Source organism: Sphingopyxis sp. HIX (assembly GCF_001468285.1).
In the GTDB taxonomy this organism is placed as follows: Bacteria; Pseudomonadota; Alphaproteobacteria; order Sphingomonadales; family Sphingomonadaceae; genus Sphingopyxis.
In genome coordinates this window covers 1-44,465 of the sequence record NZ_LNSB01000046.1, presented here as the reverse complement: position 1 = coordinate 44,465, position 44,465 = coordinate 1, and the positions used below count along the sequence as shown (strand labels likewise).

The 44,465-nt window shown below is 67.7% G+C and carries 44 protein-coding genes; 23 read left to right on the top strand and 21 right to left on the bottom strand.

Annotated features, from left to right (window positions below):
• Positions 1–155 precede the first annotated feature (155 nt).
• Entirely contained in the window at positions 156–1,376 is a 1,221-nt protein-coding gene (locus ATE62_RS18825) for an OprO/OprP family phosphate-selective porin (RefSeq protein ID WP_197411740.1), read from the bottom strand.
• Positions 1,377–1,578: 202 nt separating this feature from the next.
• Between ATE62_RS18825 and ATE62_RS18820 the strand changes: the two genes are divergently transcribed.
• From ATE62_RS18820 to ATE62_RS18810, 3 genes are all read left to right on the top strand, one after another.
• The gene (locus ATE62_RS18820) at positions 1,579–2,481 is read left to right on the top strand and encodes an SDR family NAD(P)-dependent oxidoreductase (RefSeq protein ID WP_058809750.1); all 903 of its coding nucleotides are present in this window, start codon (positions 1,579–1,581) and stop codon (positions 2,479–2,481) included.
• 64 nt (positions 2,482–2,545) lie between these two features.
• A complete protein-coding gene (locus ATE62_RS18815) occupies positions 2,546–3,202 on the top strand; it encodes a DUF4328 domain-containing protein (protein ID WP_058809751.1) in 657 nt (218 codons plus the stop codon).
• 78 nt (positions 3,203–3,280) lie between these two features.
• Positions 3,281–4,351, top strand: a complete 1,071-nt coding sequence (locus tag ATE62_RS18810) for a hypothetical protein (RefSeq protein ID WP_058809752.1) — start codon at positions 3,281–3,283, stop codon at positions 4,349–4,351.
• Here ATE62_RS18810 and ATE62_RS18805 read toward each other — a convergent pair.
• The 3 genes from ATE62_RS18805 to ATE62_RS18795 form a co-directional block, all read right to left on the bottom strand.
• Positions 4,329–4,676, bottom strand: coding sequence for a DUF2794 domain-containing protein (locus tag ATE62_RS18805; protein WP_058809753.1), 348 nt, complete (start codon positions 4,674–4,676; stop codon positions 4,329–4,331). The two genes, ATE62_RS18810 and ATE62_RS18805, sit on opposite strands and share 23 nt — an antisense overlap.
• Positions 4,676–5,389 (bottom strand): serine O-acetyltransferase, encoded by a 714-nt coding sequence (cysE, locus tag ATE62_RS18800; RefSeq protein WP_058809754.1) that lies wholly within the window; start codon positions 5,387–5,389, stop codon positions 4,676–4,678. The genes ATE62_RS18805 and cysE overlap by 1 nt, the downstream gene beginning before the upstream one ends.
• An 83-nt stretch (positions 5,390–5,472) precedes the next feature.
• Complete coding sequence (locus tag ATE62_RS18795) at positions 5,473–6,126, bottom strand: hypothetical protein (RefSeq protein WP_058809777.1); 654 nt, start codon at positions 6,124–6,126, stop codon at positions 5,473–5,475.
• 224 nt (positions 6,127–6,350) lie between these two features.
• On the opposite strand from ATE62_RS18795, the gene ATE62_RS18790 reads away from it, so the two are divergent.
• The 3 genes from ATE62_RS18790 to ATE62_RS18780 are packed head-to-tail and all read left to right on the top strand — an operon-like array spanning position 6,351 to position 9,480.
• A complete protein-coding gene (locus ATE62_RS18790; protein WP_058809755.1) occupies positions 6,351–8,255 on the top strand; it encodes a TadE/TadG family type IV pilus assembly protein in 1,905 nt (634 codons plus the stop codon).
• Positions 8,252–8,851, top strand: coding sequence for a TadE/TadG family type IV pilus assembly protein (locus ATE62_RS18785; RefSeq protein WP_058809756.1), 600 nt, complete (start codon positions 8,252–8,254; stop codon positions 8,849–8,851). Before ATE62_RS18790 ends, ATE62_RS18785 begins: the two co-directional genes overlap by 4 nt.
• Entirely contained in the window at positions 8,845–9,480 is a 636-nt protein-coding gene (locus ATE62_RS18780) for a TadE/TadG family type IV pilus assembly protein (RefSeq protein ID WP_058809757.1), read from the top strand. The genes ATE62_RS18785 and ATE62_RS18780 overlap by 7 nt, the downstream gene beginning before the upstream one ends.
• A 44-nt stretch (positions 9,481–9,524) precedes the next feature.
• Here ATE62_RS18780 and ATE62_RS18775 read toward each other — a convergent pair whose 3' ends face one another.
• From ATE62_RS18775 to ATE62_RS18765, 3 genes are all read right to left on the bottom strand, one after another.
• Positions 9,525–10,901, bottom strand: coding sequence for a pyruvate dehydrogenase complex E1 component subunit beta (locus ATE62_RS18775; RefSeq protein WP_058809758.1), 1,377 nt, complete (start codon positions 10,899–10,901; stop codon positions 9,525–9,527).
• Between the two features lies 1 nt (position 10,902).
• Positions 10,903–11,973 carry a pyruvate dehydrogenase (acetyl-transferring) E1 component subunit alpha gene (pdhA, locus tag ATE62_RS18770; protein WP_058809759.1) on the bottom strand — a complete coding sequence of 357 codons (1,071 nt, stop codon included), beginning with the start codon at positions 11,971–11,973 and terminating at the stop codon, positions 10,903–10,905.
• Positions 11,974–12,102: 129 nt separating this feature from the next.
• Entirely contained in the window at positions 12,103–12,438 is a 336-nt protein-coding gene (locus ATE62_RS18765) for an FtsB family cell division protein (RefSeq protein WP_058809760.1), read from the bottom strand.
• A 99-nt stretch (positions 12,439–12,537) separates the two neighbouring features.
• Between ATE62_RS18765 and ATE62_RS18760 the strand changes: the two genes are divergently transcribed.
• On the top strand, positions 12,538–14,469 hold the full coding sequence (locus ATE62_RS18760; RefSeq protein WP_058809761.1) for a S9 family peptidase: 1,932 nt from the start codon (positions 12,538–12,540) through the stop codon (positions 14,467–14,469).
• Positions 14,470–14,550: 81 nt separating this feature from the next.
• Positions 14,551–15,594, top strand: coding sequence for a GSU2403 family nucleotidyltransferase fold protein (locus ATE62_RS18755; protein WP_058809762.1), 1,044 nt, complete (start codon positions 14,551–14,553; stop codon positions 15,592–15,594).
• A gap of 29 nt (positions 15,595–15,623) precedes the next feature.
• Here ATE62_RS18755 and eno read toward each other — a convergent pair whose 3' ends face one another.
• Positions 15,624–16,898, bottom strand: coding sequence for a phosphopyruvate hydratase (eno, locus tag ATE62_RS18750; protein ID WP_058809763.1), 1,275 nt, complete (start codon positions 16,896–16,898; stop codon positions 15,624–15,626).
• 213 nt (positions 16,899–17,111) lie between these two features.
• On the opposite strand from eno, the gene ATE62_RS18745 reads away from it, so the two are divergent.
• The 5 genes from ATE62_RS18745 (at position 17,112) to ATE62_RS18725 (ending at position 19,156) form a co-directional block, all read left to right on the top strand.
• Entirely contained in the window at positions 17,112–17,648 is a 537-nt protein-coding gene (locus ATE62_RS18745; RefSeq protein WP_058809764.1) for a hypothetical protein, read from the top strand.
• Between the two features lie 84 nt (positions 17,649–17,732).
• Positions 17,733–18,125 carry a phage holin family protein gene (locus tag ATE62_RS18740; protein ID WP_231736315.1) on the top strand — a complete coding sequence of 131 codons (393 nt, stop codon included), beginning with the start codon at positions 17,733–17,735 and terminating at the stop codon, positions 18,123–18,125.
• Entirely contained in the window at positions 18,125–18,511 is a 387-nt protein-coding gene (locus tag ATE62_RS18735) for a hypothetical protein (RefSeq protein ID WP_058809766.1), read from the top strand. The genes ATE62_RS18740 and ATE62_RS18735 overlap by 1 nt, the downstream gene beginning before the upstream one ends.
• Entirely contained in the window at positions 18,492–18,866 is a 375-nt protein-coding gene (locus ATE62_RS18730) for a hypothetical protein (protein WP_231736314.1), read from the top strand. Before ATE62_RS18735 ends, ATE62_RS18730 begins: the two co-directional genes overlap by 20 nt.
• A 74-nt stretch (positions 18,867–18,940) precedes the next feature.
• Positions 18,941–19,156, top strand: a complete 216-nt coding sequence (locus ATE62_RS18725) for a DUF4170 domain-containing protein (RefSeq protein WP_058809768.1) — start codon at positions 18,941–18,943, stop codon at positions 19,154–19,156.
• 116 nt (positions 19,157–19,272) lie between these two features.
• Here the strand turns inward: ATE62_RS18725 and ATE62_RS18720 are convergent, their stop codons facing one another.
• The 4 genes from ATE62_RS18720 to ATE62_RS18705 all read right to left on the bottom strand — a co-directional run bounded on the left by ATE62_RS18720 (position 19,273) and on the right by ATE62_RS18705 (position 23,606).
• On the bottom strand, positions 19,273–19,551 hold the full coding sequence (locus tag ATE62_RS18720) for an ETC complex I subunit (RefSeq protein ID WP_058809769.1): 279 nt from the start codon (positions 19,549–19,551) through the stop codon (positions 19,273–19,275).
• Positions 19,552–19,619: 68 nt separating this feature from the next.
• A complete protein-coding gene (gene hrpB / locus ATE62_RS18715) occupies positions 19,620–22,097 on the bottom strand; it encodes an ATP-dependent helicase HrpB (RefSeq protein WP_058809770.1) in 2,478 nt (825 codons plus the stop codon).
• Positions 22,094–22,480: a DUF1801 domain-containing protein gene (locus ATE62_RS18710; protein ID WP_058809771.1), complete on the bottom strand. Its 387-nt coding sequence runs from the start codon at positions 22,478–22,480 to the stop codon at positions 22,094–22,096. The genes hrpB and ATE62_RS18710 overlap by 4 nt, the downstream gene beginning before the upstream one ends.
• Before the next feature lie 112 nt (positions 22,481–22,592).
• Entirely contained in the window at positions 22,593–23,606 is a 1,014-nt protein-coding gene (locus ATE62_RS18705) for a polyprenyl synthetase family protein (protein ID WP_058809772.1), read from the bottom strand.
• Positions 23,607–23,710: 104 nt separating this feature from the next.
• Here ATE62_RS18705 and ATE62_RS18700 point away from each other — a divergent pair, with 104 nt between their 5' ends.
• The 4 genes from ATE62_RS18700 (at position 23,711) to ATE62_RS18685 (ending at position 26,651) form a co-directional block, all read left to right on the top strand.
• The gene (locus ATE62_RS18700) at positions 23,711–23,998 is read left to right on the top strand and encodes a chorismate mutase (RefSeq protein ID WP_058809773.1); all 288 of its coding nucleotides are present in this window, start codon (positions 23,711–23,713) and stop codon (positions 23,996–23,998) included.
• A complete protein-coding gene (locus ATE62_RS18695) occupies positions 23,995–24,684 on the top strand; it encodes a glutathione S-transferase N-terminal domain-containing protein (RefSeq protein WP_058809774.1) in 690 nt (229 codons plus the stop codon). Before ATE62_RS18700 ends, ATE62_RS18695 begins: the two co-directional genes overlap by 4 nt.
• A gap of 283 nt (positions 24,685–24,967) precedes the next feature.
• Positions 24,968–25,699, top strand: coding sequence for a TorF family putative porin (locus ATE62_RS18690; protein ID WP_058809775.1), 732 nt, complete (start codon positions 24,968–24,970; stop codon positions 25,697–25,699).
• Between the two features lie 220 nt (positions 25,700–25,919).
• Positions 25,920–26,651, top strand: coding sequence for a TorF family putative porin (locus ATE62_RS18685; RefSeq protein ID WP_058809776.1), 732 nt, complete (start codon positions 25,920–25,922; stop codon positions 26,649–26,651).
• A gap of 310 nt (positions 26,652–26,961) precedes the next feature.
• On the opposite strand, the gene ATE62_RS18680 is transcribed toward ATE62_RS18685, so the two are convergent.
• Positions 26,962–28,524, bottom strand: a complete 1,563-nt coding sequence (locus tag ATE62_RS18680; RefSeq protein WP_197411787.1) for a toll/interleukin-1 receptor domain-containing protein — start codon at positions 28,522–28,524, stop codon at positions 26,962–26,964.
• A 136-nt stretch (positions 28,525–28,660) separates the two neighbouring features.
• Between ATE62_RS18680 and creD the strand changes: the two genes are divergently transcribed.
• Positions 28,661–30,160, top strand: a complete 1,500-nt coding sequence (gene creD / locus ATE62_RS18675; protein ID WP_082662893.1) for a cell envelope integrity protein CreD — start codon at positions 28,661–28,663, stop codon at positions 30,158–30,160.
• Here creD and ATE62_RS23005 read toward each other — a convergent pair.
• The 4 genes from ATE62_RS23005 to ATE62_RS18660 all read right to left on the bottom strand — a co-directional run bounded on the left by ATE62_RS23005 (position 30,046) and on the right by ATE62_RS18660 (position 34,961).
• On the bottom strand, positions 30,046–31,440 hold the full coding sequence (locus ATE62_RS23005) for an FAD-dependent oxidoreductase (protein WP_197412023.1): 1,395 nt from the start codon (positions 31,438–31,440) through the stop codon (positions 30,046–30,048). The genes creD and ATE62_RS23005 overlap by 115 nt on opposite strands.
• Complete coding sequence (locus tag ATE62_RS18670) at positions 31,437–32,267, bottom strand: class I mannose-6-phosphate isomerase (RefSeq protein ID WP_058810602.1); 831 nt, start codon at positions 32,265–32,267, stop codon at positions 31,437–31,439. Before ATE62_RS18670 ends, ATE62_RS23005 begins: the two co-directional genes overlap by 4 nt.
• 4 nt (positions 32,268–32,271) lie before the next feature.
• Entirely contained in the window at positions 32,272–33,978 is a 1,707-nt protein-coding gene (locus tag ATE62_RS18665) for an amidohydrolase (RefSeq protein WP_082662891.1), read from the bottom strand.
• Positions 33,979–34,082: 104 nt separating this feature from the next.
• Complete coding sequence (locus ATE62_RS18660) at positions 34,083–34,961, bottom strand: NAD(P)-dependent oxidoreductase (RefSeq protein WP_058810601.1); 879 nt, start codon at positions 34,959–34,961, stop codon at positions 34,083–34,085.
• A gap of 57 nt (positions 34,962–35,018) precedes the next feature.
• Between ATE62_RS18660 and ATE62_RS18655 the strand changes: the two genes are divergently transcribed.
• From ATE62_RS18655 to ATE62_RS18640, 4 genes are all read left to right on the top strand, one after another.
• The gene (locus ATE62_RS18655; protein ID WP_058810600.1) at positions 35,019–36,269 is read left to right on the top strand and encodes a threonine ammonia-lyase; all 1,251 of its coding nucleotides are present in this window, start codon (positions 35,019–35,021) and stop codon (positions 36,267–36,269) included.
• Between the two features lie 172 nt (positions 36,270–36,441).
• Positions 36,442–36,840 carry an acyl-CoA thioesterase gene (locus ATE62_RS18650; RefSeq protein WP_058810599.1) on the top strand — a complete coding sequence of 133 codons (399 nt, stop codon included), beginning with the start codon at positions 36,442–36,444 and terminating at the stop codon, positions 36,838–36,840.
• Complete coding sequence (locus ATE62_RS18645; RefSeq protein ID WP_058810598.1) at positions 36,837–37,319, top strand: GNAT family N-acetyltransferase; 483 nt, start codon at positions 36,837–36,839, stop codon at positions 37,317–37,319. Before ATE62_RS18650 ends, ATE62_RS18645 begins: the two co-directional genes overlap by 4 nt.
• Positions 37,316–37,804 carry a GNAT family N-acetyltransferase gene (locus ATE62_RS18640; protein WP_197411782.1) on the top strand — a complete coding sequence of 163 codons (489 nt, stop codon included), beginning with the start codon at positions 37,316–37,318 and terminating at the stop codon, positions 37,802–37,804. Before ATE62_RS18645 ends, ATE62_RS18640 begins: the two co-directional genes overlap by 4 nt.
• A gap of 9 nt (positions 37,805–37,813) precedes the next feature.
• On the opposite strand, the gene ATE62_RS18635 is transcribed toward ATE62_RS18640, so the two are convergent.
• The 3 genes from ATE62_RS18635 to ATE62_RS18625 form a co-directional block, all read right to left on the bottom strand.
• Positions 37,814–39,847, bottom strand: a complete 2,034-nt coding sequence (locus ATE62_RS18635) for a calcium-binding protein (protein WP_058818583.1) — start codon at positions 39,845–39,847, stop codon at positions 37,814–37,816.
• Positions 39,848–39,918: 71 nt separating this feature from the next.
• On the bottom strand, positions 39,919–40,392 hold the full coding sequence (locus ATE62_RS18630; RefSeq protein WP_058810633.1) for a MarR family winged helix-turn-helix transcriptional regulator: 474 nt from the start codon (positions 40,390–40,392) through the stop codon (positions 39,919–39,921).
• Positions 40,376–41,689, bottom strand: coding sequence for a S41 family peptidase (locus ATE62_RS18625; protein ID WP_058810634.1), 1,314 nt, complete (start codon positions 41,687–41,689; stop codon positions 40,376–40,378). The genes ATE62_RS18630 and ATE62_RS18625 overlap by 17 nt, the downstream gene beginning before the upstream one ends.
• A 140-nt stretch (positions 41,690–41,829) precedes the next feature.
• On the opposite strand from ATE62_RS18625, the gene ATE62_RS18620 reads away from it, so the two are divergent.
• Entirely contained in the window at positions 41,830–42,258 is a 429-nt protein-coding gene (locus tag ATE62_RS18620) for a VOC family protein (protein ID WP_058810635.1), read from the top strand.
• A gap of 154 nt (positions 42,259–42,412) precedes the next feature.
• Here the strand turns inward: ATE62_RS18620 and ATE62_RS18615 are convergent.
• Positions 42,413–44,465 (bottom strand): S9 family peptidase (locus ATE62_RS18615; protein WP_058818582.1); only part of this gene is annotated, 2,053 nt, incomplete at its 5' end.

The window sequence follows — 44,465 nt, the reverse complement described above, 5'->3', positions numbered from 1 at the left end:
CCCCTCCACCACCCTGCGGCCTCGCGGGAAGCAACGCGCCCCGCGCGTTCCTTCTTTCCGCTCGCTCCCCCTCCCCACGGCTTCGCCGCAGGGAGGATTAATATGTCCGCTCCCCACCCCAAAGCAGGCCCCGCGCCGGGGCGACGATTCTCGCCTCAGTAGGTAAACTGCACGCGTGCCCCCACGACGTCGACGCCATAATCCCGGTCGCCCGCCACCGCGATCGCGGCGTTGCGGTAGTTCAGCCGCGCATATTGGGCCATCAGCCGCATCCAGCTGGTCGGCGACCAGATGATCGACGCCATATAGCCTTTCTGCGTGCCGCCCGTGATCCCCGCGTCGTTGAGGTCGAGATAGTCGTAGCGCGCGTTGATCTGCACCGCGCCGATGCCGCCGTCGCCCAGTGGCTTCTTCGGCTTGATCGCGCCGAACTGCCCGCCCTTCAGCGGCCGGCTGTCGCCCTTGGTCAGGAACACTCCGACCTCTGCATAGGCGCCGAAGAAGGTCGGATCGCTGGCGCCGTCGCGGCTGGCATGCTGCCAATAGGCTTCGCTGGCGAAGTGGAACGGGCCGTTTACCGCCGCGGCCTCGACCCCATAGGTCTGTTCGCGCTCGGCGAGCAGGCCGGGCGTCGCGACATAGCGCGTCTCGGTCGAATGGACGAGCGGACGCTGGCGATAACGGACCGGGACGAGCTCCGAATCCTTGCGATGCCGCCAGTGATAGGCGGCGCCCAGATGCACGCTGGTCTTGCCGAACTTGGGCATCCATACCGCGCGGACATGCGCCGCCCGGCTGTTGTCGTCGACGTCGTCGAGCTGGATCAGCGGGTCGGTGCTGACCCCGCCATTGATCATGAAATCGCCCTTGGCATAGCCCGCCGACAGCCCTGTTCGCCGCGTGAAGTTGAACGCGGTGACCAGCGCCGCGCGTTCGGTGAAGCTGGTGTTGAGATCGCTCGTCATGTCGTCGAGCGGCGAGAAGAATTTCTGCTGCCCCGCGGTCACGTTGATGCCGTCGCCGTTCCACGCGACATAGGCGTCGACGAACTCGATCGGGTCCGCGGTGAACTCGCCCTCGACGCGCGCCGAAAAGCCACCGGGCATCTTGATGTCGACGCCCAGCTGGGCGCGGCGGATTTCCTCGCTGTTGCCGGTGCCGGCGAGCCCCGCGGGGCCGCTGACATTGGCGAAATCATATTGCAGGCGCCAGCGCGGCTTGAATTCCCACTCGGACTTCTTCTCCGCCGCCTTTTCAGGCTTCGCCTCGGCCGCCGCGGGCGCCTTGTCCGCGGGTCCCTGCGCCGCGTCGGCGGCGAATGCAGGCGTTGCCACCGGGATCAGGACAGCGGCGGTGGCAAGCATCATGTGGCGCATCGGGAATTGCTCCATTGCGTAAGGGTGACAATCTCGCGGCGCTGTTATGACGGCTATGTGACAGTTGCACGTAATTTAGATGACATTTTCGTTGCACCGGTCGCTTTTCCGATGACCCCTTGCCTGCGTGCGGCGAGCGGCTAAGGACAGGCCAGTTTTTTCGGGCAACCTTTCGGGGAATCGCCCCTTCCGGGAGACCATCATGACGATCAAATTTGACGGACGCGTTGCCATCGTTACTGGCGCCGGCGGCGGGCTCGGCCGCGCCTATGCGCTCGAACTCGCGCGCCGCGGCGCGAAGGTCGTGGTCAACGACCTCGGCGGCGCGCGCGACGGCACCGGCCATTCGGACTCGGCGCTGCAGGTGGTCGAGGAAATCAAGGCCTTCGGCGGCAGTGCGATGTCGAACGGCGGCAGCGTCACCGAATATGAGCAGATGGTCGAGATGGTAGCCAAGGCCAAGGAAGAATGGGGCGGTGTCCATATCGTCATCAACAACGCCGGCATCCTGCGCGACAAGAGCTTCGCCAAGATGGAGCCCGCCGATTTCGACCTGGTGCTGAAGGTGCATGTCAGCGGCAGCGCCAATGTCACCAAGGCGGTGTGGGACACGATGCGCGAGCAGGCCTATGGCCGCCTGCTGATGACCGCCTCGTCGACCGGCCTCTACGGCAATTTCGGCCAGGCCAATTATGGCGCCGCGAAGCTGGGCCTCGCGGGGCTGACCAAGACGCTCCACCTCGAGGGCGCGAAATACAATATCCGCTGCAACACGATCGCGCCGGTCGCGGGCACGCGGATGACCGAGGACATCTTCCCCGCCGAACTGTTCGAGAAGTTCACCCCCGAGAATGTCGTCCCCGCCGCGCTCTACCTCGTCAGCGAGGATGCGCCGACCAACATGATCGTCGGTGCGGGCGCGGGCGCGTTCCACGCCGCCTATGTCACCATGACCCCCGGCGTCGCGCTGCCCGAGGACGAGCGCACGCCGGAAGGCGTCGCCGCGGCGTGGGAGAAGATCATCGACCGCAATGGCGAGACCGTGCCGCAGTCGGGTAGCGAACAGTCGATGGCGGTGATGCGCGCCTTGCAGGCGCTGGGCTGAGGCTGGTAGACGCGTCGCGATCCGTGGCCGCCCGAAGCGGCGCGCGCGGATCGCGGGGGCGCTTATGACCGACATGACCCTGGGCGAAGGCATCGCCCTCCTCCAGCGGCGCGGCCGGCTCGTGAAGGGCCTGCTCGTCGTGGGGTTCGTTGCAATCCTGCTGGTCCTGATCGGCCAGGCCGCCGAGCTGTACGGCTATGTATCGCTAGCCGAAGACGCCGTGGTCGAGGGCCTCAACGCGCTCTACTTCGGCGTGGCCACCGCCGACCTGTTGCTCGAACTGACGACCAGCGTGATCTTCTGCATGTGGACCTATCGCGCCGCCGCGAACATCAAGGCCGCGGGCGTCCTCGGCCTCACCTTCACGCCGGCATGGGCGGTCGGGTGGCATTTCGTCCCGTTCGCCAATTTCTTTCGCCCCTATCAGGCGATGCGCCAGATATGGAATAGCAGCCACGGCAGCAGCGACGAAAGCTCATCCGGCGGCAACGGCCTGCTGATCGGCTGGTGGGGTCTCTGGTCCTTCTCGGTCGCGGTCAGCATCGTGGCGTCCATGGCGTCGTTCGACGCCGTCTCCCCGGACGAGGAGCGCGAGGTGCTGATCCTCTCGATGCTCTATTCGGTCACCAACCTGCTCCTCTACCCGCTGGCCATTCGCCTCGTCGATCGCGTCACGCGTGCCCAGCGCGATCGCCTGACCGCCGCCGCGACCTTCGCCTGATTTATCGTATTGCATCACTAATACAGTTGTGCCATAAGTCTCGCGGGGCAAGGGGATCGGACAGAAGGACGACCCCAAATGTATAGCGAAAGCGACCTGCAAGCCGCGGTCGACGCAAAGGTCATGACGCCGGAGGCGGTAGCCGCCTTCCGCGCGCATATCGCGTCGGTGCGCGCCGCCCCCGGGGCGGACGAGGAATCATTCCGCCTCATCACCGGTTTCAACGACATCTTCGTCAGCATCGCCGCGGTGATCCTGCTCGTCGCGGTCGCGTGGATCGGCCAGTCGATCCACACCGCGCTCGCGGGCGTCTTCGTCGCCGGCTCGGCCTGGTTCCTCGCCGAATATTTCACCCGCAAACGCCGTATGGCGCTGCCCAGCATCGTGCTCGTCCTCGCCTTCGCGGGCGGCGTCTTTGCCTCGATGGTCGGCTTCCTGGTCGAACATGGCGAGGCGATCTTCGGCAACCGTCCCGACGAGACCGTCGGCGCGATCGTCGTCGGCGCGATCGCGCTGATCACCGCGGGCGCGACCTGGTTCCACTGGCGCCGCTTCATGGTGCCGATCACCGTCGCCGCCGGCACCGCCGCGCTCGCCGCGACCGCGATCGCGCTGGTGCTGTCGATCACCGGGGTGCCGGAGCATAGCGAGACGCTGGTGATGTCGCTGGTGCTGGTCGCCGGGCTCGGCGTTTTCGTGCTCGCGATGTGGTGGGACCGCAGCGACCGCGTGCGCCAGACGCGCCGCAGCGACGTCGCCTTCTGGCTCCACCTGCTCGCCGCGCCGATGATCGCGCATCCGATCTTCCACCTGCTCGGCGTGACCGACGGCGGCAATATCGGCAGCGGCGCCGCGGTGCTGGTGGTCGGCGTCTATATCCTCTTCGGGATCATCGCGCTGGCGATCGACCGCCGTGCGCTGCTCGTCTCGGCGCTCGCCTATGTGCTGTTCGCGCTCACCGAGCTGTTCCGCACCTTCGGCGCGGTCGAGCTCAACGTCGCGCTGACCGCCTTCGTGATCGGCTCGGCGCTGCTGCTGCTCTCGGCCTTCTGGCAGAATGCGCGCAGCGTGGTGGTGGGTTTCCTGCCCGCGAACCTCGCGAACCAGCTGCCGGCGACGATCGCGCCTAGTCCGATACCAGCTTCATAAGCTTGCGTTCGACGGGGGCGAGTATGTTCGCGAGCTCGTCCCCGCGTTTCAGGACCGCCCCGGCTTCGGAGACAAGGGCCCACATGCCCTGCCGGCTCCTGAGTGCGGGGCGTTTCTCTATGCGATATTCGGGGCGCTCGGCGGCGCGGCGGAAGGCCGAGAAGATCGCCGCATCGCGATGGAAATCCATCGCATAGTCGCGCCAATGCCCCGCCGCGACCATCCGGCCGTAGAGATCGAGGATGCGCATGAGTTCGGGGCGCTCGAAACCGGTCTGCTGCGGCGCCGTGCGACCGGCGAGCGGCAGGGGCGTCACCGTTCCCATCAGGCGCGGCTACGCCCCTTGCGCGGTGCGGGTTCGCTGACGACGACGGCGGCTTCGCGCTCGGCGGCCAGCGCCGCGAGCTGCTTCTGGAGCTGCTCGAGCTGGCACTGGAGCAGCTCGACCTTCTGCGTCGCGGGGTCGAACGTCTCGTTGCACGTGCCGTAAGGGATGAACTCGCGCGCATATTCGCTGGCGTCGACCAGCGTCGAGCGCGCCGGGATGCCGACCATCACCGCACCCTCGGGCACATCCTTGGTCACCACCGCATTGGCGCCGATGCGCGCGCGCGGGCTGACCGTGACCGGGCCCAGGATCTGCGCACCCGATCCGACGATCACGTCGTTCGCCAGGGTCGGGTGGCGCTTGCCGCCGATGCCGTTGGCGGGGTCGGTGCCGCCCAATGTCACGCCCTGATAGATTGAGACATTGTCGCCGATCTCGGCGGTCTCGCCGATCACCACGCCGAAACCATGGTCGATGAACAGGTGCCGCCCGATCTTCGCACCCGGGTGGATGTCGATCGCGGTCAGGAAACGCGCGAAATGATTGACGAAGCGCGCGAGGAAAAACAGGTCGGCCTCGAACAGCCAGTGCGCGACGCGGTGCATGCCGACCGCGAGCAGGCCCGGATAGAGCAGGATTTCCCAGCGCGAGCGCGGCGCGGGGTCGCGCGCCTTGATCGAATCGAGATAGGCGACCAGCCCGTTGAACATCAAACGTCCCCTGCGACCCTATTCTATACCGCAACAGATAGATGTTCGGCGGCGCCATTTCCAGCCCCGGCGTCGTTTATTCGTCAGCGCCCCATCAGCCCGACGCGAAAGAGCAACGCTCCCTCGCTTCGCCAGCGCCTCTCGCCGCCGCGTTTGGCGATCGCCGCGGCCCAGCGGTCGAGCATCAGCAGGGCGCGATCGCCGGCGAACGCCCCGCGCGGCGCGAGCGTCGCGCCGGCCGCCGCGAACAGCGCGCGCGCCGCCGCGGCCTCCTCCTGCTGCACCGCTCCCCAGAGCAGCCCCCAGCGCCGCCCGCGCGGATCGTCGCCGCCCTGCGCCGACGACAAGGCGAACAGCCGCGCGCCGAAGCTTTCGGCCGCCTCGCGCCGTGCGTCGTCGTCCTCGGCGAGCAGCATCGCCTCGGCGGCGTCGACCAGCGCGTCGAGCCCCGCCTGCCCGCCCCAGGTCGCGGCGAGCTCGGCGAGCAGCGGCTCGCCCTTGGGCAGCGCGTCGGGGTCGTTCGCCAGCGTCGCCATCATGTCGCGCCACCAGGCGAGCTTGATCTGCCCGATCAGCGGCTCGCGCGCTTCGGCGAGCAGACGCGTCAGCCGCGCCGCGAGCGCCCACAGGCTCGCCGCGGCGGGGCGCCACGGACGCGCCACCGCGACCATCACGCGCGGGTCGCGCAGGTCGGGATAAAGCACGGCGTCTGCAGCGTCGGAGGCTTCGGTCGTCATCGCGCGCACCGCTACCACCCCGCGCGCGGCGACCCAAGCGCTTCCTCGCCCGCTTCGGACCGTCCCGCCGCGGGACAGGCGAAAGCGAAGAATCCCGGCTTCGCGCGCGATTCGGACCCAAGTTAACCATCTGCCTTAGCCCCGCTCTTACGACGCCTGCCCTAGTCCGGCGCTGGTTGGAAAGCGGCAGGGGTGCCGCGCGACAGGGGGACACAGGGACCGTCATGGCGTCATGGCCTGACTTTTGGCGCGGCCTCGCGCGCGACCGGCGCGGCAACACGCTGATGCTCGTCGCGGGCATGATGCTGCCGCTGGTCGCCTTCGTCGGGTCGGGGATCGACGTCAGCCGCGCCTATATGGCCAAGACGCGGCTGCAGGCCGCGTGCGACGCCGGCGTGCTCGCGGCGCGCAAGGTGTCGGGCACGGGCCTGACCGACGACGGCCGCAAGGTCGGCGACGAATATTTCAACGCCAATTTCGGCCAGAGCAGCTTCGGCAGCCGCGATGTCGACTTCCAACTGTCGCAGAACGGCTCCGAAATCATCGGTGCCGCATCGGCCAAGCTCGACACCGCGGTGATGCGCGTCTTCGGCCAGCACGTCATGGCGCTGGGCGCCAATTGCCGCGCGATGCAGGAAATCACCAACACCGACGTGATGTTCGTGCTCGACACGACGGGGTCGATGAAGGACGTCAACCCGGGCGACAGCGTCTCGCGCTTCGACGCGATGAAGGAGGCGGTGACCCGGTTCCATGGCGAGCTCGAGGCGGTGAAGCCCAGCGGCGCGACGATCCGCTACGGCTTCATGCCCTATACGTCGACGGTCAATGTCGGCTATTCGCTCGACCGCGACTGGATGGTCGACAAGGCGACCTATCAGTCGCGGCGGATCGAATCGAACAACAGCAAGGACGGACTGACGCAATATGCGCGCAACGACGTCAGGAACGGCGGCAGCAGAAGTGAACGGCTCGAATCGACCTATCCCGCGGTTTATAACGACGGCGGTGAGAGCGGCCTTTCTTATTACAGTTGCCCGACCAAGCCGGCGGGCAATGCGACCGTCAAAAAAACGCTGATATCGACCCGCACCGAGCCGGTCATGAATCCGCGACCGGGAACCCGGACGATCGAGACCTTCAACGAGGTGATCAACGGGACCACCTATCGCGCCGTCCTCAACGGAACGACCTGCGAGGTGCGAGCGAGCGACAACGAGAATTACGATCACACTTTCGAATGGGTAACCGAGCCCGTCGGGTTGACCGAGATCACCTGGGAATATGCCCCGATCACCTATGATGTGTCGAAACTGCGCGGGCTGACCGAGGGCGGTTCGGTCAAGGCAAAGATCAACAACGACGGCAGCAACCGTGAAATCCCCTGGTATGGCTGCATCGAGGAGCGGCAGACCGTCGCCGCCGACAGCTACGACCCGCTCCCCGCCGAGGCGCTCGACCTGCAGATCGACCTGGTGCCCAGCCCCGGCGACCCCGCGACGCAGTGGAAACCCTCGCTCCCCGGGCTCGTCTTCATGCGCCCCAATGTCGATCCGGTCACCACGGCCGCCAAATATGCCAATCTGGTCGACCATTGGTCGGGCCAGCGCTTCTGCCCTGCCCCCGCGCAAAAGCTGAAGCCGATGGACGGGGTGCAGCTCGAGGATTATCTCGACACGCTGGTCGCGACGGGCGCGACGCACCACGACATCGGGCTCTTGTGGGGCGCGCGTTTCCTGTCGCCGACCGGCCTTTTCCGCGCCGAGAACCGCGGCGACCAGGTCCGCCACCTGATCTTCATGACCGACGGCTATATCTCGGTCGGGGTCAAGGAATATGACGCCTATGGCCACCCCTTCCTCGACCGGCGGCGGCAGACGAACGCCGCGGCGACGCCGACGTCGGCGATGCTCAATCAGGAGGTCGAGAACCGTTTTCTCGCGCTGTGCAAGGCGACGCGCGCGCGTGGCATGACGATCTGGATCGTCGCCTTCGGCACCGAACTGACCCCGGCGCTCGCGCAATGTTCGGGCGGCGACAAGGCGTTTCAGGCGGCGAACTCGGTCGAGCTGCAGGCGGCGTTCCGCAAGATCGCGGGCAAGATATCGAAGCTGCGGCTGACCAAATGACGCGCCGCGTCCCCCTCCCCGCGCTGCGGCGCTTCCTGCGCGACCGGCGCGGCGTCGCGGCGGTCGAATTCGCCTTCATGGCGCCGCTCTTCCTGCTCGCGACGATGGGCATCTTCGACCTCGCCTGGCAATATTATATGAAGGCATCGCTGTCGGGGATCGTCGAGGAGGCCGGCCGCTCGGCAACGCTCCAGGCCTATGCCGGCAACCAGGATGCGCTCGACGAAGCGGTGCGCGCGCAGGTCCGCAACGTCCATGGCGGCGCGGTCGTCCGCATCGAGCGCCGCGCCTATGCCGGCTATGCCGACGTGCGCACGCCCGAGCGCTTCACCGACGCCGACGGCAACGGCCGCTTCGACGAGGGCGAATGCTTCTACGACAGTAACGGCAACGGCCGCTGGGACGCCGACCCGTCGGCCGCGGGCAACGGCCGCGCGAACCAGGTCGTCGAATTCACCGCCAGCGTCGACTTCGTCCGCATCTTCCCGCTGTGGCGCATGCTCGGGCAGCCGCAGGTGACCGAAATCTCGGCCAGCACGCTGCTGCGCAACCAGCCGTACAGCGACGGCGAAAGCGGCGCGGAATCGATATGCTGACCCGGCTCAAGGCGTTCCTGCGCGACACGCGCGCCGGCGCGGTAATCGAGACCGCGATCCTGCTGCCGACGGTGCTGTTCCTCGGCCTCGGCGGGATCGAGCTCACCAACCTCGCGCTCGCGCATATGCGCGTCAGCCAGGCCGCCTCGACGCTCGCCGACGCCGCGTCGCGCGTCAGCATCGACACCGGCGCCGCGATGCCGCAGATGCGCGAGGCCGACGTCAACGAACTGCTGCACTCGCTGCTCGACCGCCATGCGGGGCTGGGGCTCGAAAAGGACGGGCGCGTGATCCTGTCGAGCCTCGAGCAAAATGCCGAGGGCGGGCAGTGGATCCACTGGCAGCGCTGCGCCGGGCACAAGGATTTCCCGTCGAGTTACGGCATCGAAGGCACCGGCAAGACGGGCACGCATTTCACCGGCATGGGCGACGACGGCCAGCGCGTGAAGGCGCCGCGCGGGACCGCTGTGATGTTCGTCGAGATCGCCTACGACTATCAGCCGCTCGCCTATGGCAGTTGGATGGGGCCGCAGGAGATCCGCTACACCTCGTCCTTCCTCGTCCGCGACGAGCGCGATCTGGGGCAGATCTACAATCCGTCGCCCGAGGCGGATGTGGCGGTGTGTTGAACCGATAGCCGTCGCCCCCGCCTTCGCGGGGGCGACGCTATGGATTACCGGTTACAAACCGCCTTCACCGCCGCGATCACGCGCGGGGTGTCGACCAGCGCGGCCTTTTCCAGATTGGCGGCATAGGGCAGCGGCACGTCCTCGTTGCACACGCGCATGACGGGCGCGTCGAGGTCGTCGAAGCCATGCTCCATCGCGACCATCGCGAGTTCGCTGGCGATCGAGCACACCGGCCAGCCTTCCTCGACCACGACGAGGCGGTTGGTCTTCTTGAGGCTCGCAAGCACGGTCACGGTATCGAGCGGGCGCAGCGTGCGGAGGTCGATCACCTCAGCGTCGATGCCCTCGGCCGCCAGCGCATCGGCGGCTTCGAGCGCGAGCCCGACGCCGATCGAATAGCTGACGATGGTGACATCGCCGCCCTGCCGCATGATCCGCGCCTTGCCGATCGGCAGGACGAAATCCTCGACGTCGGGAACCTCGAAGCTGCGGCCGTAGAGCAGTTCGTTCTCGAGGAAGACCACCGGATCCTCGCTGCGGATCGCGGCCTTCATCAGCCCCTTGGCGTCGGCCGAGTCATAGGGCGAGATCACGATCAGCCCGGGGACGCTGGCGTACCAGGGCGCGTAATTCTGGCTGTGCTGCGCGGCGACGCGGCTCGCCGCGCCATTGGGGCCGCGGAAGACGATCGGACAGCGCATCTGGCCGCCCGACATATAGTTGGTCTTCGCCGCCGAGTTGATGATGTGGTCGATCGCCTGCATCGCGAAGTTGAAGGTCATGAACTCGATGACCGGCTTGAGCCCGCCCATCGCCGCGCCCGAGCCGAGGCCGGCGAAACCATATTCGGTGATCGGCGTGTCGACCACGCGCTGCGGGCCGAATTCCTGGAGCAGCCCCTGCGTGACCTTGTACGCGCCCTGATATTCGGCGACTTCCTCGCCCATCACGAAGACGCGGTCGTCCTTGCGCATTTCCTCGGCCATCGCGTCGCGCAAGGCTTCGCGGACGGTGAGCTTGACCATCGCGGTTCCCTCGGGGATCGCGGGGTCGGAGGCGCGCTCGGCCGCTGCGGGCTTCTCCGCAACGGGAGCTGGAGCCGGCGCAGGTTCCGCCGCCTTGGGTTCCTCGGCCGGAGCGGGCGCCGGCGCGGCAGCAGGCGCAGGCGCCGCTTCTTCGCCCTCGCCGGTGATCGTCGCGATCACGGTGCCGACCTTCACATTGTCGGTGCCCTCGGCGACCAGGATCTGGCTGATCGTGCCTTCGTCGATGGCTTCGAATTCCATCGTCGCCTTGTCGGTCTCGATCTCGGCTAGGATGTCGCCCGACTTCACCGTGTCGCCTTCCTTGACGAGCCACTTGGCGAGCGTGCCCTCTTCCATCGTCGGCGACAGCGCCGGCATCTTCAATTCGATGGCCATCTCAATATTGCTCCACCAGCACGTCGGTATAAAGTTCATGCAGCTCGGGTTCGGGCGCGCTTTCGGCGAAGTCCGCGCTCTCGGCGACGATCTGGCGGATCTCCTTGTCGATCTCCTTGAACTTCTCCTCGGTGACGCCCGCATCGGTCATCAGCTTCTTGAGATGTTCGATCGCATCCGACTTGTCGCGCACCGCCTGCACTTCCTCGCGGCTGCGATATTTGGCGGGGTCGGACATCGAGTGGCCGCGGTAGCGATAGGTCTTGAGCTCCATCAGCACCGGCCCCTTGCCCGCGCGCACCCATTCGAGCGCCGCCTCGGCCGCGCCGCGCACCGCGAGCACGTCCATGCCGTCGACCTGCATGCCGGGGATGCGGAAGCTCTCGCCGCGGCGATAGAGCTGGTCCTCGGCCGACGAGCGGTTGACCGAGGTGCCCATGGCGTACTGGTTGTTCTCGATCACGAAGATGATCGGCAGCTTCCACAGCTCGGCCATGTTGAAGCTCTCGTAGACCTGGCCCTGGTTCGCGGCGCCGTCGCCGAAATAGGCCATCGCCACGCCGCCGTCGCCGCGGTACTTGTGCGCGAAGGCGAGGCCGGTGCCGAGCGACACCTGCGCGCCGACGATGCCGTGGCCGCCGTAGAATTTATGCTCGACGCTGAACATGTGCATCGAGCCGCCCTTGCCGCGCGAAATGCCCGCGGCACGCCCGGTCAGCTCGGCCATGATGACCTTGGGGTCGATGCCGTAAGCGAGCATGTGACCATGGTCGCGGTAGCCGGTGATGACGCTGTCCTTGTCGCCGTCGAGCGCCGACTGCAGCCCGACCGCGACGGCCTCCTGGCCGATATAGAGGTGGCAGAAACCGCCGATCAGCCCGAGGCCATAGAGCTGCCCCGCCTTCTCCTCGAAGCGGCGGATGAGCAGCATCTCGCGATAGAATTTCTCGAGCTCCTCCGGCGTCGCGTCATAGGGCGCGGGGTCGCGCGGCTTTTCGCGGTTGGCGGTGGGCGCTGGGGTGGAAGCGACTTTTTTCGGCGCGGCAGTCTTACGCGCGGGTGCTTTGGCCAAGGCGGGTTCCTTTTGGGTTAGCCGTTACGGCAGCGCCCCCTATAGGACCGGCCAGCCATGCTTGGCAACGCCCGCTTGGACCGCGCACGGGTCCAACTTACGTATGCAGCAAAGTCGCGAAGAAAGGCGTCAGCGCGCGGGCGCGTCGCCCTCGGGCGGCATCGGGATCGCGACCTCGTCGGGGTGCATCACGCCCAGCTTCTCGCGCACATATTCGTCGGCGAGGTCGGGATCGACGCGGCGGCGGTCGAGCAAATTGACGCGGTTCTTGAGCTCGTCCTGCTTCTTGGTCAGCGCCGCGAGCACGACGCGCTGCTTCTCGACCGACTGGCTGTAATCGCCCCAGGCATAGAGGCCGGTCGGGCCGAAGATCGCGTAACCGATCATCGCCAGCACCGCGAGGACGGCGACGGTGGGACCGATGGCCCGGTTCACCGATTTCCGTACTTTGTGGCGCTGCGTCATCACATCGCTTGAATCACAAGTGATTCGCCGGGTCAAGCGCCTATACTTTGCTTTTCCACACGATAGTCTGTGCATCGGACCTAACAGGGGAATTCACCGATGCGCCCGATTCTCACCGCCCTTCTGCTCGCCTCCGCCGCACCCGTCTTCGCGCAAGTCGCGACCCCCGAGCGGCCGATCACCGATCCGAAGACGATCACCTCCCCCGCCAACCCCGCGGCGCGGCCGGTGCCGCTGGACGACATCGGCGTCACGCGTTCGCTCTACGACGCGGTGTGGAGCGCCGACGGCAAATCGATGTTCATCGCCACCGACCTCACCGGCCGCGTCAACATCTGGCGCATGGACGCGGGCGGCAGCTGGCCGGTGCAGCTCACCCAGTCGGACGAGGCGCAGGCGGGGCTCGCGACGTCGCGCAATGGCCAGTGGCTCTATTTCACGCAGGATGCCGGCGGGAACGAATATTATGACGTCTACCGCGTGCCCACCGCGGGCGGCTCGCCCGAGAACCTCACCAACACCCCCGAACGCAGCGAAACCAGCCTGCTCGTCGGCCCCGCGGGCGGCCTCGTCGCGCTGTCGACCAAGCTCAAGAGCGAGGGCCAGAGCAATCTCGCGGTGATGGACGCCAGCGGCAAGGTCCGCAATCTCACCGCCGAGAAGGACCCGGCGTACAGCTGGGCGCCCGCGGCGTGGGTCGACGGCGGCAAGGCGATTATCGCCAACCGCAGCCTCGTCGACAGCTCGGTCAGCGAAGTGTGGAAGGTCGACGCCCAGAGCGGCGCCGCGACGCTGCTGCTCGGCAAGGCGAAGACCATCTATGCCGCGAGCGGCGCCACCCCCGACGGCAGCGTCCTCGCGGTGACCACCGACGACGGCACCGGCCAGCCGCACGCCGGCGCCTATAGCGTCGCGACGAAGACATGGGCGTGGCTGCCGAAAACGCCGTGGGAGGAGACGAGCGACATCGTCACCCCCGACGGCAAGGCGATGTTCGTGCGCACCAACAACGACGGCCGCTCGACGCTGGCGCGCGTCGACCTTAAGACCATGGCCAAGACCGACCTCGCGCTCGATCCCGGCCGCGCGTCGATCCCCGGCCTCGCCGCCATCTCGCCCGACGGGACGCGGATGTTCGTGACGCGCAGCGGCGCGGACTCGCCGACGATGCTCTATGCCTATGACTTGGCGGGCAACAAGGCGGTGCCCATCGTGCCGCTCGCGATGGCCAGCCTGACCCCCGCGCTGCTCCCCAAGTCGCAGATCGTGACCTACAAGAGCTTCGACGGCACCCCGATCAGCGCGGTCGTCACCATGCCCTTCAACCTGAAGCGCGACGGCGGCAACCCCGCGATCGTCATCCCGCACGGCGGCCCGACCGGCCAGGCGCAGGACGGCTTCTCGCGCTATGCGACGGCCTTTGCGACGCGCGGCTATGTCGTGATCCAGCCCAACTTCCGCGGCTCGACCGGCTATGGCAAGGCGTTCCAGGAGGCGAATTTCAAGGATCTCGGCGGCGGCGACCTCAAGGACACCGTCGCGGCCAAGACCTTCCTCGTCCAGTCGGGCTATGTCGATGCGAAGAAGGTCGGCATCTTCGGCGGCTCTTATGGTGGCTTCATGTCGCTGATGGCGATCGGCCGCACCCCCGACGAATTCGCCGCGGCGGTGCAATGGTTCGGCATCATCAACTGGCGCACCATGTACCGCGACCAGGACGAACTCCTGAAAGCCTATCAGCGCACCCTGCTCGGCACGCCCGAGGCCGACGGCGCGGTCTACGACGCCTCCTCGCCGCTCACTTACATCAAGGCCGCCAAGGCGCCTTTGCTCACCATCCAGGGCGAAAACGACATCCGCGTCCCCCGCGGCCAGGCGCAGGAGGTGCACGATATCCTCAAGGCCAAGGGCAATGTCGTCGAGACGATCTACTACCCCGGCGAAGGCCATGGCTTCCAGAAGCGCGAAAACCAGCTGGACTCGCTGCGCCGGACGATCGGGTGGTTCGATAAATATCTGAAGGGGGAGTGAGCTTTCGCTCGACCTCCGGCCCCATTATCCCTTTTTGTTGGTTTTTTGTCCAAAAAGGGATAAATTCCTTCGATGAGAGAGTTGGACGGTAATCAACGACGCGAGCTGATCGATTGTGAACAGCGCTTCCTCTTGTGGAGGGAGGTCGCTCGCACGAATGTTGCACGCTTCGCCGGCTCGATGTCTTGGAAAACCGTCTCGGGCAGGCGCTATCTCTATCGCAAGACCGACGGCGTATGGCGCAGCCTCGGTCCCGCCAGCGCCGAAACCGAACATATCTACGATCGTTTTCATGAGGGGCGGCAGAGCGGGAAGGACCGGCTTGCCGCGCTCGATCAGGCGATCAGGAAACAGGCGCCGATCCTCCGCGCGATGGAATTGGGCCGCGTCCCGGAATTGACCGCACGCATCCTTCGCCATCTCGATAAACTGGGCGTACTCGGCAAAGGGATGAGCGTCGTAGGTACCAACGCGCTCTATGCCTATGAACGGATGGCTGGCATACATTTCGGTCGCGATCTGGCCGCGACGCAGGACATCGACCTGCTCTACGATGCGCGCGGCAGCCTCAACCTCGTCTCATCGGGGTTGGCCGAAACAGGCTTGGTCGGCTCGCTCCATCGCGTCGATACCTCGTTCGAGCCGACGGCCCCGAACAGCTTCCGCGCTGCGAACCGCGACGGCTTCATGGTGGATCTTATCACACCCTCGACGCGGACACCGGCCACACGAAAGTTTCGCCAGCGCCTTGGCAACGATAGCGACGACCTCATGGCGGCCGAGGTCGACGGCCTGACCTGGCTGGAAAGCTGTCCACGCGTCGAGACGATGGCTATCGATGAGCGCGGTTTCCCGCTCATGCTCGTCGCGCCCGATCCGCGCGCCTTTGTCTGCCACAAACTGTGGGTTGCCGCACGCGACGACCGAGACCCCGTCAAGCGGACGCGCGATCGCGCGCAGGCCGACGCCGTTTGCCTGATGCTGTTGAAATATCGACCCGATATGCGGTTCGACGATCCTTCCTTACACGCCTTGCCGAACGACGTCAGGGCGGCAGGCGCGCGCCGGGCAGAAACAATCGGCCGAAATCTTGCAGCATCAAAAGACGCGGAAGATTGGCCTTAGAATCAGCATCTGCGCGCGGGTCCGAGACCTCACCCGAAAATCGACGCCCCCGGATAGCGCGCCATGTCGCCCAGTTCTTCCTCGATGCGGATCAGCTGGTTGTATTTCGCGAGCCGGTCCGAGCGCGCGAGGCTGCCGGTCTTGATCTGGCCGCAGTTGGTCGCCACCGCGAGGTCGGCGATCGTCGAATCCTCGGTCTCGCCCGAGCGGTGCGACATCACCGCGGTGTAGCGCGCGCGGTGCGCCATATCGACCGCGTCGAGCGTTTCGGACAGCGTGCCGATCTGGTTGACCTTGACGAGCAGCGAGTTGGCGAGGCCGGTCTTGATGCCTTCCTCCAAACGCACGGGGTTGGTGACGAACAGATCGTCGCCGACGAGTTGGCACTTGTCGCCGACCAGGTCGGTCAGCGCCTTCCAGCCGGTGAAGTCGTCTTCGCTCATGCCGTCCTCGATCGACTTGATCGGATAGTCGGCGACCAGCGCGGCGAGATAGTCGGCCATCTGCTCGGGGCTGAGCGATAGGCCTTCACCGCTGATCTCATATTTGCCGTTCTTGAAGAACTCGGTCGCGGCGCAGTCGAGCGCGAGCACGACGTCGGTGCCGAGCTTGAAGCCCGCCTGGTCGATCGACGCCGCGATGAAATCGAGCGCGTCGCGCGTCGAGGCGAGGTTCGGAGCGAAGCCGCCCTCGTCGCCGACCGCGGTCGCGAGGCCCTTCGCCGACAGGCCCTTCTTCAGCGTATGGAAAATCTCGCTGCCCCAGCGCACCGCTTCGGCGATGCTGCCGGCGCCGACGGGCATGATCATGAATTCCTGCACGTCGATCGGGTTGTCGGCATGCTCGCCGCCGTTGATGATGTTCATCATCGGCACCGGCAGCGTGCGCGCCGAGACGCCGCCGACATAGCGATAGAGCGGCAGGCCGCGCGCATCGGCGGCGGCCTTGGCGGCGGCGAGGCTGACGCCGAGGATGGCGTTGGCGCCGAGGCGGCCCTTGTTGGGTGTGCCGTCGAGGTCGATCATCGCCATGTCGATCTCGCGCTGGTCCTCGGCATCGAGGCCGATCAGCGCGTCGGCTATCTCGCCGTTCACCGCGGCGACTGCCTTGGTCACGCCCTTGCCGAGGTAGCGGCTCTTGTCGCCGTCGCGCAGCTCGACCGCCTCGTGCGCGCCGGTCGACGCGCCCGAGGGCACCGCGGCGCGGCCGAAGCTGCCATCCTCCAGCAGCACATCGACTTCGACCGTGGGATTGCCGCGGCTGTCGAGGATTTCGCGGCCGTGGATGTCGATGATGGCGGTCATGGATGTCGTCCTGCTGAAGCCCCGGACGGAGCAGGTGAAGAAAGCGCCCGCCTGTTATCGGCGACCTGCCGCTAGTGCAACCGCTCGCATTGCTATTTATGGGTGAATTTTGCGGGCCTATGGAACCATTCACGCCCTGTTGCTATATTATCGCAGAGACAGGGACAGGCGCGGCCCGCAAGGACGCGTCCGGATAAGAGAAGAGGACGAACCATGGCCAAAGCCGCTACTCCCGCCGCCAAGAAGCCGACGCCCAAGGCACCCGCCAAGCCCGCCGCGACCAAGGCCGCGCCCGCGCGCAAGCCCGTCGCTGCCAAGGCCGCCAAGGAAACCCCGATCCGCGACCAGTTCGCCGCCACCGGCGCGACGATCAAGGCCGAAGCCTCGAAGAAGGCCGCCTCGCTGAAGGCCGACGCCAGCAACCTCGCCGGCGAAGCCAAGGTCAAGGCGCGCGCCGCCGCGACCAAGGGCAAGGACAAGGCGGCCGAAGCCGTCGGCAGCCTCGCCAAGATGCTCGAGGACAGCGCGGGCACCGTCGACAGCAAATTCGGCAAGCAATATGGCGACTATGCCCGCTCGGCCGCCTCGACCGTCGCGGGGCTCGCCTCGTCGCTCGACAAGAAGGATCTCGACGAACTCGCCGCGGCGACCAAGGATCTGGTCAAGAAGAACCCGGCGGTGTCGGTCGGCGCGGCCGCGGTGATCGGCTTCGTGCTCGCCCGGATGCTCAAGGGTTCGAGCAGCGACTGATCCCGACCCAGCGAGATGCCGCCCGTACAGCCTGAACCCCCTGCCCCCGCCGACGCCTCGCCGATTGGGGGCCCGCTCGACCGCGTGAGCCACGGCTATGCGCCGGACGGGCGGCCCGTGACGCCGCCGCCGGTGCCGCTCGAAAAGATCGTCGGCGACGTCGTAGATAATCTGCAGGCGACCGCGGAGGCGGAGATCGCGTTGCTGAAAGCACGCGGTGCGCTCGCCTATCACGGCGTCGGCTGGACCTCGGCCTGGGGTTTCGTCGCAGGCAGCGCGCTCGTCGTCGCGATGCTCGCGCTCGCCTTCGGGGCGATCCTCGTGCTCGCGCAATATGTCGGGCCGCTGCTGGCGACGCTGATCGTCGTCGCGGTGCTGCTGCTCGTCGCCGCCTTCGCCGGGTGGCGCGCGCAGCTCCATTATGCCGACGTCAAGGCCGCGTTCCGCGACAATTTCCTGCCCGGAGAGGACGACTGATGCGCCCGTCGCGCGCCCGCCTCGCCAATGCCGCGCGCCGCGCGATGATCCAGCGCGCCGAACTCGGGCGCAAGCTCGGCGTCGCGGGCGAGGCCTTCAAGCCCAAATCGCTCTACAAGCGCGGCAAATATCGCGCCGGCGTCGCGGTCGACGATGCCGCGCATGCGGTACAAAAACAGTTCAAGGACAACCGCTTGCCGATCGCGCTCGCCGCGGCGGCGGGCCTCGCCTGGCTCTTCCGCGAGCCGATCAAGGAACATGCCCCGCGCCTCGGCCGCAAGCTGCGCGACCTCGCCGAAGCGGGGCTCGAGAAAATCCGTCCGGACCACGCCGATGGGAACGACGATAGTGACATTACGGAGGACCATGATGAAGCCGCTCAGTGAAACCGCCCGCGAAACCACCGCGAAAGTGAGTGAAGTTGCCCAGAAAACCGCCGAAAATGCCAAGCAGACCGCCGAGGCGGCCAAGGCGCGCATCCAGGACGGTTACGGCCGCGCGCGCGCCGCGACGAGCGAGCTCGCCGCCAAGGGTGCCGAGCAGGCCGCGGTCGCGCGCGACGCCGCCGGCGAAGCGCTCGCCAAGGGCAAGGAACAGGCGAAGCGCGCCAATTCGAAGCTCAAGGACGTCGCCGAAAAGCAGCCGATCGCGCTCGTCGCGGGCGCCGCGGCGATCGGCGCCCTGCTCGGTGCGCTGCTGCCCAAGGGCGGCGGCAGCAAGGGCGACGACGGCGAGGCGTGAGCCGCGGCCTTGCCCGAACGGCGCGGCGCTGATAGGGGGCGCGGCTTCTCCCCCTCGCTGCTAGGAAAGCCATCATGAGCAAATTGCACCTGGTGTTCGGCGGCCGCGTCAGCGACCCGCAGGGCCTCGACTTCGTCGACCTCCATGACCTCGACGTCGTCGGCCTCTATCCCGATTACAAGAGCGCCGAAAAAGCATGGCGCAGCGCCGCGCAGCGCACCGTCGACGACGCCGAAATGAAATATGTCGTGGTGCATCTGCACAAGCTGCTGCAGCCCGACGCGGAATAGTCGCCGACAGGCGAATAGCCGCGTCGCCCCCGCGAAGGCGGGGGCCGCTAGGGGCCTTATCCGGCGTCGTTGGGTAAACCGATAGCGGCCCCCGCCTTCGCGGGGGCGACGGCCAGTTACCGGAAATTGTCGGCGTAGGCCTGGATCTTGAGCTTGCGCTCGGGGGTCGCGATCACTTCGGCGTCGATGCCGTTGCGCTCCGCATAGGCGACCGCCTCTTCCTGCGTCGCAAAGCCCAGCCGCAGCTGGCGCTGCGTGTCGCCGCTGCCGGCCCAGCCCATCAGCGGGTCGGCCTTGCGCGCCTCGGCCGGCGCGAATTCGAGCATCCAGCGCTGCGTCCCCGCACGCCCCGACTGCATCGCGTTCTTGGGCTTCTGGAAAATGCGGGCCTTCATATTCTCGTCCTCGGATGGAGCCTTTGCCGCGCCTTAGCGCGTCGGTGCGCCGACGAAAAGGGTGATCGTCACGCGCCGTCGCGCCGCGCCTGCGCCGCCTTAGTCAGCAGGGTCGGCCGCGCGGTCGCCGGGTCATCGGGCCAGCTATGCTTGGGATAGCGGCCGCGCATCTCGCGCGCCACCTCGTGCCAGCTGCCGCTCCAGAAGCTCGCGATGTCGCGCGTCGTCTGGATCGGGCGGTGCGCGGGCGAGGTCAGCGCGAGCACCAGCGGCACCGGCGGCTCGCCGACGGTCGGGTGGCGCGCCAGTCCGAACATCTCCTGCACGCGCACCGAAACCTGCGGCCCGCCGTCGGCGCCATAGTCGATCCTGTGATGGCTGCCCGCGGGCGTCGCATAATCGTCGGGCGCACGCTTTTCGAGCAATTGCCGCGCCGGCCAGTCGAGCAGCCCCATCAGCGCGTCGGTGAGCCGCCGGTCGCCGATGTCGCGCAGCCCCCGGCATCCGGGCAGCAGCGGCGCGAGCCAGAAGTCGAGGCCGTCCGCGAGCGCCGCGGTCGACAGCGCGTCGATGCCCGCGAAGGAGGCGCGCAGCCGCAGCGCCTGCGCGGCCGGTCCCCAGCCGATCAGCCCGAGCCCCTTGTCGCGCACCGCCGCGAGGCGCAGCGCCGCATCGTCTTCGGCGCTTTCCTCGCGCCCCGCCTTGCCGCTGGTCAGCGCGATCGCGCCCAAGCGGCGTTCGCGGCGGTGATCGACGCGGTCGTTCGCCGCGTCGTAAATGCTGCCCGAATGCGCGACGATGCGGTCGGCGAAGATCGCTTCCACCTCGACCTGCGCGATCGGCGCGGCGGCGAGGATGCGGACGCCCGCGGCATGGCCCTGCGCATCGGCGATGGCGAGCCATTCATGGCCTGCGAGCGGATCGAGCGGGTCGAGCTTGTAGGCGCGGCCGCCGACGCTGAGATATTCGCCGCGCTGCCCGGCGCGTTGGCGTGCGACGCGATCGGGCCAGGCGGTCGCGATCCAGCCGCCGACCGAGCGCGAGGTCAAGGGCGCGCCGTCGCCGACGCGCTTCTCCGCCAGCGAAGCGAGCCGCCGCGCGAGCCGCCACGCGCCCTCGGCGCGGTCGTTCCGCGAGCCTTTCCAGCGCTGGAGCCGCGCCTCGACATCGACCCCGCGCCCGCCGAGCCCCGGCTCGGTGAGCAGCACCGCGAGCCGCGCGGCGAGCTCGGCCTCGCCCGCCGCCGCGGCATCGAGGATCATATGCGCGAGCGGGACCGGTAGCGGGATCGCCGCGAGCGCATGGCCGTGGGGGGTGATCCGCCCATCGGCCGCGAGCGCGCCGATCGCCTGCAGCCTTGTCTTCGCCTCGCTGATCGCGGCGGGCGACGGCGGATCGAGCCAGCCCAGCTGGCGCGGATCGACGATGCCCCAGCTCGCGCAGTCGAGCACGACGGGCATCAAGTCGTTCTCGTGGATTTCGGGCGGGTCGAAGGGCGGCATGCCCGCGGTCGCCGCGGCTTCCCACAGGCGGTAGGCGATCCCCGGCCCCTGCCGCGCCGCACGCCCCGCGCGCTGCGTTGCCGAGGCCTGGCTGGCGCGTTCGGTGACGAGCCGTGCAATGCCCGCCGCCTTGTCGAAGCGCGGGCGGCGCGACAGGCCGGCGTCGATGACGATGCGCACCCCCTCGATGGTCAGGCTGGTTTCGGCGATGCTCGTCGCGAGGATCAGCTTGCGCTGGCCGCCGGGGTCGCGGACGAGCGCCGCGCGCTGCAGCGCCGGATCAATCTGGCCGTGCAGCCGGTGGACGACGAGCGGCAGCCGCGCTTCCTCGACCGCGGTCGCCGCGCGTTCGATATCGCCCGCGCCGGGCAGGAAGGTCAGGATATCGCCCCCACCCTCATCGGCCGGCTCGTCGGTCAGCGCCTGCCGCACCGCCGCGAGCACGGCGATCTCGAGCCGGTCCTCGGCGCGGCGGCCGATATGGCGCAGCTCGAGCGGCCAGCTCTTGCCCTCGCTCTTCACCACCGGTGCATTGCCGAGCAGCGCCCCGAAACGCGCGCCATCGAGCGTCGCCGACATGGCGACGAGGCGGAGGTCGTCGCGCAGCCCCTGTTGCGCGTCGATCGCCAGCGCGAGCGCGAAGTCGCCGTCGAGGCTGCGTTCGTGCACTTCGTCGAACAGCACCGCGGTGACCCCCGACAATTCGGGATCGTCGAGGATGCGGTTGCGGAAGAGCCCCGGCGTCATGACCAGCAGCCGCGTATCCTTCGACTGCTTGCTGTCGAGCCGCGTGGCATAGCCGACCAAATCGCCGACCTTCGTCCCCGTTTCCTCGGCGATGCGTTCGGCGGCGGCGCGCGCGGCGAGGCGGCGGGGCGAGAGCAGCCACACCGCGCCCTTGCACCAGGGCTGCTTCAGGATTTCGGGAGCGACGCGCGTCGTCTTGCCGGCGCCCGGCGGCGCGACGACGACGACATTGGGTTTCAGCGTCAGCGCCGCCATGATATCGGGCAGCACCGCGTCGATCGGCAGGGGGAGGCTCATGTCCTTGTCGACGGATTGCCGAGTTCGAAATTAAGCCGGTGGGCCTCGGCGGCGAGCCGTTCGACGGTCGCGGGATCGACGGCGGTGCCCTCGGTCATCACCAGATTGCCGAGTTCATATTTGCCGCTCGCCTTGATCCGCGGTTCGATGTCGCGCAGCCTTTTGCCGCGCCAGAAGCCGAGCAGCACGCGATGCTCCTCGGCGCGGATCAATATGCACGGGCCGTTCGCCATGAAGACGAGGTTGGTCCATTTGATCGTCTCGTCGAAAGACGCGGCGCGCATCACTGCGGCGCGAAGCATGATGCAGCGCTCGCGCTGCCATCCCGAAAGCGCCTCGATATAGGCATCGGGATCTGCCGCCGCCGGGCCCATCATCGACATTGCTTCAGGCCCCCCTTGCTTCTTCTTTGTGCCTTTGCGCCTTTGCGTGAAACCAGAAAAATCTCACGCAAAGGCGCAAAGGCACAAAGAAGGGAAATGGAATTCCGAAATATCAATAAGCACGCGCGACCGCGAAGGCGACGGCTTCGGTCAGCGCCGCCTTGGCCTGGCTGGCGCGGAAGCCGCCGATCGCGTCGACCGCGCGCTGGCCGTAATGGCGCGCCCTCGCCAGCGTGTCGGCGATCGTGTCGTGCTTGTGGAGCAGCGAGGTCGCATAGGCGAGATCCTCGTCCGAGCTGCGGTGGCCGACGATCGCCTGTTTCCAGAATTCGCGCTCCTCGGCGCTGCCGCGGGCGTAGGCGAGGATCACGGGCAGCGTGACCTTGCCGTCGCGGAAGTCGTCGCCGACGCCCTTGCCCATCGTCTCGGCGTCGGAGACATAGTCGATCGCATCGTCGACGAGCTGGAAGGCGACGCCGAGGTTGCGGCCATAGCTGTCGAGCGCCGCCTCGGTCGAATCGTCGCGCTCGGCGACGACCGCGGCGATCTTGCACGCGGCGGCGAAAAGCTCGGCGGTCTTGGCGTTGATGATCGCGAGATACTGGTCCTCGCTGGTCTCGATGCGGCGCTGCGCCGAGAGCTGGTTGACCTCGCCCTCGGCGATCACCGCCGAGGCGCGGCTCAGGATCTTGAGCACCTTGAGCGAGCCATCCTCGACCATCACCTCGAACGCGCGGCTGAACAGGAAGTCGCCGACCAGCACCGACGCGCTATTGCCCCAGATGATGTTGGCGGTCTTGCGGCCGCGGCGGAGGTCGGAGCCGTCGACGACGTCGTCGTGGAGCAGCGTCGCGGTGTGGATGAATTCGACCGCGGCGGCGAGCTTGCAGTGGCGGCGGCCCGGATAGTCGAGCAGCTTGCCGCAGGCGAGCGTCAGCATCGGGCGCATGCGCTTGCCGCCGCCGGCGATCAGGTGGCCCGCGAGCTCGGGAATCAGCGGCACTTCGGACTGCATGCGGTCGAGGATGACCGCATTGACCTCGTTCATGTCGGCGGCGACGAGCGCCATCATCGGGTCGAGCGAAGGCGGCTTGTCGCCGTGGAGGCGGTGGATTTCGGCACTCATGACAGGTGCCGCATTGGCCGGAGGGCCATCATTTTGCAACGACTTTCGGCTTGCTTTGAACGCCTCCGCAGTGCCAAGCGTGCCGGGCATAAGAGGAGCCGCATATGGACGACCAGCTGAGCCGTTACCGCCAGAGCATCGACAATATCGACGCGGCGCTCGTCTATATGCTCGCCGAACGGTTCAAGGTGACCAAGGCGGTCGGCGAACTCAAGGCGCGCGAGGGCCTGCCTCCCGCCGATCCGGGGCGCGAGGAGCGCCAGATCGGGCGGCTGCGCGAACTGGCGCGCGACGCCGACCTCGACCCCGATTTCACCGAGAAATTCCTGCGCTTCATCATCGAGGAAGTGATCCGCCACCACCAGAAGGCGAAGCGGGAGCAGGACGCATGACGCACCCGATCTTCGCGAAGTGGCCGGCGCAGCATTCCGACCGGCTCCAGCTCTTCTCGGCGCCGACGCCGAACGGGGTGAAGGTCGGGATCATGCTCGAGGAAAGCGGCCTGCCCTATGAGCCGCACCGCATCGACATCATGGCGAACGAGAGCCACGATCCGGCGTTCCTCGCGCTCAATCCCAATGGCAAGATTCCCGCGATCTACGATCCGAACGGGCCGGGCGGCAAGCCGCTGGCGCTGTTCGAATCGGGCGCGATCCTGATCTATCTCGCCGACAAGAGCGGCCAATTCCTCTCGGCCGATCCCGCGACGCGCTACGAGACGATCCAGTGGCTGATGTGGCAGATGGGCGGCGCGGGGCCGATGTTCGGCCAGCTCGGCTTCTTCCACAAATTCGCGGGGCGCGAGTATGAGGACAAGCGCCCGCGCGACCGCTACGCAGCGGAATCGGCGCGGCTGCTCGGGGTGCTGAACGACCGGCTGGCGGCGCGCGAGTGGATCATCGACGAAGGCTACAGCATCGCCGACATTTCGCTGCTCGGCTGGGTGCGCAACCTGATCGGTTTCTACGATGCCGCCGAGATCGTCGGGTTCGAGCGGTTCGGGCATGTGCAGCGCTGGCTCGATGCGGGGCTGGCGCGGCCGGGGGTGCAGCGTGGGTTGGTGGTGACGGCGACCTGAGGCCGGTATCGGGCGGGAGCGGTCATCTTAATCCTCCCTGTCGCGAAGCGATGGGGAGGGGGACCGCCGCGAAGCGGTGGTGGAGGGGCCGATGCCATAAACGTCGGTTCGAGGCCGCCGCCCCTCCACCATGCTTCGCATGGTCCCCCTCCCCACGGCTACGCCGCAGGGAGGATTAGGAACGTCCGCTCCCCACCCCAATACCGTCACTCGCCGACTAGCGGTTGCCTCCCGTCGCGCACCGCGCCAAGGTCGCGCTCCCCCGAACCCCCAAGGATAGTCCATGCTTCGCCTGCTTGCCGCGCCTGTGCTGCTGATCGCCGTTCCCGCCGCCGCGCAGGATGTCGCCGACCCGCCCGCAGGGTCGCTGTCGGTGTCGGGCGGGGTCGATCTGGTGTCCGATTACCGCTTTCGCGGGATTTCTCGGTCGGAGGGCGATGTCGCGGTGCAGCCGACGGTCATGGTCAGCCACGACAGCGGCTTCTATCTCGGCGCATGGGGATCGAATGTCGACGGCGGGCCGGCCTATGGCGACGTCGAGGCGCAGCTTTATGGCGGATACGAGAGCGAGATCGCGTCGGGGACGCGGCTCGACCTGGGGCTCACCTATTATTGGTACCCGGACGGCGACAAGGCGTTCGGGCCGAGCGACCATGGCGAGGCGGCGGCACGATTGTCGTACATGCTGGGGCCGGTCGAGGCGACGGGGACACTCGCCTATGCCTGGGACCAGGCGGCGCTGGGGTCGGACGACAGCCTGTACCTCGGGCTCGGCCTGTCGTCGGGGATTCCGAACACGCCGGTCACGCTGACCGCGGGCGTGGGCTATAGCGACGGCGCACTCGCGCCGGGCGATGGCGACTATCTCGACTGGTCGCTCGGCGCGCGCGCGACCTTCGACCGCTTCACGCTGGGGCTGAAATATGTCGATACCGACATTCGCAAGACGGGGGTGAAGGCGGTCGACCGGCTGTACGACCCGACATTGGTCGCATCGGTCGGCTTCGCCTTCTGATCGCGCAATATTGTTTCAGATGAAACCGGCCCGACGCAAGGTAATTGTGGTATAATTGTCACAGTGCCCATTTTTTGGGCAGGCGGGACGATATTTTCTGTTGTGCGTCGCAGCAACTTCGCCAAAAGGGAGCCTCGCATGAGAGGACTGGCCCGAAACAGAGGCCGGCCATCACGCAGCAGGCAGGGACGATCCATTTTCCTTTCTAGGGGATCAGTCCATGAAGAAACTCTCCCGCGCGTGCCTCGGCATGCTCCTCGCCGCCGTCGCGATTCCGTCCACCGCGCATGCCGAGGAAGAAGAAGACACCGACGGCATCACCATCACCGGCGGTGCGACCGTCGTCAGCGACTATCGTTTCCGCGGCTTCAGCCAGTCGAACGAAGAAGCCGCGATCCAGGGCACCTTCACCATCGCGCACGACAGCGGCTTCTACCTCGGCACCTGGGGGTCGAGCATCGGCTTCAACAACGGCACCGAGATCGACGTCTATGGCGGCTTCGCCAAGGAAATCGCGCCCGGCCTGACCGGCGACATCGGCGCGACCGTCTATCTCTATCCCGGCGTCAACAACACGACCGTGGTCGAGCCCTATGTCGCGCTGACCGGCACGATCGGCCCGGCGTCGGTCAAGGGCGGCCTCGCCTGGGCGCCGGGCGGCCAGGATTCGCTCGGCGATGCCAGCGCCATCTATGCCTATACCGACGTCGGCGTCGCGATCCCGGACACCCCGATCAAGCTCAAGGGCCACCTCGGCTATGCCAAGAGCGACAGCTTCCTCGGCGGGCTCGACGGCGAAGTCTTCGACTATTCGGTCGGGGTCGATTTCACGTGGAAGGTGCTGACCTTCGGCATTTCCTACGTCAACACCGACGCGCCCAAGACGCTCGGCTACAAGGAAGCCGTGGGGGCCGACGGTGCTGTTCTCTTCTCGCTCGGCGCCGCTTTCTGACGCCGGGCCCGGAGGCGGCCTCTGGGGGGAGGCCGCCTCCCTTGCTTGCACTCTCGATCGGAAGGGGCTGGCGTCTGCCGGCCCTTTTTCTTTTGGCTGGTTTCGGGCGATTGCGGACATCTTAATCCTCCCTGCGGCGAAGCCGTGGGGAGGGGGACCACCCGCAGGGTGGTGGAGGGGTGCGGGAGGTCATACGCCGAGTTCGGCTGCACGCACCCCTCCACCATGCTTCGCATGGTCCCCCTCCCCATCGCTTCGCGACAGGGAGGATTAAGTACGTCCGCTCTCCACCCCCAAGCTGCCGCCGCGCCTAGCGCTTCTTCGCCGCCAGCGCATCGCGCGCGCCGCGTAGGCCGAGGAACTGTTCCGCCAGCATCCAGTCCTGGCGGGCGAGCTTGGGGTCCGAGAGGCTGATCGCCTTCGCCTGGTCGAGCAGCCCGGCCGCCTTGGTCGCGGCCTCGCCGGTCAGCAGCGGGTAGGATTTGCCCAGCGCATAGACTTCCCAGCCCAGCGGCACGTGGCGGTAGGTGTCGACGTAGGTGTCGCCGCCGGCGCGGATGACGTTGACGTCGTTCGAGATATTCTGGTCGACGGGCGAGAGCTTGTCGATGCCCGCGACATAGGTTTCGGCGATTTCCTTCGCCTCGGCCGGGCCGACCTCTGGCAGGAGCGCGAGCGTCGCCATCGCCGAGACCGAGGGGGCTTCGGTGCGCAGGCTGTTGTCGGGATAGTCGGCCCAATTGACCCCGGGCTTGGGGCGGCGCTTCTTGAGCCATTCGACCGCGCGGGCGCGCGCGGCCTTGGCGCGCGCCTGCAAGGCCGGGTCGGCCTTGAGCGCTGGGTCGATGTCGCGCAGCGCGATGACCGCGAGTGCGGTGATGTAAGTGGCGGCATTGTCGGGGCGGTCGGCGGCGTCCATCGTGCTCGACCACCAGCCCTCGCGGTTCTGTGCGGCGAGCAGCGCGTCGACGACGGGCGCGGGCGGCGCGCGGTCCATCACGCCGTAGGCGGTGAGGGTCCAGGTCGAGACGATGGTGAAGGGCGCGCCCTCGACGATGACGCAGTGGCAGGGGCCGCCGAGGAATTTGGTCACCGCCGCCTCGAAGCGCGCGAGTTCCTCGACGCTGGGCGATTTTTCGACCGCAATGAGCTGCGCGAGCGCCCAGAACACCTTGCCGTTGGTGGTCGTCTCGACGTCGTTGAGAGCGCTGACGAGCGCATTGGCCATCACGGGTTCGGTGGCCTTGACCGTCTTGTCGAAGCTCGCGGCGGTGGCCGCCTGGTCGAAGGAACTGCCGCTGCCCGCGAAATACCAGCCGCCCCCGCCGACCGCGGCGATGGCGAGCGTCGCGGCGGCGCCGAGCGCGAGCGGGGAGAAGCGGCGCTTCTTCGGGCCCGCGGGGCGGATGTCGTCGGCGGTGGGGGCGGCGGTCGTCTTCTTGAGCCGGCGGTCGATCGCGACGAGTACGCGCTGCCAGGCGGGGTGCGCTTCGCTGCCGTCGAAGCCCGACATGTCGAGGACGTTGACGTTGTAGAATTCGGCGGGAAGCGCCTCGGGATCCATTTTTTCGAGCGCGATCGCGACGAGCGAGCCGCGGTCGAGCCCGATGCGGCTTTCGATGCGCACCCAGCGGCGCTGGATCGCGGCGGGGGTCCAGCAGCCGAGGACGACCTTGGCGCCCTTGACCGCGCGGTCGATGACGTCGGGGAATTCGGCGCCGGCGTCGATGCCCTCGGCGTCGAAGAAGACATGGTGGCCGCGCGCGAGGAGCAGGTCGCGCAGCTTCATCGCCTGGTCGGCGTCGACCCGGCTGTAGCTGATAAAAATGTCGTAGGGACGCATCGCCGACGCGTCCGCCCCCTCTGCAGTCATGGCCGTCGCAACCTTCTGTCCCTTTGTGTCGCGATCCTGCGCCAGCGATAGCAGCCCCGCGGCGCATCGCAAGCCGCTTGACGACATCGACGAACCGTTTATTTCTGTCGATGAGTTGAGCGAAAGGAATTCCCCCATGCCGTCGCCGTCTTCCCCTGCATCCCCCACCGTGCCGCCCGTTCCGCCCTCGCCGTGGGGCGAGGCCGAGAAGCGCGAGCGCAGCCCCGGGATGAAGCTCGTCATTGCGGTGCTGATCGCGGTCGCGCTGATGGTGCCGTTGCTGATGGTCTATGGGCTGCTGTGGGATCGCCAGCAGCAGGCCGAGACCGCGCAGCAGTCGATCGGGCAGGGCTGGGGCGGGCAGCAGACGATCGCCGGGCCGGTGATCGTGATCCCGTACCGCGCGACCGAAGAGCAGACGGTGACCGAGAATGGCCGCGACGTGACGCGGACGGTCGAGACGATCCGCAGCCTGTACCTCTCGCCCGAGGCGAACAAGGCCGACGTCGTGATCAAGCCCGAGAAGCGCAAGAAGGCGATTTACGAGACCGTCGTCTATGAAAGCCAGATCGCGGGGAGCGCGAATTTCGTGCTGCCCGCCGATATCGCGCGCTACGGCGTCGCGCGCGAGGCGCTGTTGCTCGACCGCGCCGAGGTGCGGCTGGGGGTCAGCGACGCGCGTGGGCTGGTCGACGGCAACAGCCTGGCGGTGAACGGCGTCGCGGTGCCGCTGAAGCCGGGCAAGGGGCTGCTCTCGACGAATAATTCGGGGGCCTTCGCCTTCGTCGACTGGACCGGCGGCGCGCCGATGAAGGTCGATTACCGGATCGGGGTGCGCGGGCTGGGCGATTTCCGGCTGGTTCCGCGCGGGGTCGATACGCGCTGGACGGTGAAGTCGAGCTGGCCGAACCCCAGCTTCGGCGGCGATTTCCTGCCGGTGAAGCGCGTGATCGGCGGCGACGGCTTCAGCGCGAGCTATGCGATCTCGAACCTGGCGCTGGGGCAGGCGCAACTGCTGACGGGCGACCTCGCGGCGCCGCAGGTGCGCTATGGCGGCGGGCGCGAGGAATATGCGGACGCGATCGTGACCGAAGCGGTCGTGGCCACCGCCGATGGCGGGGCGAGCGAGGTGTCGGGCGGCACCGCGAAAGCGATCGCGATCAGCCTGATCGAGCCCGTCGACCTCTACAGCCAGGTCGACCGCAGCATCAAATATGGCTTCCTGTTCATCGGCTTCACCTTCGTCGCCTTCCTGATGTTCGACGTGATCGGCGGGGCGCGCGTCGCGGCGGCCGAATATCTGCTGACCGGGGTGGCGCTGGTGCTGTTCTTCGTGCTGCTGCTGGCGTTCGCCGAGGTGATCGGCTTCACGCCGGCCTATCTGCTCGCGTCGGCAGGGATCATCGGACTTTTGACCTTCTACAGCGCGGCGGTGCTCAAGAGCTGGAAGCGCGCGCGTTTCCTGGCGGCGATGCTCGTCGGGCTCTATGCGCTGCTGTACGTGCTGCTGAACCTCGAGGCCTATTCGCTGCTGATCGGGTCGGTGCTGATGTTCTTCGCGCTGGCGGGCGTGATGTACATGACGCGGAATATCGATTGGGGCGGGGTCGGGAAGAAGAGCGAGGTGGCGGGGTGAGTAATCCTCCCTGCCGCGTAGCGGGTGGGGAGGGGGACCGCCGCGACGGTGCCCTTGCTCGCGAAGCTGAAGCGCGGTTCGATCGCGAGATTTTCGTCGAGGATATGCGCGGCGACGCGCTTGCCGACCGCGGGGCCGTTCTTGAAGCCGTGGCCCGATCCGCCGCCGACGAGCCAGACGTGCGGCTGGCCGGGGAAGCGGTCGATCAGATAGTCGCCGTTCGAGCTGTTCTCATATTGGCAGACGCGCCCGCCGATCAGCGGCGCGGTCGCGAGGCCAGGGAAGCGGCGGGCGACATAGGCGCGCGCTTCGGCGATGCCCGCGGGGCTGAGCGCGCGATCCTGCGTGTCGGGGTCGACCACCGGGCCATGCACGTCGATCGCGATCTTGAACCCCGCACCCTCGAGGTCGGGGATGCCATAGACGATGCGGCCGTTGTTGAAATCGGCCCAGACCGGGAGGTTCGGCGGCGCGAAGCGCGTATCGCCCTGCGCCGCGCCGAAATGATAGACCTCCTGCCGCGTCGCGACGATCTTGTTCATCAATTGCTGCGGGAAGAGTTCGGCGAGCCAGGGCCCGCAGCAATAGACGAGATGGTCCGCCGTGCCGCCATCGGGGAGCGTGTGGCGCTGGATCTTCTTCGACAGCAAAGGCGCGGGCATGACCACGGGCTCGACCTTGATCTGCGCGTCGGCGATCACCTCCTGCACGCCGCGGCTCGCGATCAGCGCGCCGGTCTCGGTCTCGAGGATGCCGGTCTCGCCCTGGTAGAACTGGATCTGGCGGTACTTGTTCTGGAGCCAGCTCACGTCGCCATGTTCGTGGCCGACGCGGTTCGCCTGGAGCCAGGCGAGCGACTGCTGGGTATAGGTATCGCCCGATGGTGCGAACCAGAGGACGCCGGTGTTGTGGAAGATCGGGGCGCTGGCGGTGTCGGAGAGGGTTTTCCAGAGCCCGAGCGATTCGCGCGCCATCTCCGAATAGATGGTGTCGGCGCCATAGCCCATGCGGATGACGCGGCTCTCGCCGCCCGAGGAGGAGCGGACATGGCCGGCGCCATAGGCGTCGAAGAGGCGCACCGACTTGCCGGCGCGGAGCAGGTGCCAGGCGGTCCAGGCGCCGAAGACGCCGGCGCCGATCACCGCGACGTCGACATGCTGGACGGTGGGCTTGGCGCCCTTGCGCTTCTTCGATTTGCGCTCCTTGCGTTCGGCCGCCGCGGCGGCTGTGGCGACGGGGAGCGCAGCGAGGCCGGCGAGGAGCGTGCGGCGGGGGGTCATGTCGTCGGCCCTCCCGTCGTCCATGCGATCAGCGCGCGGCCGCTGCCGCCGAGCGCGGCGAGGTTGGCGGCGTCGTTCAGGAGCCAGCATTCGCCCGGCTGCCAGGGCTGCCCGTCGATCCGGCCGCTGCCTTCAACCGGGATGAACCAGACGGGGCCGTGGGCGCCGAGATCGGGGAGCGCGGCGAAGTCGTCGCACTGTGCGTCGATCAGCGCGAATTTGGGGCCGCCCACGAGGCGGTCGATGCCGACCGCGACCGGCGTGCGCAGATTGGCGGTGAGATAGGGGCCCGCCTCGGCGCAGGCCATGGCTTCGTCCAAATGGAGCTCGCGCGGGCGGCCGTAATCGTAGAGGCGGTAGGTGATGTCGGCATATTGCTGCACCTCGATCAGCGACAGGCCGCCGCCGATCGCGTGGATCGTGCCGGGCGTGACGTGGAAATGATCGCCGGGGGCGACGGGTTTCCAGTCGATGATATCCTCGATGCTGCCGTCGAGCGCGGCCGCGCGGAGCTGCTCGGGCGATACCCGCTGTTCGAGGCCGAGGCCGATCACCGCGGCGTCGGCGGCGTCGAGGACGAGCCAGGCCTCCTCCTTGCCCTGCCGCGCGCCGATCGCATGGGCTTGCGCGTCGTCGGGGTGGACTTGCACCGACAGCGCTTCGGAGGTGAAGAGATATTTGACGAGCAGCGCGGGCTCCGGCGAGCCCGCGGGAAGCTCGAACCAGATCTCGCCGATCCTTTCGCCGCCCGCGTCAAAGAGCGGCCCGATGTCGTCGCGGCCCCAGGGCTTGGCGACGCGGCGCGGGATCAGGCGGGTGGCGCTCACCGGGTCAGCCGCCCTTCTTGTAATAGCGATAGCCGCCGATCCAGGTTTCGAGCGGCACCATGCGGCGGATCTCGTCGGGCCCTGCGAGCATCGGGTCGCTCTCGACGATCAGGAAGTCGGCGCGCATGCCGGGCATCAGCGTGCCGATGCGGTCCTCGGCGAAACCGGCGAAGGCGGCGGTGCGCGTGAAGCCGTCGAGCGCGGTCTCGCGGTTCACCGCTTCCTCGGGGCGCCAGCCGCCGAAGGGCTGGCCCGCGGCGTCGGTGCGCGAGATGGCGGCGGCGATCCCGGCGAAGGGGTTGGCGCTCTCGACCGGGACGTCGGAGCCGAAGGCGAGGCGCGCGCCCGCGGCCGAGAGGCTGCGCCAGGCATAAGCGCCCTTCAGCCGCTCGGCGCCGAGGCGCGCTTCGGCCATCAGCCGGTCCGACGGCTGGTGGATCGGCTGCATCGAGGCGATGACCTTGTTCTGCCCGAAGCGCGGGATGTCGGCGGGGTCGATGACCTGTGCATGTTCGATGCGCCAGCGGCGCTCGCCAGGGAGATCGCGGCCGAGGTCCTCGATCGCCGACAGCGCCTCGGCATTGGCGGCGTCGCCGATCGCGTGGATTGCGACCTGGAACTTGTCCATCGAGGCGCGGACCATCTTGTTGCGGAGCTGCGCGGGGGTGAGGAGGGGGAGGCCCTTCTGGCCGGGCGCGTCGGCGTAGGGCGCCTTGAGCCAGGCGCCGCGCGAGCCCAGGGCGCCGTCGAGATAGAGCTTCACCCCGACCATGCGGAGGCGGTCGTCGTAGAGCCAGGGGGTCGGCTCGCCGCCCGCGATCAGCGCCATATTGTCGATGTCGCCGCCGTAGCTGATGATCCGCACCGCGAGCTGTTTCTTGTCGCCGGCGCGGCGATAGGCCTGCCACTCCTCGATCGTCGTGCCCATGTCGGCGATCGTCGTGATGCCCTGTGCGAGCAATTTCTGCTGCGCCAGATAGAGCGCGCGATCGACGTCGCGCGCGAGCGGCTTCGGCTTGGCCTTGTCGACGAGGCTCATCGCGGCGTCGACGAAGACACCGCTCGGCTTGCCGCCCGCCATTTCGATACGGCCGCCTTCGGGCGACTTGCTGGCCGCGGTGACTTTGGCCGCAGTCATCGCCGCCGTGTTGGCCCAGCCGGCGTGGCCGTCGACGCGTTCGAGCCACACCGCGCGGTCGGGAACCACGGCGTCGAGGTCGGCGGCGGTCGGGAAACGGCCGAGGCCCCATTTTTCCTGGTTCCAGCCGCGCCCGATGATCCACGCCATTTCGGGATTTTCGGCGGCATATTTGCGGATCGCAGCCTGCGCCTCCTCGAGCGAATTGGTGTCGCTGAGATCGAGCAGCATCAGCGAGAAGCCGAGCCCCATGACATGGCCGTGCGCATCGATGAGGCCGGGGATGAGGGTGCGGCCCTTGCCGTCTTCCTTGAAGTCGGGGCGTTCGGGGCGCTTGTCCTTGCGGTCGAGCAATTGCTTGACCTTGCCGTCGCTGCCGATGAGGAGGCCGGTGAAGCGGACGAGCTTGCCGTCGGCATCGAGCGTGATGCCGTTGACATTGTCGACGAGCGTGTCGGCGTGCGCGGGGGCGGCGATGGCGAGCGCGGCGATGGCTAACAGCCCCCTCCCGTAAACGGGAGGGGCAGCGAGACTTGCGAGCTTGCTCGCTAGTCGCAGCGGGGTGGGCAGCATGGCGCGGGCGGCGGATGCCCACCCCGCTGCAACTAGGCCCGGCTGCGCCGGACCAAGTTTCGCTGCCCCTCCCGATTTCGGGAGGGGATGGGTTTTGCGCGCGCTCACTTCGGCAGCCTCGTCACGAGCGAGCTGGTGTCGCGGCGGCCGTTGCCGAGTTTCTGCACGTCGGCATAATATTGGTCGACCATGGCCGCCAATGGCAGCGTCGCGCCGTTGACGCGCGCTTCGTCGATCGCGAGGCCGAGGTCCTTGCGCATCCAGTCGACCGCGAAGCCGAAGTCGAATTCGTCCTTCGCCATCGTGCCCCAGCGGTTGAGCATCTGCCAGCTTGCCGCGGCGCCGCCCGAGACGGCTTCGAACACCTTGTCGGTGTCGAGTTTCGACGCCTGGGCGAAGCGCAGCGCTTCGGAGAGGCCCTGGAGCACGCCGGCGATCGCGATCTGGTTGACCATCTTGGTCGTCTGCCCCGCGCCGGGGCCGCCGATATGGACCATGCGCGCGGCATAGGCCTGCATGATCGGCGCGGCCGCCTCGAACGCCGCCTTGCGCCCGCCGCACATGATCGAGAGCGTGCCGTTCTGTGCGCCGGCCTCGCCGCCCGAGACGGGGGCGTCGACGACGAGCAGCCCGGGCTCCTCGGCCTCGACCGACAGCTGGCGTGCGATGCGCGCGGAGACGGTGGTGTGGTCGATGAACAAGGCGCCGCGCTTCATCGCGCGAAAGGCGCCGTCGCGGCCGAGCGTGACCTGCGCGAGGTCGTCGTCGTTGCCGACGCAGGTGATCACGACATCGGCGCCGTCGGCGGCCTCGGCGGGGGTCGCGACCGCGCGCCCGCCGTGTTGGCCGACCCAGGTGTCGGACTTGGCGCGGGTGCGGTTGTAGACGGTGAGGTCGTGCCCTGCCTTGGCGAGATGGCCGGCCATCGGTCCGCCCATGACGCCGATGCCGAGGAAGCTGATGCGCAATTTCTGTTCGCTCATATCGGGTCCATAGCATTGTTTGCTTCATGCGCCAGATGGGCTAGGGCGCCGAACATCATGACCGATCAACTCATCCTGACCCCCGCCGCCGAGCTTCCGGCGATCACATTGGACGATGTGCGCGCGGCGGCGGGGCGAATTGAGGGCGCGGTCGTGCGGACGCCGACGCTGCATTCGCAGACGCTGTCGGAGCTGGTCGGTGCCGAGGTGTGGCTGAAGTTCGAGAACCTCCAGTTCACCGCGGCCTACAAGGAGCGCGGGGCGCTCAACGCGCTGCTGCTGCTCGACGACGAGGCGAAGGCGCGCGGCGCCATCGCGGCGTCGGCGGGCAATCATGCGCAGGGGCTGGCCTATCATGGCAAGCGCCTCGGCGTGCCCGTCACCATCGTGATGCCGAGCACGACGCCGCAGGTGAAGGTGTCGCAGACGGCGAGCCACGGCGCGACGATCGTGCTGCACGGCGAGACCTTCGACGATGCCTATGCGCATGCGCGCGTGCTGGAAGTCGAGCGCTCCCTGACCTTCGTCCATCCCTTCGACCATCCGCACGTCGCGGCGGGGCAGGGGACGGTGGCGCTCGAGATGCTCGAGGACGTGCCCGAGCTCGATACGCTGATCGTGCCGATCGGCGGCGGCGGGCTGCTCGCGGGCATGGGCACCGCGGCGCGCGGGATCAAGAACGACATGCGCCTCGTGGGCGTGCAGGCCGAGCTTTATCCGTCGATGTACGCCGAACTCAACGGCGTCGACATGGCGTGCGAGGGCGACACGCTGGCCGAGGGCATCGCGGTGAAGGAGCCGGGGTCTTACACCCGCAAGCTCGTCGCCGAGCTCAACGACGATATCGTGCTGGTCGCCGAGCGGCACCTTGAGCGCGCGGTGAGCCTGCTGCTGCAGATCGAGAAGACCGTGGTCGAGGGCGCGGGCGCCGCGGGGCTCGCGGCGATGCTCGCGCATCCCGAGGAGTTCAAGGGGCGTAAGGTCGGCCTGGTGCTGACCGGCGGCAATATCGACACGCGGCTGCTGGCGAATGTGCTGCTGCGCGACCTCGCGCGCTCGGGCCGCATCGCGCGGCTGCGCATACGGCTGCAGGACCGGCCGGGCGCCTTGTTCAAGGTGATGAAGCTGTTCGACGAGAAGCAGGTCAACATCATCGAAATCTATCACCAGCGGATCTTCACGACCTTGCCGGCGAAGGGGCTGATCACCGACATCGAGTGCGAGGCGCGCGACCGCGAGCATCTCGACAGCCTCGTCGCGGCGCTGCGCGAGGCGGGGTATATGGTGACCACCGTCGAGCTGGCCTGATTTTTCCCCTCCCGCAAGCGGGAGGGGCGGCGAGGCTTGGCAGCTTGCTGCCTAGCCGCAGCGGGGTGGGCCAGCCACGCCGCGATTCTGCCCACCCCGTTGCGACTAGCGAACAAGTTCGCAAGTCTCACTGCCCCTCCCGCTTGCGGGAGGGGATTGCTATGGTGCCGCGATGAAAGAATTCACCCTTCAACTGACCGCCACCCCCGAGAGCATCGACGAACTCGGCCATGTCAACAATGCGGTGTGGGTGCAGTGGATCCAGCAGGTCGCGACGGGGCATTGGGACGCCGCGGCGCCGCAGGCGCATAAGGATGCGTATGTCTGGGTCGTGGTGCGGCACGAGATCGATTATCTGCGCGCGCTCGGTCCCGGCGAGACGGTGACCGCGCGGACGTGGGTCGCCGACAAGCCGCAGGGCGCGAAGTTCGACCGGTTCATGGAATTCACCGGCGCCGACGGGCGCGTGCATGTGCGGGCGCGGACGGTGTGGGCGCTGCTCGACAAGGCGAGCGGGCGGCCGCTGCGCGTGACGGCCGAGGTGGTGGCGCCGTTTGCGGGTCCGGCGTGACGGGCGGCTGGCGCGCGATGCGCGCGGACGACCTGCTCGCGGTCGTCGCGATTGCCGATGCGGTGCATGGCGAGTTTACCGAGCCGCGCGCGGTCTATGCCGAGCGGCTGGCGCTCTATCCCGAGGGTTGCCGGGTGTTCGAGGTCGATGGCGCAGTGGTTGGTCTGCTGGTGACGCATCCTTGGCATGATGGGCCGGTGCCGAAGATCGGGGCGCTGCTGGGCGCGCTGCCGGAGGCGGCCAACATCTATTATTTCCATGACATCGCTTTGCTGCCGGCCGCTCGCGGGACCGGAGCCGGGGCTGCCGCGACGGCTTTCGTGCTGGCGCAGGCGAGGGCGGCGGGGTACCGCGAGGTCCGGCTGGTCGCGGTGAACGGGGCCGACAGCTATTGGGCGGCGCAGGGGTTCGACTATGCCGCGCCGGGGAGCGAGGGGCCTTATGGGGCGGGCTCGTTTCTGATGCGGCGCGCGGTATGAGCCTGGTCATCCGGCCGGCGGCGGCGGGCGATCGCGCCGCGATCTGGGCGATCATCGGGCCGGTGATCGGTGCGGGCGAGACCTATACGCTCGATCGCGGCATGGGCGAGGATGCGGCGCTGGCTTACTGGTTCGGGGCGGACAAGGCGGTGTTCGTCGCCGAGGAGGACGGGGTCGTCCTCGGCACCTATTATCTGCGCGCCAATCAGGCGGGCGGCGGGGCGCATGTCGCGAACTGCGGCTATATGACCGGCGCCGCGGCGACGGGGCGCGGGGTGGCGCGGGCGATGGCGCTGCACAGTTTCGACGCGGCGAAGGCGCGCGGTTTTCGCGCGATGCAGTTCAACTTCGTGGTGGCGAGCAACGACCGCGCGGTGCGGCTGTGGCAGTCGCTGGAGTTCGCGGTCGTCGCGCGGTTGCCGGATGCGTTCGAGCATCCGGCGCTCGGCTTCGTCGATGCGCTGGTGATGTTCCGGGCGCTGTAGCCCGGCGCGTCAGAAGCCGAAGTCGGCGCCCGTCAGCGTGCCGAGGTCGATGTTCTGCAGCACGAGGAAGCGGCCGGTGCTATATTCGATCACCGTGTCCGCACCCTGCTGGGATATGTGCGACTGGAGCGATGCATAGTTCGCATATCCGCCGATCTGGACCTTGTCGATACCGCGCTCGAAATCGAGGATATGGTCGATATTCGCGCCATAGCTGTTGACGATGAAGCGGTCGGCCCCGGCGCCGCCGACCATGATGTCGTTGCCGTCCATGCCGTCGATGATGTCGTTGCCCGCGCCGCCGACGATGACGTCGTTGCCGCCATAGCCGTAGAGCGTGTCGTTGCCGTCCTCGCCATAGATGCCGTTGGCGGCGTTGTTGCCGTGGATCTGGTCGTTGCCGCGGCCGCCGAGGAGCGCGACGCCGATGCTGTGGTCGTTGTTCCAGCGCGCGTCGATCAGATTGTCGAGCTCGTTGCCGACGCCGAAGGTCGTCTTGCCTTCGACGTAGAGATTTTCGGTGTTGGCGTAGAGATAATAGCCGGCCCCGTTGATGTTGGCGTAGACCGAATCGGTGCCGCCGTTCGCGGCCTCGAAGGTCAGGTCGTCGGGGGTGTCGACGAAATAGCGGTCGTCGCCGGCGCCACCGTCCATCAGGTCGTAGTCGCCCTTGCCGCTCTGTCCGACGAGCGTGTCGTTGCCCGCGCCGCCGACGAGGATGTCGGTCGCGAAGTCGTTGCCGTCGATCAGCGTGTCGTCGCCGTCCTCGCCGTAGAGCGCATCGGCGCCATCGCCGCCCGACAATATGTCATTGCCGATGCCGCCCGCGATATAGTCGATCCCCGCACCGCCATTGAGGCTGTCGTTGCCGCTCTCGCCGAAGATGGTGTCGTTGCCGCCCTCGCCCAGAATATTGTCGTCGCCGCCGCCGCCGAGCAGCAGCTCGTTGCCCGCGCCCGCCCAGATATAATTGTTCAGCGCGTTGCCGACGATGAAGGTGACGCCCGCCTGTCCGGCCTGGACCCAGATGTCCTCGACATAGGCGTGCGCGTACCAGCCGCCGCCGTTGATGCGGACCAGCGCCAGATCGTGGCCCTCGCCGGCATTTTCGAAGACGATGTCGCCGGGGTCGTCGATGCCATAGGTGTCGTCGCCGGTCCCGCCGTAAAGCGCGTCGGCCGAGGAAGGGTCGGTGGCATAATAGGAGAGGTCGAGCCGGTCGTTGCCCGTGCCGCCGACGAGCACGTCGATGCCGAGCCCGCCGCTGATCAGGTCGTCGCCGGCCTCGCCGAAGACGATGTCGTTGCCGCGTCCGGTGATCACCGAGTCGTTGCCCGCGCCCGCGAGCACGGTCAAATTGCCCGTCGGGCTGATCACCCCGCCGATCTCGCCTTCGGTCTGGATGCCGTTGTCGAGGTCGTTGCCGACGATCGTCGCCGAAATGCGCACCCCGTCGACGAGGCGCGTGCCGAGCACGCCGTCGAGCTGTTCGACGTTGGGCGGCATATAGAAGATGGTGCCGCTGCCCGGGGTGTCGCGATACATCAGGATGATGCGGTCGGTGCCTTCGCCGGGGTTTTCGAAGATCCGGTTCTGGTCGGAAAAGCGGACGTAATAGATGTCGTCGCCGGTGCCGCCGTACATATGGGTGGTGCGCGCGCCGGTGCCGCCGGTCGGGCCCGTCGTCTCGGCGATCAGTATGTCGTTGCCGGCGCCGCCGTAGAGATAGTTCACATAGCGCCCGTCGGCAGGCAGGCCGACGCTGGCGAAATCATAATCGGCGGGCAGTTCGAGGCTGCCCTCGAGATAATCGTTGCCGTCGCCGCCGTAGAGGATGTCGTTACCGAGCTCGGCGAACAGCCGGTCGTTGCCGCCCTCGCCGTAGAGGGTGTCGTCGCCTAGGCCGCCGTAGACATCGTCGTTGCCGTCGCCGGCGCGGACGATGTCCTTGCCGGGGCCGGTCGCGATTTCCTCGTCCTCGACCGAGCCGGTGATGGTGTCCGGCCCGTCGGTGCCGAGAATCTGTTTTTTCGATAGGATCACGACAAGGCCCCCGCTGGTTTTCGTGCCCCGAGGCTAGGTGCGGGTCTAAACCCCAGCAATCCCAATGTTTTTTAGGGGATGGCGGCGACGCGTTCGCGGAGCGGGCGCGCGTCGAGCGCCTTCAGCGTCTTCAGCAGGACGGCGTGGGTATCGCCGGTCTCTTCGAAGAGCCGTTCGTACACGGCGGAGATCCCCGCGGTATAGGTGTCGAGCAGCGCCATCTGCGCGGCGCCTTCGTCGGTCAGGCGGAACAGCTTGCGGCGCGCGTCGACGGGGTCGGCGTGCTGGGTGATGAGCCCGAGGCGGAGCAGCGCGGGGCATTTCTGGACGACGAGCTGGTGCGACTGGCCGAGCGTGCGCGCGAGTTCGGCGGCCGAGGCCTCGCCCGCGTGGCGCAGCGCGGTGAGCAGCGAGCAGGAGCGGACCGGGATGACGATGCCCGCATCGGCGAACAGGTCGCGCGTCTGCTCCTCGATGCGCGTGCTCAGCGCCTCGGCGAGGCGGCCGAGGAAGGAGATGTCGTCGAGGTCAGGGGAGGCGGGCATAGTCGATCGTCGTTCCGTCGCGGTTGATACGGGTGAGGCCGACGATCTTGCCGCCTTTGCGGACGATGCGGAAGCGGAAGTCGCGCACGCCTTCGATGGCGAACAGGTCGCCGCCGAGCGGTTCGAGCGCCAGGCGGAGGCGCTCGCGCCAGGTGTAGAGCAATTTGCCCTGCGCGAGATCGATGCGGCGGCCTTCGTAGCGGCCGGCGATGGCCTCGAGCGCGGCGGGGGTAAGCGCGGCGCGCGGCGCGAGCGTCGGGGCGAACCAGTCGGCGTCGGCCTGCTTCGCGGGGTCGGCTTGGGCGAGGTCGGCGAGCGCGAGGCGGTGCGCGGTCGCGAGCGCGTCGGCCGAGGGAACGAGATGGTCGGGGGTCACGCCCTGCCCTTCGAAATCGCCGCGGTCGACGGGGTCGCGGATCTGGCCGATCGGGACCTGGAGGAAGAAGTCGGTGCCGACGGGCTTGCGGTCGACCGGATGTGCGCCGCCCGCGGTGCGTTCGCCGACCAAGGTCGCGCGGCCGAGCTTCTTGAGCGTGTAGGCGAACCATTCGGCGGCGGAGAAGCTGGTCGAGCCGGTGAGGACATAGACGGGCTTGCCGGTCAGGCGTTTCGCGGGGAGCGCGGGGAGGACCCATTGGCCGCGTTCGACGCGGCGGCCGTCGAGGGTGTAGTCGTAGTCGAACAGCTCCTGGTCCCTGTCGCCGGGGAAGAGCTGGCTCGCGAGAAGCTGCGCCATTTCGAGGTGCCCGCCATTGTTGTAGCGCAGGTCGTAGATCACGGCGTCGCCATTCTCGATAAAGCGCATCGCGGCGGCGGCCGCGTCGTAGCCGAACTCGGGGTTGGCGAAATAGGCGAGGTCGACATAGGCGATATGGCCGTCGAGGTAGCGCAGCCCCGCGAAGCCGAAATTGCTGCGCGCCTCGCCCTGCCGTTCCTGCTCGCGCAGCGCGGCGGCGCGGGCGGGATCCTGTTTTGCGGCATAGTCCGCGACCCATTCGGGATCGACGCCGACCGAAAAATGCAGATCGTTGCTCGCGGCGATGAGGTCGTCGGTGAGCTCGCGCGCGAGGGTGGGGCGGTCGGGCGCCGCGTCATAATCGCCGGCGTCGAGGTGGCCGCGCAGCGTCGCGGCGATGGTCTTCGCCTTGTCGGGAAAGACATAGTTCGCCTCGAGCGCCTGGCCGAGCCGTTCGACGACGGCGCGCTTGTCGGCGGGGGTGAGCGGGGTCTCGCTCGCGGCGGCGGGGGATGCCAGCCAGGCGAGAGCGGTGGTGAGCAGGAGGGGCCAACGCGTCATGGGGAGAGCTCCGAATCGATCTATACAATATATTGCGCAATATATTGTATATCAGCGCGAGGCAAGCGCGCGGAACGATCTTCATCGCGGGCGGGTTGTCGAGGGGCGGCAGGCGGGGCGCGAGACGAGGAGCGAAACGCATGGAAACGCAATTGCTGCACCGCGGCAGGCTGATCGACCATATCCAGCTGGTGGTCGCCGACCTGAAGGCGAGCCGCACCTTTTACGAGGCGATCTTCGACGTGCTGAAGATGCCGATCGGCGGTGAGGCCGAGGATTATTTCTGGGTCGACGAGCTGTTCGTGTCGTCGAAGGACAGCCAGGCCGCGACGGGCGAGCTGACCGGGCGGCACCATCTGGCGTTTCAGGCGGCCGACCGCGCGATGGTCGACGCCTTTCACAAGGCGGGGCTCGCCGCGGGCGGCACCGACCATGGCGCGCCGGGCGAGCGGCCCTATCATCCCGGCTATTATGCCGCCTTCCTGCTCGACCCCGACGGCAATAATATCGAGGCGGTCTATCACGGCGCGCACGAGCGGAGCGCGCCGTCGGTCGAGATCAGATTTTAGGCCGCGGCGCCTAGAGCGTGATCATCTTTGAGTGACAAAGCCCTTGCTCCCGCGAAGGCGGGAACCCATCTCCTGCCGCTGCCAGATGGAGCCGGTCGGAGATGGGTCCCCGCCTTCGCGGGGACGCAGCTGCACTTCAAAAGTCGATCGCGTTTCAATCGGCGGCGGGGCGTGTCCAGCCTTTCCGGTATTTTTCGAACCAGGCGAGGATCGCCGAAGCCTTGGCCGCCGATTGCGACGGGCGCGCGGCGATGCCGCCGTGGCTGGCGCCGGGGACCTTGATCAGCGCGGTCGGCACGCCGCGCAGGCGCAGCGCGGTATAATATTGCTCGGACTCGCTGACCGGGGTGCGGTAGTCTTCGGCGCCGACGATCACCATCGTCGGGGTCTCGACATTGCCTACGAGCGACAGCGGCGAGCGCGCCCAGAAGAGCTCGGGTTTCTCCCACGGCATCGCGCCGAGCCAGTAGCGGCCGAAGAAGGCGGGGCCGTCGGCGGTGAGCGCCTGCGTCGTCCAGTTGATCACCGGTTTCTGGGTGACGGCGGCCTTGAAGCGATTGGTCTTGCCGACGATCCAGCTGGTGAGCACGCCGCCGCCCGAGCCGCCGGTGACGAAGAGCGCGTCGGGATCGGCGATGCCGAGCGCGATGGCGCGGTCGACGATGGAGATCAGGTCGAAATAATCGTTGCCCGGATAGGCCTTGTCGATCTCGTTCGCGAAGCCGGCGCCATAGCTGGTCGAGCCGCGCGGGTTGGGCGAGAGCACGGCATAGCCCGCGGCGGCGTAGAGCTGGTTGTCGGTCGAGAAATGCGGGCCGTAGGCCGCGAAGGGCCCGCCGTGGATTTCGAGGATCAGCGGCACCTTGGTGCCCTCGACATAGCCGGGGGGCAGGGTCAGCCAGCCCTCGATCTCCTTGCCGTCGTGGCTGGAGCCGACGCTGATCTTGCGGACCTCGCCGAAGGATTTCACGTCGCGCAGGCTGCGGTTGAGGTCGGTGAGCATGCGCGTCTTGCCGCCGCTCATGAGCTGGACCTCGGCGGGGCGGGTGGCACTGCCGCCGGTGAAGGCGACCGCGCCGGCGTTGGAGACGCTGAAGCTGCCGCCGGTATAGGGCCGGTCGAGCCCGCCGCCCGACAGGCCCGTCGCGACGGTGCGGATCGCGCCGTCGAGGCCGATACGCGCGACTTTGGTTTCGCCATGGTCGTCATATTGCGCGTAGAGCGCCTTGCCGCCCTCGGCCCAGAGGATCGCGTCGATGCCATAGTCCCAATTGGTTGTCAGGCTGCGCTTGCCCGAACCATCGGGGTTCATCACGTAGAGCTGGCTGTTCTCATAGGCCCGGAGAGTGTCGTCGAAGCCGAGCCAGGCGATGGTGCGGCCGTCGGGCGAGACGAGCGGGTTCGCGTCGGGGCCGTTGCGGTCGGTGAGCTGGCGCACGCCGCCGCTGGCGACGTCGAGCGCGTAGAGCTCGCCCTCGACGGGGTCATTCTCCCAGTCGGGCTTGCGGTTGGCGCCGAAATAGAGCGTGCGGCCGTCGCGCGACCAGCTGAGCGGTCCGCCGTCGTGATAGGGGCCGAAGGTCAGCTGGCGCGGCGACCCGCCGGTCGCGGGGACGACGAAGATCTTCTCGAAGCCCGGCTCGATCGTGCCTTCGCCGTCGCTGCGCCAGGCGAGGAGGTCGTGGACCTCGAGCGGTTCGGCCCATTTGGCGCCCTCGGGCTTGTTTGCCGGTGCCTTGCCGAATTTGGGGCCGTCGTCCTTGACGAGCATGGTGTAGGCGATCGACCGGCCGTCGGGCGACCAGGCGAGGCTCGACGGGCTGGTCGGCAGGCCGGTGAGCCGCACCGCCTCGCCCCCCGCGAGCCAATGCACCCAGAGCTGCGCGCTGCCGCCCTCGGTCGAGGCGAAGGCGAGGCGCTTGCCGTCGGGCGACCAGCGCGGCGAAAAGGCGCCGCCGCTGCGGCCCGCGAGCGGGGTTTCTTCGCCGGTCGCGGTGTCGATCAGCCAGATCGAGCTCAGCGCGCGATCGCTCATGATGTCGTTCGACCGGCGGACATAGGCGATGTGGCGGCCGTCGGGGCTGATCTGCGGGTCGGCGGCGATCGACAGGTCGAAGAGGTCGGCGCCGGTGAAGCGCCGCTCGGGCGCGGTGCGCGCGCTGCCGACCGCCGAGGCCGAGGTCGGCGCGGCGGGGGTTGTGGAGGCT

Bases quoted from the DNA above. Each gene is read 5' to 3' on its own strand.
- ATE62_RS18825 (WP_197411740.1), bottom strand. From the start codon at position 1,376: ATGCGCCACATGATGCTTGCCACCGCCGCTGTCCTGATCCCGGTGGCA.
- ATE62_RS18820 (WP_058809750.1), top strand. From the start codon at position 1,579: ATGACGATCAAATTTGACGGACGCGTTGCCATCGTTACTGGCGCCGGC.
- ATE62_RS18815 (WP_058809751.1), top strand. From the start codon at position 2,546: ATGACCGACATGACCCTGGGCGAAGGCATCGCCCTCCTCCAGCGGCGC.
- ATE62_RS18810 (WP_058809752.1), top strand. From the start codon at position 3,281: ATGTATAGCGAAAGCGACCTGCAAGCCGCGGTCGACGCAAAGGTCATG.
- ATE62_RS18805 (WP_058809753.1), bottom strand. From the start codon at position 4,676: ATGGGAACGGTGACGCCCCTGCCGCTCGCCGGTCGCACGGCGCCGCAG.
- cysE (WP_058809754.1), bottom strand. From the start codon at position 5,389: ATGTTCAACGGGCTGGTCGCCTATCTCGATTCGATCAAGGCGCGCGAC.
- ATE62_RS18795 (WP_058809777.1), bottom strand. From the start codon at position 6,126: ATGACGACCGAAGCCTCCGACGCTGCAGACGCCGTGCTTTATCCCGAC.
- ATE62_RS18790 (WP_058809755.1), top strand. From the start codon at position 6,351: ATGGCGTCATGGCCTGACTTTTGGCGCGGCCTCGCGCGCGACCGGCGC.
- ATE62_RS18785 (WP_058809756.1), top strand. From the start codon at position 8,252: ATGACGCGCCGCGTCCCCCTCCCCGCGCTGCGGCGCTTCCTGCGCGAC.
- ATE62_RS18780 (WP_058809757.1), top strand. From the start codon at position 8,845: ATGCTGACCCGGCTCAAGGCGTTCCTGCGCGACACGCGCGCCGGCGCG.
- ATE62_RS18775 (WP_058809758.1), bottom strand. From the start codon at position 10,901: ATGGCCATCGAATTGAAGATGCCGGCGCTGTCGCCGACGATGGAAGAG.
- ATE62_RS18765 (WP_058809760.1), bottom strand. From the start codon at position 12,438: ATGACGCAGCGCCACAAAGTACGGAAATCGGTGAACCGGGCCATCGGT.
- ATE62_RS18760 (WP_058809761.1), top strand. From the start codon at position 12,538: ATGCGCCCGATTCTCACCGCCCTTCTGCTCGCCTCCGCCGCACCCGTC.
- eno (WP_058809763.1), bottom strand. From the start codon at position 16,898: ATGACCGCCATCATCGACATCCACGGCCGCGAAATCCTCGACAGCCGC.
- ATE62_RS18745 (WP_058809764.1), top strand. From the start codon at position 17,112: ATGGCCAAAGCCGCTACTCCCGCCGCCAAGAAGCCGACGCCCAAGGCA.
- ATE62_RS18735 (WP_058809766.1), top strand. From the start codon at position 18,125: ATGCGCCCGTCGCGCGCCCGCCTCGCCAATGCCGCGCGCCGCGCGATG.
- ATE62_RS18730 (WP_231736314.1), top strand. From the start codon at position 18,492: ATGATGAAGCCGCTCAGTGAAACCGCCCGCGAAACCACCGCGAAAGTG.
- ATE62_RS18725 (WP_058809768.1), top strand. From the start codon at position 18,941: ATGAGCAAATTGCACCTGGTGTTCGGCGGCCGCGTCAGCGACCCGCAG.
- ATE62_RS18720 (WP_058809769.1), bottom strand. From the start codon at position 19,551: ATGAAGGCCCGCATTTTCCAGAAGCCCAAGAACGCGATGCAGTCGGGG.
- hrpB (WP_058809770.1), bottom strand. From the start codon at position 22,097: ATGAGCCTCCCCCTGCCGATCGACGCGGTGCTGCCCGATATCATGGCG.
- ATE62_RS18710 (WP_058809771.1), bottom strand. From the start codon at position 22,480: ATGTCGATGATGGGCCCGGCGGCGGCAGATCCCGATGCCTATATCGAG.
- ATE62_RS18705 (WP_058809772.1), bottom strand. From the start codon at position 23,606: ATGAGTGCCGAAATCCACCGCCTCCACGGCGACAAGCCGCCTTCGCTC.
- ATE62_RS18700 (WP_058809773.1), top strand. From the start codon at position 23,711: ATGGACGACCAGCTGAGCCGTTACCGCCAGAGCATCGACAATATCGAC.
- ATE62_RS18695 (WP_058809774.1), top strand. From the start codon at position 23,995: ATGACGCACCCGATCTTCGCGAAGTGGCCGGCGCAGCATTCCGACCGG.
- ATE62_RS18690 (WP_058809775.1), top strand. From the start codon at position 24,968: ATGCTTCGCCTGCTTGCCGCGCCTGTGCTGCTGATCGCCGTTCCCGCC.
- ATE62_RS18685 (WP_058809776.1), top strand. From the start codon at position 25,920: ATGAAGAAACTCTCCCGCGCGTGCCTCGGCATGCTCCTCGCCGCCGTC.
- ATE62_RS18680 (WP_197411787.1), bottom strand. From the start codon at position 28,524: ATGACTGCAGAGGGGGCGGACGCGTCGGCGATGCGTCCCTACGACATT.
- creD (WP_082662893.1), top strand. From the start codon at position 28,661: ATGCCGTCGCCGTCTTCCCCTGCATCCCCCACCGTGCCGCCCGTTCCG.
- ATE62_RS23005 (WP_197412023.1), bottom strand. From the start codon at position 31,440: ATGACCCCCCGCCGCACGCTCCTCGCCGGCCTCGCTGCGCTCCCCGTC.
- ATE62_RS18665 (WP_082662891.1), bottom strand. From the start codon at position 33,978: ATGCTGCCCACCCCGCTGCGACTAGCGAGCAAGCTCGCAAGTCTCGCT.
- ATE62_RS18660 (WP_058810601.1), bottom strand. From the start codon at position 34,961: ATGAGCGAACAGAAATTGCGCATCAGCTTCCTCGGCATCGGCGTCATG.
- ATE62_RS18655 (WP_058810600.1), top strand. From the start codon at position 35,019: ATGACCGATCAACTCATCCTGACCCCCGCCGCCGAGCTTCCGGCGATC.
- ATE62_RS18650 (WP_058810599.1), top strand. From the start codon at position 36,442: ATGAAAGAATTCACCCTTCAACTGACCGCCACCCCCGAGAGCATCGAC.
- ATE62_RS18640 (WP_197411782.1), top strand. From the start codon at position 37,316: ATGAGCCTGGTCATCCGGCCGGCGGCGGCGGGCGATCGCGCCGCGATC.
- ATE62_RS18630 (WP_058810633.1), bottom strand. From the start codon at position 40,392: ATGCCCGCCTCCCCTGACCTCGACGACATCTCCTTCCTCGGCCGCCTC.
- ATE62_RS18625 (WP_058810634.1), bottom strand. From the start codon at position 41,689: ATGACGCGTTGGCCCCTCCTGCTCACCACCGCTCTCGCCTGGCTGGCA.
- ATE62_RS18620 (WP_058810635.1), top strand. From the start codon at position 41,830: ATGGAAACGCAATTGCTGCACCGCGGCAGGCTGATCGACCATATCCAG.